Below are 46052 nucleotides of genomic sequence, written 5' to 3' on the forward strand. Positions count from 1 at the left end.
CGTAATAAATAAAGCAGTGATGCCAAACGGTTTTTCAGTGGGCTGCCATGAAGCACCGGTTTGATAATGGCCTCATTTTCTAAAGCGAACAGTAAAAATGTACATAGGTCATCGGTGTACCACCAGCCATCACGATAAGCTTCAGCAAGGCCGGTATCGCCTTTTGATACAAATGCAGTGACTGTTCGCCAGTCATGTATTGTTGCTCTGGCGAATTGACCCTCGTGATTACCACCAAATGTGCGCTCGCTGCCATCCGGCAGTGTCAGGATGAGTTGTCCATATTTAGTGAGGTTGAGAACAGCAAACAGTTTGTCAGCAATAGCGCGATAAAACATATATGTATCCTGATATGTTTTCCTAAGGTTATTGTCGAGCAGTCTACTGCACCGCCGGTTAAACCGGACTTACCAGAACATGACAAATTTGTCAGGAATCGATAGTTTTTCGGTGCTGGCCTGTACTGGATGATAGTTTTTCCGGAAGTTGGTCCGGATGGGAAAAGAAACCGACTTTTTTCAGCGCCAGTTTGATGGCTTGCCAGTGAATCAGAGTAATCGCTTTGGCGGTGATCAACGGGTAACGCCAGAACATGCGACGCAGATTGCCCGGATTCATTGGCATCAGGTTGCCGGCCAGCGATGTTAATAATTGGTTCTGACCGTCACTGTCCCGATAATTAATACGGATGCTCAGTTGATGGTTGGAGATATCGAACTGAAAACAATATTCGCCGGATCGCTGCAGAAATGGCGAAACGTGGAATAGCTTTTCGGCATTGATCCAGTCGCTGCCCTTTATTGGCCGGGTATCACTATGAGCACACAGATATGTATGACTTTCGCCAAAAGTATTGTTGACCTCGTTCAAAACGGCACGAATTTGTCCGTTTGAGTCCTGGCAAATCCAGAAGCTGACGGGGTTGAAGGTATAGCCCATGACTCTGGGCAGAGTGATGAGCGTAATGTTGGTAATGATCCGGTCCAATTCATAAGCCCGCAATATGTTATTGGCCCAACCATTCAGGTTTTCCTTGTCCTGATGTCCGCCATGATCGCGGTGATAAAAGCTCAATGGTGCAAAATGATCGATAGCGAGTCCATTGATATGAGTTTGACCAACCAGTTTTGAGATCGGCAGAACAAGGTAGTAAATTCGGTATTCAAACTGATTTTCAGTTGGAAACAATCGTCTATGACCGACGGTTGCTTCCAATAGCTGTGGTGTCATCATATCCATCTTGGTTTGATCCCCATCTTGCCTGCCACGTTGACCGCACTCCAGAGTCCATCTTCATGAAAGCCATATCGTTGCCAGGCTCCGCAATACCAGATTCTGTCCTTACCCTGTATTTCATCCAAACGCGCCTGAGCGGCAACTGCCTGACTGTTAAAAACCGGGTGTTCAAAAGTATGCCGATCAAGCACTTTTTCCGGCGCTGGAGAATTGGCCGGATTCAGAGTGACGATCAGCGGCGTTTGGGTCTGTAATGGTTGCAGATTATTCATCCAATAACTCAGTGATATCTGGTCACTGTGATCTCCCCGTTTCAATGACTGATATACCCAACTTGACCACGCCTGTTGGCGGGCTGGCATAAAACGGGTGTCAGTGTGTAAGAACATTTCATTAGTTTGATATTGAATGGCTCCAATGATGTCCTGTTCCGTTGATGTCGGATTTTTAAGCAGTCTTAGAGCTTGGTCGCTGTGACATGCGAACACGACTTCATCGTAATGCTCGCAGTGTCCGGATTGGTCTGTAACCGTGACAAAATTTTCCCGCCGTTCGACTGATTGTACCGCACAGTTGAGTTTTATCTGCTGCTTAAAAGGCTCGGTAATTCGGTGGACATATTCGCGGCTGCCGCCAATAACGGTGTACCACTGCGGGTGATCGGCAACTGTCAGCAGGCCGTGATTATCAAAAAAGCGCAGGAAAGTCAGTGCTGGAAAATCGAGCATTTTCTGACTTGGCGTACTCCAAATGGCGGCGCCCATTGCCAGGAGATAATAGTCCCGAAACCATTTACCCAGTTTCATTTCGGTCAGCAGTTCGCCCAGAGTCAAGTCAGTCTCTTGTTCGATATAGCGATAAGCGTTGCGATTAAAGCGGATGATGTCCGCGAGCATTTTGAGGTAGGCAGGGCGAAACAGGTTACGTTTCTGAGCAAATAATCCTCGCAGTTTGTAATAGGTACCGTATTGCAACCATCCGTTGTCAATGTCTGCTCCAAATGACATATTGGTTTTGGCAATGGGAACGCCTAATTGTTTAAAAAGAGCGGTCAACAGTGGATAGTTGCGCTTGTTAAAGACGATGAAGCCAGTGTCCACCGCTGTCTTTCCACCATCGGTATCGACGACCACGGTACGGCTGTGCCCCCCTGGAGTATCACTTTTTTCGTAGATGGTCAGGTCGTGGTAGTGGTGCAACAGATGGGCAATGCCGGTGCCCGCAATGCCGGTGCCGATAATTGCGATTTTCATTAGGTCCAGTCCATCAGGATGTTGGGCTCAGTGTATCGCTGCCTTCCATACCAGCGACTTACTTTATTATTACAAAAATTTAATGTTTGAATATGACCCGGACCCGTAAGCCAGGATCATTGTTTTCCAGCAGGATAGTCGCTTGATGCAGGTCGAGTATAGCCTTTACCAGGCTGAGTCCGAGCCCGCTGCCGGGTTGAGACCGGCTTTGATCGGCGCGAAAAAAACGTTCGAATACCCGAGGAGTATCCTGTGCGGAAATACCACACCCGGTATCCACCAGCTTCATTTCCAGATGTTGCTGGTGGTATTGCAGTGAGATTGTGATGCTCTTGCCGTGGGGGGAGAATTTAATGGCATTGTCGAGCAGATTGGCAAACGCCTGAAACAACAGATCACGATCACCAAAAATATGTACATCCGGCAAAATAGATACCAGTAGCTGAAGTTCCTTTGCCTCGGCTAGAGGATCGTACAGATCAATGACATCGTGGAGGATTTTGCTCAGGTCTAGTCGCTCAAATTTTTGATGGCGGGTAGATTTTTCAATGTTAGCGATTCGTAATAGGGAGTTGAATGTGGTCAGGATCTGATCGGCTTCCTGAATAAGATGATCAGCATTGTGCTGTTGCGGGTGGTGTTTAAAGTCTTCAAGATCATTTCGCAGTCGGGTCAGCGGAGTTCGAAGGTCATGGGCAATATTGTCGCTGACATCGCGTATACCATGCATGAGGTTTTCAATGCGTGCCAACAGCTCGTTCAGTATCTGGGCAAGATTGCTCAGGTCATCCCAACGGCTTTTAATGGAAATTCTCTGAGAGAGGTCGCCGGTTTCCATAATGGTTTGCGCGGTTTTGGCGATAATATTGATGCGACTGACCACGAACGTACTGATAAAAAAACTACCGAGTATTACCATTAGCATGAACAGCATGATGAACGCACTGAACAGTTTGAGTCGTTCATACCCGGCATTGATTTCATCGATGTCGCGTCCGACTAATAGCTGAGAACCATCTTCAAAGGTATAAATTTTGGCGGCATAGAGAATGGACTGATGGTCGCGTTGCAGTTGAAAACTGACAATACCTTCCTTAATACGCTTGACCTGTTCTGGCATGGTGAGCAGTTTTCCTGCTAACCGCTTTCCCTGATAGTCCTGGTAGTAGTAAACCGGGTTGGTTTTCTGACGGGTACGTTGGTCGATGTATTGGGCGATGTGCTCCGGCGAGTAATCTTCATTCAAGACAATCAGAATGTGCTCGATTTCACTGTCGAGGGCCGCTTCTGTTTCGCGCAGGAAATTACGCTGACCAAAATCATATAGAAAGTAGCCCAGTAACAATGCAGATAAGCCAAGCAGGATTGTAAATATCACTGCCATTTTAAAACTGGAGCTGCGGGTATAGGCTCTAAAGACTGTCTTCGATGATATAGCCGGCACCTCGTACGGTTTTAATGATGTTACCTTCCTGGTCGTGAATTTTTTTACGTAATCGACTGATATGGACATCAATCAGATTAGTCTGAGAGTCAAAATGATAATCCCACACCGCTTCCAACAGCATAGTACGGGTAACAACCTGGCCTTTGTATTTGAGCAGATATTCGAGCAGATTGAATTCCCGGGTCTGTAGTTCAATGGATTGACCGTTACGATGCACCTTACGAGTGAGTAGATCGAGTTCCAGGTCTACGGCGATCAGACGGGTTTCAGTATGCTGGCTGGTCAGTACTGTTGAACGGCGCCCGAGTATTTCAATCCGGGCCAGTAGTTCGGCAAATGCAAACGGCTTGACCAGATAATCATCGCCGCCTGAGCGCAATCCCTTTACCCGATCATCTACGTCCCCCATGGCGCTCAGGATCAATACCGGAACCGGGTTACCTGCACCTCGCAGGGTTTTGATGATGGTCAGGCCATCAAGCTCCGGCAGCATGCGGTCAACAATGATGGCATCATATTTTTCGGTGCTGGCGAGAAATAAACCATCCTTACCATTGTCTGCAGTGTCACTGACATGGCCCGCTTCTTTCATACCTTTGGCCACATAACTGGCAACGTTGTGATCGTCTTCGATGATCAGAATTTTCATGACAGCGTTTGCATTAAGAGTGATACCCGTTGATTTTGTTAAACTGGTTATTTCAGGTAGTTTGACGGTGAGCCGGCGTTATCTGTGCTATCCGTTGTTGTATTCCTCATGCTTCTTTCTGTTACCAGCTTTTTCCATATTGAATCAGTTGATCCAGTGCCGTATTTCAGTCTTGATAAAATGCCATTGCAGTTGGCTCACCGTTGTTCTCACATTTTTTGTTGCTGTGTAATCCAGCCACCCGCTACTTCCAGTGTTGTCGGAGTCAGTTCGTAAATACGGATTCTGCCTTGTTTCTTCGAACTGACCAGCCCGCTTTTTTCCAGTACGCCCATGTGCTGGATAAAGGAAGGCAGGGCCATGTCAAATGGCATTGCCAGTTCACTAACTGCAGCCGGCCCCAGTTTCAGGCGAGCCACTACTGCTCGTCTGGTAGGGTCAGACAGGGCGTGAAAGACATGATTGAGTTTGCTTTGTTGAGCTGGCATGAGCGCAGTATTGACTGACTTATTACTTAGGTCAATACCTAAGTAATAAGTGAAAGCCCTGTTGGAGATAACGATGGGTTACAGGTTTTACAGAGAGCGTCTGTGGTTTCGAAAAAACATGTCAGCCCCATGAAATGGTGGTTGCAGCGGATTTTTGGTTTCTCCCTGGAGTTCTGATTGTGCATCAGTCAGTTGATGGAATGAGTGTTTGGATGGTTGTTGACAAGGTAGTGTTACCTATTCTTTTCTGGTCGGCGTTTGCCTTCCTGTAATAGAAATGCAAGTGATAACAGGATCAGTCTGATTTTGACACCGACAGGTCAACAACCTGCATTCATCCTGAGCCGGTTAGAAACATTCATTCAATCACAACATGGGCAAATAATATGAAGATGAGTGTCATTCCAAATTTAAAATCCCTGGCATGTTGCATGGCGTTCGCTGTTGCTGGCCAGGCCTATGCAGATCTACCACCACTAACCGTTAGCGGTAACAGAGTGCTCAGTGGCGGTGAAGCCAAAAGCTTTGCGGGTAATTCTTTTTTCTGGAGCAATACCGGCTGGGAACAGGAAAAGATGTATAACGCAGAAGTGGTGAAATGGCTGAAAGATGATTGGAAAAGTACCATTGTCAGAGCTGCGTTAGGTGCGGATGAAGATGGCTCATATATGGAAGATCCACAAGGCAATGTGGCACGTATTGAAACCGTTGTCGAAGCTGCCATTGCCAATGACATCTATGTGATCATTGATTTCCACTCTCACCATGCTGAAGATAAAAAATCCGAAGCGATTGCGTTTTTTGAACGAATGGCGAGTCAGTACGGTCACCATAATAATGTGATTTATGAAGTGTACAATGAACCACTATCAATCAGCTGGAGCAATGTTATCAAGCCCTATGCAGAAGACGTGATTTCTGCAATCCGGGCAATTGATCCGGATAACCTGATCATCGTGGGTACCCCAACCTGGTCTCAGGATGTTGATGTGGCATCACGTGATCCTATTATGGGGACCAACATTGCTTATACGCTGCACTTTTATGCCGGGACTCATGGACAATACCTGCGTGATAAGGCGCAGACTGCGTTAAATAATGGTGTTGCTCTGATGGTCACTGAATGGGGGGCAGTCAATGCTGATGGTGATGGGGCGGTCGCCGAAGCAAATACCAATGCATGGTTAGCTTTTTTGAAGCAAAACAAGATCTCGCATTTGAATTGGGCCGTCAGTGATAAGGAAGAGGGGTCATCCATCATCAAGAATGGTGTTAACCCCAGAGGGCAATGGAGTGCTTCTGATCTCACTGCATCAGGTCAGTTTGTCAAGAATATTATCTCCAATTGGGGAACGACAATCGGCGATGATGATGGCGATGACGGAACTCCGGATGATGGTGCTGTACTGTGTGAGCATATTGTGACGAGTTCATGGTCGGGCGGTTTTCAGGGCGTTATTCGAATTACCAATAATGGCACTTCCACTATAAATGGTTGGCATGTTAATTGGTCTTATTCGGATGGAACGCAGATCCTCACAAGCTGGAATGCCAATCTCAGTGGCAGTGGGAATTACAGTGCTTCAAACCTTAGTTGGAATGGGGTTATTACTCCCTCACAAAGTGTTGAATTTGGCCTTGTTGGTCAGGGTGGCGGACAAGCATCTGCAGTGACTGGCGACGTGTGTGACCAATAGTTGATATTCGCAAATGGCATAGCAGGGGGTGAATCTGTTATGCCACCGTCAGAGTGCTGGTTACATTCTAAACGAATATAACCCGGGGTTAATATGCAGTTACTCATTATCACATATATGCGCGTGCTTATTATCGCCTAATGTTTTTTTGATTTTCTTGTCATACTTTATAATGAACTTTCTGCTAACAATGACTCTGGGAAACGTTGTCATATCGTTTTGTCAGGTTCTTTCCCATCATCGACTGATCCTGATTCCAGTAGTTATCGAGTTGAGTCAGGTGTTTATCCTTGCATTCGGCAGGCAGTCACTGGTCTATGATCATTTCTTTTTTTTGCACAGCAAAGCGATTTGTGCAGATATCCTGATAAAGTTGTCTACACTTTAAGAAGTTAGTTATCGTCAGATATTTCTTATGTTCGATAAACTGGTTTTGTCATTTCATCAGTACTGCTAAATCATGAAAAATGCTTGCACTTTTGTATAAACGGAATAATCGTTGACCGGATTTCCGTTGTAGGCAGTGGTTACAAAAACATGATGAAGGTGAGCAATCTTTAGATGTTGAGAATCTCCGAAAAATCAGATCATTCTCCAGATAAGATGCACCTGAATATGACAGTTCGTTATAGGCTATAACGGTATTTTGATTTAAATGATGGTTTCAGAAATTGAACATGGGAAACTGTTGATTTTAGAGCCCGGTCTATTGCAAAAAGGAATAGTTAATGCCTTCGGATAGTTTAATGACATCTTTGCGCGTTCTGGTTGTGGATGATGATCCGCTATTGTTGGAGATGATGATTGATATCCTGAATGACTTAGAAGTTAACAAGGTAATAACCTGCGAAAATGGGGCAGCGGCATTGACCAGAATAGACTCTGGTGAAAGCTACGATGTCCTGATGTTGGATTTGAATATGCCTGGTATGGATGGCATTGAAGTATTGAGGAATCTTTCCCAGCGTCGATACGGCGGTGCGCTGGTACTGTTGAGTGGAGAGGACTCTCGCATCCTGAATACCGCCCAACGCCTCGCACATGCCCAGAATCTGAGGGTATTGGGATCTCTTGCCAAACCGGTGACTGCAGAGCAATTACATCGCAAACTGTTAACACTGCAACCTGCCAGTGGCGGACCTTCTGAACGACCGATAGAACAGGTTTCTCTCCATGAGTTGCTGACGTTGGGCATTGGTGCGCGGCAAATCACACCGTACTATCAGCCTCAGGTGCGCATCACTGATGGTCGCGTTTCTGCGGTGGAGGTATTGGCTCGGTGGCATCATCCAAAAAAAGGGTGGTTGATGCCGGCCAGTTTTATCGGACTGGCGGAAGAACAGGGGCTGATCGATGAGTTATCGTGGGTCGTGTTTGATAAGGCGATCCATCAGTTGGGAAAATGGCTGCGGGACGGGTATAACATTGATATGGGGTTAAACCTCTCGAGTGAAAGTCTGTCGGTTGTCAATTTGCCGGAACGTATTGATGATCTCGTGCGTAAGAACAATGTGCCACCTAATCGCATTACTTTGGAAATCACAGAAACACGACTGATGCAGAATCTTACATATTCTCTGGATGTTCTGACCCGGCTACGGTTGAAAGGGTTTGGTCTCAGTATTGATGATTTTGGTACCGGCTATTCCACGATGGTGCAACTGCACAAAATTCCTTTTACCGAACTGAAAATTGATCGGGCATTTGTCCACAGTGCCTCAGATGATTCCACTGCCAGCGCGATTCTGGAATCCAGCGCGGAACTGGGCCGGAAACTGAACATGACGATAGTGGCTGAAGGCGTCGAGGATCAGAGTGATTGGAATAAAGTGGCCAATGCCGGGTGCGATCTGGTCCAGGGATATTTTATTGCCAGGCCTATGTCTGCGGATCAGTTTGATATATGGGTGCAACAACGGCAGGTAGCTGACGGTCGCTAGTAGAAAATCACAAACCTGCCGGTGCTGGAGTTTACTGCGCCGAGAAGAGTGGAAAAAATAATAAAAAGATAGCGGGCCAATTAATTCGGTGTATCCGGATGAAGACTCCAATGTCAATGATAACAGGAGGCAGGTTCGTATGCGGCAGTTCCAAAAAGACAGTAAGTGTTCCAGTCCTGCCTGGGGGACAGATGGGCGGGAGCGCGACGATGACAGACCTTTACGCGATAAAAAAGTGTTGTTGGTAGAAGATGATGATTTAACCCAGGATATTGTGCTGGAAATACTTGAACAACTCGGAGCCCAGGTGACAGGTTGTTGGAACGGTGCTGAAGCATTGACGTTATTGCAGCAGGCATCATTCGACTGTGTCTTGATGGATTGCAACATGCCGGTTATGGACGGTTATGAAGCGACTCAAAAATTGCGCCAAATAGCCGGTCTGGAAACTTTGCCGGTGATTGCCTTAACCGCAGGCGACAGCCAGCACGAACGACAACAGGCATTGGGTGCCGGTATGGATGAATTTCTTACCAAACCATTCAAACCGCCGGAGTTGGAGATATTGCTGTGTCGTATATTGATGTAACACATATGCTATTGAGGCTCATCTGGCAAGCTTGGCAGGTTGACTTATAGAGGTTGAAAACACCGGCTACAGGAACTTGGTCGGGACTGAAATCATGCATCTTATCCGGTGGTGATACCACCATGAGGGAGCGGATATGTTCGTATATTTAAGGACTTGTGTCCTGTCAACGCTTTTTGTTCGATACTGGATGGTAGTGATAGCCGTGGTGTCATTATTGCTTTCATGTGATGACCGGAATTCGGCTGGGGATACGGGGGGTTATACCACTGTTCAGCTTTACAGTGCGCTACCTGAGCAACAGATTCAGGCAATTGTGGCGCATTTTGAAAAACTCCATCCAAACATCAAAATTCATCTGCATCAATCCGGTACAGAAGGGATTCTGCAACGGATCAAGCAGGATAAGGAAAGTGGTAGTTCCGAAGCGGATGTCTTATGGCTGGCAGATTTCAGCAGTGCCGAGGACCTCAAAGCAGAACAATTGCTGCAACCTTACAAATCCCAATCTCTCGATCATATTTATCCGTTGTTTGTTGAGCCTGAATATTATTATACCGGTGGTCAGGTGCTCAATATGGTGGTGGTCTACAACAAAGAAAAAGTACGTATTAAGCCTATCAACTATCTGTCACTGACAGATCCAGAACTTTATGGCTGTGTGGCGATTGTTAACCCGGCAGTATCAGGAGCAGCAAAATACACGCTCACCAGTCTTATGAATGACCCTGGTTATGGGGTTAATTATTTTGATGAATTGACAGCTAATGGACTAGTGATAGTACAAAGTAACAGTCAGTTGTCTAATATGATTGCCAATGGCGATATCGCTGCCGGTATTTCTATCGACACTACTGTGCGTAGTTTGCTGGAAGACTCGGATGGATTACCGATCGATTATGTTTATCCAATAGATGGGACCATTATTATTGCTGCACCTCTTGCTTTACTGAAAAGCTGTCATGAATGCAAAGCGGCACAGATTCTTATTGATTGGCTATTGTCCCACACCGGCCAGGCTTTTATGAGTCGAGAGCTTGGCACTATGTCCGTGCGAGACGATGTCCCATTACCTGGAGGAGTGCCGACACTGGATCGATTGCATTTTTTTCCATCAGACCCCCGACAGGTGCTTGAGAATTCCTCTATTCTGGTGGAAAACATCGCCAAACGTGAATTACCTGAACTTGCGCCGGGTGAGAAATGTAATTAACGGTGAGAATGGCTGCCTATGGATGATTTTTCAATAATTCAGTTGCGCTGGCTACGGTATTTGTCAGGTATTTTTCTAATTCTGATGAGTAGTATCCTTTATGCCGAAGAGGCAGGTGCAGATGAGGTACTCATCCTTCAGGCCATTAATGAGTTTCAACAGGGTCTGACTGACGCCGAGCGCTATTGGTTGAATGAACATCAGAATATCCGGGTTGCAATTAATCCGGATTATCCACCGTTCTCAAGCCGTTTACCGGATAGTAAATATGTTGGTCTTGGTCCGGATTATCTGCATGTATTTGGGCGTATGCTGGGTGTTAAGTGGATAAACGTACCGGTAACGGACTGGACGGACATTGCAGAGATTGGCATGAAGCAGGATGTTGATGTCATCGTAACCGCCTCTGGCTCTCAGGAATATGGCTCGCTTTTCCGTTTGACGGAAACCTTTTTGCCGGTGACGGTTGTCATTGTGACACGCCAGGATAATGTTTCCCTTCAGACTCCCAGAGATTTGCGTGACAGGGTTGTGGCATTGATACCGAACTATGCGGCCAGTGCTGCACTGGTGCGAGATTACCCCGATATTAAAGGTATATTCGTGCGTTCGCCGTTGGAGTGTTTGCAGGCGGTTGAATCCGGTGATGTGGAAGCCTGTGTGGAATCGATTGAAGTTAGCAGCCATCTGATGCGGAAACATCAGTTGGACAGTCTGAAGTTCGCGGCGGTGTTGTCGGGTGATTTTGCTTCTCAGGGATTTGCCATACGCAATGACTGGCCGCAGTTAGTTGCACTGATTAACAAAGCCCTACAGACATTGCCTGAGGCATTGAAAAATCGTTGGTACGAACAACAGGTACAGGTCGACTACAAACCGCAGATGGGTCGATCTGCAGCTATTGAGTTTCGTCTGACCGCGGAAGAACGATCCTGGTTGAATCGGCACAGTGAATTTCGAGTGGCGTTCCGACCGGCGAATTACCCGGTTGAGTTCACGGATGATCGTGGTCGTTATACTGGTATTTCGGCAGATTACATGAAGCGTGTAGAGGAACTGCTGGGAGTGCGTCTGACGGCTGTTCCACTGACTATGCCGCAATCGGTAAGTACGCAGTTGAGTCGTGGCCGGTTTGATATGACCACGGCCATTGATCCAAAATCATGGGATGGACAGGGATTGTTATATACCAAGCCCTATCTCATGCTGCCGATGGTGATTGTTACCCGGGAAAATAGCTCTTATGTCAGTAATATGACGCTGTTGAATAATCTTCCGGTCAGCACCGTCGCTGATGACATTGCCACTCAATTGATTCGCGAAAATCATCCCGGTTATATCCTGCGTCCGACCAAAAATGTGCAATCCGGGTTGAATATGGTCCTCAATGGCAGTGCCGAGGCCTTTATCGGTAATCTGACGGCGATCAGTTACATCATGAGTCGTGAAGGGCTGACAGGTCTCAAGATAGCCGGGGGGACACCTTATAATTATGAACTGGCCGTAGGCGTGGTTGGAAAGCAGCCCTTGCTGGTCAGCATTCTCGATAAGACCCTGGATTTAATCAGCGAGAATGAACGCAACGAAATCTATCGCAAATGGTTCTCCGTCACGCTTGAAAAAAAGATTAATTACGCGCCGTGGATCCGGTCAATCGTGATTGCCGGGTTGGCCATTTTGTTATTCTTTTTCTGGAGTCTGAGTTTACGCCGGCAGGTCAGCCGGCGTACTCATGAACTGGAAGTCAGTCAGGGTAAACTGAACCGGGCGCAAGAGTTGGCCCATATCGGCAGTTGGAGTATCAAAGATGTTACCACTGGTCAGCTGCAATGGTCTGCTGAGACCTATCGGATCTTTGGTGTTGCTATCGACACGCCTATGACCTATGCCAATTTCATGGAATTTATCCATCCCGCAGACAGAGAGATGATGAACCTTGCCTGGGAACGGGCGCTCAGAGGAGAGAACTACGATATCGAACATCGTATCGTGGTGAATAAACAGGTTAAGTGGGTCGAGGAAAAAGCCGAACTGGAGTTAGCGGAGGACGGCAGTCTGAAGCAGTGTATCGGTACAGTTCAAGACATCACCGAACGAAAATTATCCAACCAGGAGTTGATAAGAACCACCCGGACGTTACGGGTGATTTCGTCTGTCAACGAAGTTATGGTACGGGCGGTTGATGAACACCAGCTGCTGCAGGATGCCTGTTATCTGGTTGTTCATTTCGGCGGTTACGTGCGGGCATGGATCGGATTTGCCGAATATGATGAGCAGTATTCGATCAAACCTGTCAGTTACGCTGGTTGTGATAGCAACAGTTTGAGTGGATTCCACTGGCACTGGTCTGAGAGTATGCAGAACCGGGGGTTGGCTGGAGACGCCATTGTCGGTCACCAGTTTCAAATCATACAGAATGTGTACACTGATGATCGTTATGAATATTGGCGCGATGATGCCCGTGAACATGGATACCGTTCGGTGGCCGCACTCCCCATTGATGTTGGTGAGGCGTTACCGGCAGTACTGGTGATATATGCAGCAGCCGTTAACATATTTGATGATGATGAGCTTGCCATGTTGCGGGATCTGGTGGCAGATATTGGCTATGGCATTCAAGCGATACGGGCGCAACAGGAGCGCAAGCGGGTAGCTGCAGAGCTCATGAAATCCCGCGATATGCTCGAAATCCGGGTCGAGGAAAGAACCCGGGAACTGGAAGAGGCGAGGATTCAGGCGGTTGAAGCCAACCACGCTAAATCTGAATTCCTGGCTATGATGAGTCATGAAATCCGGACCCCAATCAACGGCATTATGGGAATGGCTGAACTGGCACTCAACACCGAACTGAATTCAGATTCCCGGGGGTATATTGAGAAAGCGTTTACGTCGGCTTATTCGCTACTCGCCATCATCAATGATGTACTGGATTTTTCCAAAATCGAGGCAGGACATCTTGAGCTTGAACTGATGGATTTTGACCTCAACGAAGTACTGGAGCGTATTATCAATGTGGTGGGATTGAGGGCTCAGGATAAGGGGCTGGAGTTTGTATTTGATATCGGTTCCGATGTTCCCATGGGATTGGTGGGAGATCCTACCCGACTGGGGCAGGTATTGATCAACCTCGGTGGCAATGCTGTTAAATTTACTGATAGCGGCGAGATTATCGTTCGGATTCAACAGCTGGAGCGTAGTGAAGACCAGGTTACATTGCGTTTTGATGTTAAGGATACAGGTATCGGAATTGCTGAAGATAAGCAGCGTAACCTGTTTAATATGTTTACCCAGGCGGATAATTCGGTGAATCGTCAGTACGGTGGTACGGGGCTGGGGTTGTCTATTTCCAAGCGCCTGGTGGAAGCCATGGGAGGGGAGCTCAAAGTCAACAGCCGACTGGGGCATGGTAGTACATTCTACTTCTCGATACAGCTGGGATATGGTCAGGACTCCTTTATGTCTGGTCGGACCATGGCGAGTGCCGAGCGTGAAAAGCATCGGATATTGATCGTCGACGATAACGTGTTATCAGTGGATGTTCTGTCTGAAATGGTCGCCGGACTTGGATTCCGTGTCACTGGTTGTACTGCTGCCAATGAAGTGATCAGTGAACTGGAGCAGGCTGAGCAGGAAGCTGATCCCTACAGCCTGGTGTTGCTCGATTGGATTATGCCGGACGAGGATGGAATTTCATTGGCACAGGAGATTAGTAAGCATCAGCAATTGCAGGATCCGCCAGTGGTCGTCATGGTGACTGCCTATGACCTGAGCGAACTATCACGACAGGCCCAAGAACGGGACGTTGAGTTGCACAGTATGTTGGTCAAGCCGGTCACACCCTCTGCGCTACTCGATACTCTGGTTGCGGCGCTGGGTGATGGTGTCGCGCTAACGGTACCGGCAAATACCTTGATACCTACCAGTGATGAGGCGCTGAAAGCGGTACTGGCCGGACATCGGGCGCTGCTTGTAGAAGACAATGAAATAAACCAGGATATGGCTATGGATGCTCTGCGGCAAGCTGGAATGTCAGTTGCTCTGGCAGAAAATGGCCAGCAGGCCATTGAGCGACTGGAAGAAGAAGACTTCGATATCGTGTTGATGGATGTGCACATGCCGGTGATGGACGGTATGACCGCCACAAAAATTCTGCGTACCAATCCCAAGTACAGCGATTTACCGATCATCGCCCTGACAGCCAATGCTCTGGCGGGTGATCGCGAGCGCTTCATGAATGTCGGTATGAATGATTACCTGAGTAAACCGGTCCGTATACAAGAATTATTACGTACGGTTGCTAAGTGGCTGGGACAGTTAAAACCGGCTGACCAGAAACGGTTAGAAGCCGAAAATACTGCCATGCAAATCGATTATGCTGCGGACACGTTTGCCAATTATGAAGGGTTGAACGTTGCTGAGGGGCTCGAATACTGTAATCACAACATGGGTTTATATCGTCGTTCTCTACAAAAGTATTTGAAGTACATCGATTTCGTTGAACAGGTCAATCGTTTGATCACTGACAAGGAGATGGATGTGGCCGGGCGTCAGGCTCATACTCTTAAAGGCAGTTCCGGGGCGATAGGGGCTCAGCGGATTCAACAACTCAGCAAGGAGTTGCAGCTGGCCTGCGAGTCTTCAGATATCCAGCGGATAGACGGGATTCTTCCAGAACTGGCGGATGCCCTGAATACCACCTGCAGATCAATAGAGCAATTTCTGGAAGGAGAGTAGCAATGACGGCATCATCAGTCGTGAATCTGCATTCAGCCATACAATATTTGGGTGGTGACATAACTCGGATAAAACGTTATCTGGATAAATTTATCGCCCGGGCGGAAGGTACCTGTCAGGACATCTGCACTGCCGTTGAAGATGGTCGTTGGGAGCAGGTAGTGGTGATCAGTCATCAGCTCAAGGCGACTGCCAGGATGGTAGGGGCTGAACAATTGTCGACGCTGTACTTTGAGCTTGAGCAGGCAGCCAGGCTACAACAGCTCCAGCAACTGAAAACCCTAAGTGCACAGTTGTCCGGTGCGCTTGCTCAGGTCAAGGATTTTTCTGTGCAAATGGATGGATAGTCGTCGGTTTCAGGCAGTGACGGACAATTCAGAGACGGCTTGTCTGTTGTTGCAAGGCCAAATTAATCGATATCGCCATAACTTCCAGCGAAATAGTCGCTATCGCTTGCTCTGAAACAGCTTGATAGCTGTGTCTGCTCAGGTGTTTTTCCATGTGTATAGTTCCGTGTCTGCAGAGTAGACCTTGTCAGGCTGTATTGTGGTCGGGGATTGTGTTGATTTTATGGTCGCTGGGTATAAGCTTGAATGACCTATACCGGATACGTTCTGGCTGGATAACCGCACGTTATTTATTGACTTGGTAATTATTTACCTTGTTTGAGAGTCACCTGAGAAATATAGCAACCGATCGCAGACCCATTGCTCGAAAGCCGGGGGATGCGAATTGACAAGATTTTCAAGGCAAAGGGCACATAGGGTTACAATAGTCTGACCGGTCGAGGGTCAACAGGAACATCAATGAGAAAAGGAGATACCCCAATGATTGAATATACTCTCTATTATGCCACCAATCGCGGTCATGTTGGTAAGGATCGCTGGCGACCAGAAGGTTATGGTTCTGGTTTCAGCCATGATGGCCACGACAATTTACGATTCGGTAAAGTTATCGTGTCCGTTGATGAACAGGAACTACAGCGGCATTTGTACAAGAAAATAGCGGCCAACCCCACCCGTATTGGCGATGGTGAGAACTTGAACCGCTATCTAAGCAAACAGGCTGAATCCGCGAAAGTATATGCTATCGAAGACCTGACGACTATCTCTGATAAAAATATTCCCGAGCATAAAAATGCATCGGTAGAAATGTTTCGTGAAATAAAACAGGTCATGGAGCAATCACACGATGTGCTGGTCTTTATTCATGGATTCAATGTTAGTTGGGCATCTGCCGTGGGAACGGCGTTGGCGATGGAAATGATGCTGAATCGGGTGCCGGCAAAAACGGCACACCCAATACTTATGCCGCAACAGAAGGTCAGAGTGGTTCTGTTCAGCTGGCCATCAGATGGAAAAATCATCCCATGGCGCTCATACGGCAATGATCGTCAGGAGGCGCAATTGTCCGGAGAGGCTGTGGGTCGGGCTATGCTGAAATTACGTGACTTCCTGGTCCGGCTGCGACTGGATGCCAGAAAGAAAGAAGAACGACTTTGCTACCAGTCTTTGCATTTGTTGTGTCATTCCATGGGGAATTATGTGTTGCAGAATACATTGGCGAAAATGACTGGGTATATCACTAAAGGCAATTTACCACGTATTTTTGAGAATGTGTTTATGTGTGCGCCGGATGTGGACGAGGATGTGCTGGAATCAGGTAAACCATTGTTCCGATTACCGGAAATCTGCCAGAAGGTGTTTATCTATTGCAACCGGCGTGACAAGGCGCTGACCATTTCTGATATCACCAAAGCCAATCCGGACCGTCTTGGTCATAATGGTCCAGCGCATCCACAGAACCTGCACCACAAAATCAATGTGGTTGATTGTTCTGATGCGGTTGGCAGATTCAAGAAACGAGATTTTGTTGAGCACAATTACTTTCTGTGGGCAACGGCCAGCGAGGATATTGCGCAGACCTTACATGATGTGGCAGATGATGCGGATATCAGGCAGAGAAAGCGAAAAGCCGACAGTCTGAATATCTGGCAGCTGGTGTAATTTACCGGATGAGGGCGAACCGGAATTGTTCCGGTTCAAAAACGGTTGCCTGATTGGTTACGTACAACCGCTTGATAGAATAAAAAAAGCCCCCTGTAGAAAGGGGGCATAGACGCTCAATAGCTTACTGCTTTTTTAACTCTTCATTACCCTTGGCAACATCGGATGCCATACGGGCAAATGTTTCATCCAGTGTCATCTCACCAACGATCAGCTGACTCATGCGCTGGACGATGGTGTCATAAACGACGTTGGCCCCTCTCGCTTTATAGAATGCGCGGATTTCGGGTGTCACATTTGCGGCATTATTGGCGAATACGGTCATCGCTTTCTTGGCGTTTTCATCATCCAGCTGATAGTTGATGTTTTTAATGTTGGCACCAGGAATGATGATATATTTTTCAGCAATTTCGCGCTGTACTGGTTCTGATCCCAGGAACTCAATCAGTTTGGCCACTGCCTGAGGATGTTTGGTACGGCTGAAGCCAGCGATATAGGTGGTTCCAGGCATTGGAATACAACCGCCAGGGCCGCACGGTGCATCCAGAACCGACCAGTTGAAGGCATCTTGAATTTTGTTCTGGAACGGATTCACCATCCAGTTTCCTGCAAAGTACGTCACGACATTGGCGTTAATGAATTCATCGCCCATGTTTTTGTAGCGGTTACCACCGGCAGCTCCCCACATTTCTTTTGGAAATGCACCTGTTTGAGTCCAATGATAGAGATCTGTGATATAGGCTTTGGCGGCTTCGTCAGGGAACACAAATGAACCATCGGGTGCCAGATAACGGGCGCCGTAAGAATACGCCGGACCAGAGAAGCGGTGACCGGAGCGGTCCATCGTGAATGGAATATCAACGCCGGTGGCTTCGGCTACTTTCACTGAAGCATCTACGATTTCCGCCAGGGTGGAACCTTGCTTTGGAATCGGCACGCCGGCCTGTTCGAATAGTGTGACGTTTACAAAAGGCAGGTTGAGGGTCTGTGATGCCACGTAACCGCCAATCATGTTGGGATGGTCATCATCACGCAGAAATTCAAGAGAACCGCCATGCAGTGTTGCATAGCCATCAGGGTCTTTCATATAAGGACGAAGGTCCAGAACATATTTGACCAGTGAACTGTCAGCAAATTTTGCCAGATCAGGCCCTTCTCCAACCGATAACTGCAGAGCCAGCTGCTCTCTGGACTGAGTGTAGCTGGTGGTGACGAACTCAACTGTAATATCCGGGTTTTTCTTTTCAAACTCGTCAACCAGTTCACTGATCCGTTTAATGTAATTCGGATCGTCGTCTGTGAACCAGAAGGTAATGTTCTCCTGAGCTAAAACAGCGGAGCTGGCAAACACAGTTGAAGCCAGTGCAATAGAGCTGAAGATTGAGCTAAAACGCATCATTTTTTTACTCCGTATTTTTTTTCTTTTAGAAAGAGTGATGAAAATTTTTTCGTTTTTTCACTATGAGCTTTTTTCTTGATAGTGCCTTAATTATATGGCTATACTTCCGAAAAATGTCAAATAAAAAATAAAAATTTTATGGCACTTTATTATACATTCCACAAGATAATGAAAAATTTTTCATTTGCTAGTACAGGTATGAATCCGCTATGACAAACCGTAGAACCTATTGGTCCATTGATAAGGGTGAATCGTTAAATCGCTGGGGGCTGGCTGCCGCAAAGGAACAGTATTTCCCTGGGACAGCAAGACCCATGCCGGATGCTGTCGATTATCGTTTTATCAATGGTTGGGTCGATACCGGAGACCTGCCTTGTCGCGAGGCACTGCGTGAACTGCTTGCCCGTCGGGACATTGTGGTTCCGGATGGTTTGGTATTCCCGGAAGTATACCTGGGTGGAGATGACCCCAGAGTGGATTTTTCCACCTTTAGATTTCGTCCGACGCTGGTCACCCGTTGGCTGCGTTGCAGTCTGTTCAGTGCTCAGGCCCAGACGACCACATTTACGGTGGAAACCTGCGGCGGGGTGCACATTTGGTTGAATGGCAGCAAGGTTGTGCAGTTGGATCATTATCAGCGCAATGAACCTACGGTTCAGCAGGTCAGCTTTGATGTCAGTGCTGGTGATAACGATATTCTGGTATTCCTGGAAGACTTGCATGAACGTGACACCAGCTGTTATTTCCTGATGACACTGGTGAAAGGTTCTGACCTGAAAGCCGGTATTGAGCTGGACCTCGACGAACAATACGCCAAGGAAATCGAGCGTACTCTGGATGGCCTGAGAACCGACAAGGTTTTCTATCATGAAGAAATGGTACGCATTGTTGCCGATTATTTGCCGCAGGTACCGGTCAGGGTCCGTTTGGATACCGGTAGCCATCCATCTGAAACCGTGACCATGAATGTCTTATTAGATGGCATGAAAATGGATCGTGATATTGCATTCACGGTTGACCAGCAGTTTTCCGTTGCCGATTTGTTTGACAGTACCGGGTTGAAGGCTGGTTGTGTGTCACTGAGGTTTATCGTTGAAGTTGACAAAACCTGTTTCAGTCGGACGCTCGGGACCACATTGCTGTCACCACCACAATCCATGCACATGCCGGAGCTGGCTCAGCGTAAGCAGGCAGCATTGCAGCATATGCTGGTGACCGGCAAAGATGAGCCCGCACGGGCATTGGCGGCACTGGCGCAGAATCAGAATCTGGAGCTGGCGGAGCGCATTATTAAGCAAGCACTGAAGCCGATTCATGAGCGTCACGATTGTGCCGATTTCTGGATTCTACCGTTGATATGGATGTATCGGAGTTATGCCGGCACGCTACTGGCGGATGAAGTCTGGGAACAAATTCGCGAAGCCATATTAGGGTTTCGTTACTGGCTGGATGAACCCGGTGACGACGTGATGTGGTTCTGGAGTGAAAACCATGTGTTGTGTTTTCACGTAGCGCAATATCTGGCCGGCAGTCTGTTCCCTGATGAAAAATTTTCAAACAGTGGAAAAACCGGTCAGGAACATAAACAACAAGCTTTTTTGAGACTTCAGCGTTGGTTTGACTCGGTTGATTCTCATGGTCTTGCAGAATGGAATTCAGCAGCCTACTACCCGATTGATTTTCTTGGACTGTTCACACTGATGGTAAACGCTGATGACGCAGAAATGTCACAGCGTGCACGTGGTTTGATCGACCAGATTTTTATCATGGTTGCTTTACATACTATTAATGGTGTGTGTGCCGGTTCCCAGGGACGAGTCTATGAAAAAGAATTGTTGGCTGGTCCGGTAACGGAGCTGGGGTCCATTGCCGCAGTGGCATTCGGTGGTGACTGGTATCCAGGTTATGACCGGGTCAGCGCACTGCTGGCGCTGAGCGATTACGAGCCTCCAAAGGCTGCGCGCGAATTGTTGCAGGTACGGCCGGGGCAGCATATTTATGCCAAGTACACCCAGGGGCTCGATCACAATGCCAAGGTGACATTGTGGAAGTCACCTTCTGTACAGCTGTCTACGGTATCGGATTATAAAACCGGTATTAAAGGACACCAGCAGCACTTTCTTGATGTACAAACCAATGCCCATGCCATGGCCCGTTTCTGGATCAATCATCCCGGTGACATGAAAGTCTGGGGAGGCAGTCGTCCATCTTATTGGGCGGGTAATGCGGTTCATCCGAGAGTGGCGCAATACAAAAATATGGGTTTCATGATTTTTGATCATCGGGCCTTTCCAGAGGTCATTAACTTTACGCATATCTTTGCACCAAAACTGGTATGTGATGAGTTTGTGGTAGACCACAACTGGTTGTTCGCCCGTACCGGATCAGCGCTGATCGGCGTTTTCGCATCGGCCGAACTACAGGCTCTGGAGCATGGTTTATACGCCGGATATGAATGGCGTGTTCACGGGCCGCAGTCAGCCTGGGTCGTGATGGTTGCGGAGATCGGCGAATATGAGTCATTGGTGGATTTCCAGCAGGCCTGTCGTAATCGCGGTGCCACCTTTGATGCGCAGTCCAATACCGTATCGATTCAACATGACGACGGTGCCATACAACTGAATTATCAGCAGGGATTGACGCTGAACGGTGAGCAGCAGGCATTTGCGCCACTTACGGTAGTGCCTAATGTGGCGTTGAATGATGGGGAGTTGCAACCCTGGACACAAATGAACTAAGGAACTTAAGGGTTCCCGGACAGCCATCTGAGTCTCAATCAAGACGGCTGCACAAGCATCATCATGCTCCTGTCTAAGGCAGGGCGATATGGAAATTTGTTAATTGGAGTAAGTAATGAATCATGATCAGCTAAGCGATGCACTGTCTTTGTTGTCTACGGGGTTTCGTTCCTTGAAGGGCATTGGCGATGTCGAAGCATCCAGTTCCGAGGAAATTTTGTTTGATGAATGGGATTGGGAAGTCGGTGTTGGATTGTATGGTGACTTTCGTGATGCCGAACGACGCAATGATCGTGCTGCATTGGAACGAATTGCCCGCTGGTATGACCGTCAGATTGAGCGTGGGCTGCCGCGTCGACAGGTAAATTCCACCGCACCGATGCTGGCATTGACGCTGTTATCCGAGCACTTTGACCGCCCTGACTGGAACACCATCATTCAGGACTGGGCAGACTGGATTTACCGGGAAATGCCCAAAACGGAAGAGGGAGGTTATCAGCACCTGGTTAAGGAACGGAATAATGACGGCGAATTGTGGGATGACACGCTGTTCATGGCGGCATTGTTCATAGCCGCGGCCGGCCGGGTGTTTAATAAGCCGGAGTGGCAGCAGGATGCTCAGTATCAGTACCTGTGTCATATCCGTTTCCTCGGAGATGTTACTTCCGGACTGTTCTATCACGGCTGGACGTTTTTGGGACGTCACAATTTTGCTGATGCCGTATGGGGGCGTGGAAATTGTTGGCTGACAATTTCGATACCTGAACTATATCGTATTCTGAAACCTGAAGACGTGACCGCACGCTATTTGAAAAATGTTTTTCAGACGCAGGTGCGTGCGTTGAAGCAGGTGCAACGAGAGGATGGTATGTTCCATACGTTGCTGCTTGATGAAACCTCACCTATTGAGGCATCTGCAACTGCAGGTATTGGTTATGGCCTGTTGGCAGGGTGTCGGGAGGGCTTGATCGAAATGGATGAATACCGGCCAATGATCGATCGTTGTTTGTCCGCCATCATCTCCCGTATTAATGAAAATGGTATTCTCGAAGAAGTGTCAGATGGCACCGCCATGGGACACAGCTTAGAGTTCTATAAAAAAATAGGTAATGTTCCGACTCCATATGGTCAGGCACTGGCATCACTGTTTTTGTCTGAGTATCGGGCGATGAGTTTGTAAAAGCGGGGGCGTTTCCCAGCCGAATAAGTATAAGAATAGGAGTGTTTTCAGAGTGGCAGCTATAACTTTAAAAAACGTATATAAGCAGTATGGCAGTACTGAAGTTATGCATGATGTCAATATTGATATTTTAGATGGCGAATTTGTTGCGCTGGTCGGTCCGTCCGGGTGCGGTAAATCCACTTTATTGAGACTGATATCCGGTTTGGAAGATGTCAGCTCAGGAGAGGTGGTTTTCGATGACAAAGTCGTCAACACACTGTCTCCGGCAGAGCGGGAAATCGCCATGGTGTTCCAGTCATATGCACTTTACCCTCATATGACAGTATTGAAAAATCTGTCATTCGGGCTGGAAAACCTACGTATGGATAAAGAGGAAATCAAAAAGCGGATAGATATTGCTGCCAAAATGCTGGACCTCGAACCTTATCTTGATCGCAAACCAAAGGCTCTTTCCGGTGGTCAACGGCAACGTGTTGCAATTGGTCGCGCAATTGTCCGTAATCCAAAAGTGTTTTTGTTTGACGAGCCGTTGTCGAACCTTGATGCCAAGTTGCGTGTGCAGACTCGTTCAGAGATTACAAAACTCCATAAGAAACTTGAGACAACCATGGTTTATGTGACCCATGATCAGGTTGAAGCTATGACCATGGCCGAGAAAATTGTGGTTGTAAATGCAGGTCGGGTAGAACAGGTCGGCCGACCGCTGGACTTGTTTGAGCGTCCGCAGAACCGGTTTGTGGCAGAATTTATCGGCTCTCCAAAAATGAATATGTTTTCGGCCAGTGTTAAAGCCATTGGCAATGATTGTCTTGAGCTGACTTCAGTGGCGGTGGGTGATTTTACCGTCTCGGTTCAGGCAGGTGATGTGGTGGTTGGTGATACAGTGACGGTGGGTATCCGGCCGTCTCATATCGAACTGGCAGAGCAGGGAGTGGCGCTGAAAATTTCCCAGCTCGAATGCATGGGACACGAAACATTCATATACGGTGAGGTTGCAGGCGCGGCTGAAGAAACTGTCGTACATATTCCACATCATTTTGAAGCCGAAGCGGATTCAACTGTGTATCTCCATATGCCCGAACCGTTTTTGCACGTGTTTTCCGATAAGACTGATCAGGCACTGAAACGGGTGACGCTATGAATGCATTGACTCATAAAGTAGCGGAGGGCCTTGATCGCCTCATGCGTATGATTGAGGCACCCACCCTGGTATTACAGAAAAAAATTGGTATTCAACGTATGGGATACCTCTTTCTGGCGCCTAATATGGTGCTGTTCAGTTTGTTTGTATTTTTACCGGTAGGGCTGGCAATTGCTTATGCGTTTACTGGTGGTACCAATATGCTGATCTGGGACCGTCCTTATGTCGGGCTGGAAAACTTCAGCCGGTTGCTGAACTGTCAAAATTATATGGAGCCGGCGACCTGTGAATTCGATCTGTTTTGGACGGCCATTCACAATACATGGTGGTATACGTTGCTGAATTCCACCGGTACGCTGTTGATGGCGCTGATTACGGCGCTGGTATTAAACCGGCTTGTGCGCGGTAAGGCATTTTTCCGGGCGGTCTTTTTCTATCCGGTATTGTTGTCACCGGTTGTTGTTGGTCTGATCTGGAAATGGTTCCTGGCTCGTAATGGGTTGTTGAATGGGTTCATTGAGGACCTCGGTGGCGAACGCATCATTTTTCTATTGGAAGTCTTCTGGTCTCGTTTCTGGGTGGTATATATCTCCATCTGGTTTCATATGGGCTTTTTCACGTTAATCATTCTCGCAGGCCTACAGGCCATTCCGAGCGATATCTATGAAGCTGCACAGGTTGATGGCACCAGTCGCTGGCGTCAGTTCTGGCGGCTCACCCTGCCATTGTTGATGCCGAATCTGCTGGTTGTGGCGGTACTCTTGCTGATCCGTTCGGTTCAGGTTTTCGATGAAGCCTGGGTATTGACCGATGGCGGTGGACCGGGCACAGCCAATAGCTTTATTGTCCAGTTTATTTATCAGACGGCATTTAATTCCGAGGTACGTCTCTATGGTCTGGCGTCAGCGGCTTCTGTGCTCATGGGGTTGGTTTTGTTGGTGCTGACGTTGGCGCAGGTATGGCTGGCGAAGAAGTCGGAGTATTAGTAATGACAGTAACTGATAAAAGCTTTAAGAGTGTGCCGGAGGTGTTTTATGTTTAAATTTTTGTTCAGAACAAAACATCCCGGAAAAATTGATATTGCTGATATTCTTTCCTGGGCCTGGTTGTTTTTTGGGACGACCATGGTGGCCATTCCAATTGCCTGGGCAATCTTGTCTTCATTTAAAACCGAAGCGGAAGTTAACAGTTTTCCTCCGAGTCTGGTGCCGAAAGCGGCAGAGACTATTGAGCTGGACGGTCAGTCCAAACCGTTGTCAGTATGGGAATGGCATAAAGAGGGTGAAAGCGCCAAACGGGTAGCGCTGATACGTCGTATCGGCATAAAGGCAACTGTAGTGGATATACAGAATCCGGAACAGACCTATCAGGTTCCCATTTCTGAAATCACTCAGGTTAAAGGCGTACATTTTGAATGGAATAACTATACCGATCCATTGAAACAGTTTGATTTTGTCACCTACATCAAAAACACGGTGTTTGTGACATTTGTGGCCACCATTTTGACGCTGGTGCTGAATTCCATGGCGGCGTTTGCGCTGTCAAAGTATCGGTTCCGCGGCAAAAATGCCATTTTCATGTTGATCCTGTCGACCTTGATGTTACCGTTGTCGGTCATTATGGTTCCGGCGTTTATTGTCGTGGTCGGCCTGAATCTGGCGGATAATCTTTGGGGTGTTATTTTTGCAACAGTTGCCACGCCAACAGGTGTCTTCATGTTGCGACAGTATATGTTGACGATCCCGGATGATTTAATCGAAGCAGCCCGAGTGGATGCTGCATCGGAGTTTCGTATTTACTGGCGGGTAGTGTTACCACTGTGTGCTCCGGCAATTGCCGTGCTGGCTATTTTTTCGGTGATCTGGCGTTGGAATGATTTCCTCTGGCCCTTGATTGTGTTATCCAGTCCTGAAAACTATACCTTGCAGATTGGCTTGAATACTTTCCAAGGTCAGTTCTCTGTGCAGTGGCACTATATTCTTGCCATGACGGTGATCGCACTATTGCCAGTGACCGTGGTATTTCTGCTTCTGCAAAAATATATTACACAAGGCGTTGCCAGCAGTGGGGTTAAATAAGTCGTGAGCCTGAAAAAAATAGCTGAAAAAAGTGGTGTGGCCATCAGTACTGTCAGTCATGTATTGAATGGAACCGCCAAAATTTCCGAAGAAGTTCGTAACCGTGTGTTAACCGTTGCCAAGGAAACCGGCTATCTTAGCAGTCGGTTACGTCGGGCCATGCCACCGACATTGAAAAAAATTGCCCTGGTGGTTGGCTCAGAACGTTTGCGCCATACCGGCGTCAACTATGTGTCCTGGACGATCCTGGAAAGCCTGAGAAAAGAATGTACCAGTCGGAATATCGAAATTGAACCTATTCTGATCGATGATTTCGCGGGCAATTATCAGCAGATTGCTGAGCGGGTGCTGGGGTCGAAGTGTGACGGTATTCTGGTGTATTTTGATGAAGACCGGAGACTGCTTGATGAGGTATTTAAGACCGGGCTGTCCTGTATTCTGCTCGCCGGTCAGGATCCGACCATGCATGTCGGTTCTGTCGGGATCGGTGATCGTAATGGCGCGCGACTTGGTATTGAATATCTCAAAGGCCTTGGGCATAAACGCATTGGTATTATTACCTGGCCGGGGCGTTATACCATCCGTCAGCGTCAGGATGGTTTTGATGAAGCCATTCGCGAAAATGCCGCTATAGGAATGTCCGGTGTCACCATCATGCTGGAAAGTTTTCGGCCTGAGTCAGCAGAGCAGGGCATGTTTGAATGGATCGAGCAGAATCCTGATCTGCAAGGCATTACAGCGTTCTTTTGTATGGCAGATAACGTTGCCCTGGGCGCGCTGAAAGCTTTTCAGCAGAAAGGCATCAGGGTGCCTGAGGATGTCTCGATTCTTGGGTTTGATGACATTCTGGCAGGACAGATGACTCAACCGCCATTGTCGACCATTCATACGCCTTTACACCATATCGCCAAATCCGCGCTGGACGAGTTGGAATTACTGACACGAACCTCAGAGGAAGATGCTCCCGCCAAAAGAGTGGAGCTGGGATGCAGGATTATCCCCAGGCAATCCTGCCAGGCAATTGTTGAATAACGGCAGCCAGGTTATCTGACTCATTGAGCCGCTGCAGAAGCACCCCGGGGTTTTCCTGGCGGAGCATCTGAGCGGTTCATCGCAGTAGTCGAAAAATGTGCCTGATCTTGTCCCTCCATACTTTCCGTAGTTACAGATATTCCCCAACCGTCTTTATATTATGGTCGATTTCATTGAGTCGGCTTGACGGATTGATCCCATAGTCATTGCTTACCCAAATTTCAAACAGATTATCATGGCCTGTTTGCATGTCATTCCTGAAAAATATGCAGAGTTATCTGAAGCTTCTTATGGTTGTGGAGTGTCCCGTGGAGGAGCATCCAGAAGGACGATTACAGGCCACACATAATTACCTGGATAATAATATGATCAGGCGACTTTTTTATAAGTAAGTGATTACTATGTTAAATTTAAAGATAATTTCCGCCTTTTATAACCAAAAAAATTTAGAAACTGTCCTAATTAGGACATATGAGACTCTTATGTTGAAAATTGTAAAAATACTTCAAAAGTAGGAGGAGTTGTCTCTGTCATATGGTTTCAGAAACGCCGAGTATAGTGGTTGCTGTGGTTGTCAAATTTGCCATTGTGCGAATCAGATCAGACGGAAAAGTCCATAATCTGTTGGCGGTGAAGGTGTTTCGATGGGGCTGGTAGTACTTGTTCATATCCATGTCGCATTAGGAATTCTCCGGCAAAGCCATCCTGTTCGCTTTGTTGTTGGTTGTAACAAGGAAATCAGCATGTGTATAACCCACCCATTTACAAGGAATAACCCATGAATTTATTTCGCTCAGGTATGTTTGGTATGACCGCACTGCTCTTGGCAGCGTTGGCCCAGGCATCCTCTGTCAGTAACATTTTTTTTGCCGATACAGAAATAGAAGATCCTGCACAGGGCATTACCGTTGAGTACCAGATTTTTGGTAGCTCGCCACTGGCACAGCAGGAATTAAGTTTTTATTTGTCTAGTGATGAAGATGCCTATACTGGTATCAAGTTAACGTCCTTCCGGGTCAACTTTTCCTGTAGTGGATTGCCGGTGCCAAACTGTTACCCGCCTGCCGGTACGCAAACCAAGTTTATTGCTTACTCCAGTATGACTCAAGACGCGCGTGATTATCTGAATAGCGTGAAAAACCAGTGTGCGCCGGTGACCTTGTATCTGGTCGGTGGGTTGGCAGCCTTCGAGCGTACCCTGAGTCTGAATACCGCTTCTGTGGGCACGGTGAAACTACCTGATTTCCTGTTTGAGTCCGGTACTCTGGAGCCTACGGTGGCGAGTTATGATGAAACTCTGACCATTAAATATGGTCTGCGTAGTGTATGCCCTTCTTCAACACTGCCCAGTGTTGGGGTGTTCCTGACAGATACCTCCCTTCAGCCATTGGTCTACTACGGAGCAGTACAGGCCCTTGGGCCTTATGGCAGTTCACATACCTTGTCGTTAAACATCGGGGCTCCGATTGTTGGTGATTATGGGATTGCACTGGTGGCAGATATATTTGAAACCGTCGCAGAAAGTAATGAAGACAATAATATCGGTGTATTCAGTCTGACGCTGACACCACCGAGCAGCAGTGCGACAGTCAGTCATATCAACAGTCTGTTGAATGGTGGGGCGAATATTGACTTTATCGACACCACTCCAGAGTTTCACGTGATTCCAAACTTCAACAATACCTATATGCCAGTGAATAAAGGTATGACGGATTTGAATACCAAGGACTAGCTATACTGGATCGTCGTCAATGAACCCCTTATACCGGGGGGGTTCATTCTCATGACCGTTTTTTGGTGGGCTGACTCAAACAGGTGCTGTTTTAATCATGGTTGTTTTTTCAGTTGTTATAAAAACCATCTGTACTAAAATATCAGTTTTGCCGCTCTGTTGATGCTTCGTAAAAGTAGAACACAAGTTTATTCATTCGTTCTGAGAAAATTAAAAATAAAAACCGTGGAAAGCATCATACTTTTCGAAAGTAAGTCAGAAAATGCTTATTGTTGTCGTCTTTTTGTCATATCGGAAACTATTAATAGATTCTTAAAGGGGGGTATAGTGCATGTCCTGTCAACGTCGTCGGAGTAGTTGGTAACTTTTGTTGTGTAATGTTGCCAGGGGTTTTTGAAAGATAGGAGTCGTTTTTCTGCTAGCAAATGCCGCCCGGAAAGCCGTCGTTTACTGGAGTAAATGAGGACTGAGCTGACAAAGCCCGAGCGAAAGTGAATCATTTTTCAGAGACTCCGTATGTGTTGGCTTGTGTTTAATATAATAACAAAACAGGTAGCTATTATGCTTAATCAACGTAAATTCAGTCGCAGTATTGTTCGAAAAAAACATCGTGAGCCTAGTAATGCGATTGGCAGATTTTCACGAATTCTTATCACACTTTTTGCCATTCTGTTTGTGAGCAGTCAGTACCCTGCTTATGCTTTGGATAATGGCGTCAGCCGTACCCCGCCGATGGGTTGGAATACCTGGAACACCTTTGGCTGTAATATCAGTGAATCTCTGATCAGACAGATGGCCGATTCTATCGTGAGTAGCGGGATGGCGGCCGCCGGTTATAAATATGTTGTTGTAGATGACTGCTGGTTCAATCCAAACCGCGATGCTGCTGGAAACCTTCAGAGTGACCCGAATCGTTTTCCAAGTGGTATGAAAGCGCTGGGTGACTATTTGCACAGCAAGGGACTTAAGTTTGGTATTTATCAGGTTCCGGTGGATAAAACCTGTGCCCAGTATTTCAATTCATACCCAGGGGCCACCGGGAGTCGGGGGCATGAATATCAGGATGCGCGGCAATTTGCAGCCTGGGGGGTCGATTATCTGAAGTATGATTGGTGTTCTCCCAGTGGCAGTATCGATGAGCAGGTGACTACATTTGCGAAGATGCGCGATGCTCTGGCATCAACTGGCCGACCAATCGTGTACAGCATTAACCCCAACAGTATTCATGAAAAAACCGGACCGATGCGTAACTGGGGAGATGTTGCCAACATTTGGAGGACCACTGAAGACATCACCAGTCGTTGGGATACCGGACAAACAAATGGTTATCCAATGGGGGTCAAAAACATTGTCGATGTCACTGCGAAGCTGGCCGCATATGCGGCACCCGGCAGTTTTAATGATCCGGATATGATGGAAGTCGGTATTGGCAGTATGTCTGATACAGAGATGCGTAGCCATTTTGCCTTGTGGGCCATTATGGCCTCGCCGCTGATTGCTGGTAATGACATTCGCAATATGTCCTGGGCGACCAGAACCATCCTGACCAATTCAAACCTGATTGCCATTAACCAGGATTCCCTTGGGTTGCAAGGTGTTGAAATTCAGAATGATGGTACCCGCCGGGTTATGGTTAAAAAACTGGCCAATGGTGATGTTGCCGTTGCGTTGTTTAATCAGGGCAATAGTGCCACAACGATCACCACCACTGCCGCTGCCATTGGCAAATCCGGTTCTAACTTCACACTTCTGGATGCCTGGAGTGGTAATACTTCCAGTACCAATGGGGTGATTTCTGCCAATGTGCCGGCTCATGGAACGGTAGTGTATCGTGTCAGTGGCGGATCAGCTCTGGCAGGTACCTCTCTGGTGAGTGCCTCTGCCAGCCGCTGTCTGGATGATCCGAACAGCGCGACTGCCAACGGTACCAACCCGATCATCTGGAGTTGTTCCGGTGCGCCCAATCAACGTTGGGAGATCAGTGGCAAAACCGTTCAGGTATTGGGCAAATGTCTTGATGCACCGCTGAATGCCGCTGCCGGTTCAAATGTGCAGCTTTGGGATTGTAACGGTGGTAGTACTCAGAACTGGATCTTCAATGCAGATGGTACAGTGAAAAATGAATCTAACGGCCTGTGCCTTGATGTGTATAACAATGAAACAGCCAATGGAACAGAAGTGATTCTTTGGTACTGTGGTAATGTTCCCAACAGACGTTGGGTAAGGATGTAAATCGATTAACCCGGAAAGCATTTATGCCGGGTTAATAGCGGGCAGCGGTCATTAGCCGCTGCCCTTTCAGAAATGCCTGATGCGCCCCGCCAACCAATTCAGCTGTTCAACCGTGATGGCATAGCCGGGGGCATGGCGCGAATCCACATACGCCTGACGCAACAACTCAAAGCAGGAACATTCAAACGGCGAACTCTCCGGAAACGCCGATAAAAACTCAGGCTCAATACTGCCCGTTAAAGTACGTAGTTTTTCAAGATCATGGACTTTGAATTTGTAGCGGGTAAACACCAACAGGATCATGGAGTGCAGCTGCTCGGCCACTTGATGCAGTGAAGAGGCCGCTTCATTGGTCAGCCCTTCATTTGATACCAGTTCGTAAACCTTAAATTTTTCTTTAATCAAAGTTTCTGAATACGATCTGCCGCCTGGCAGGCTGTGCTTATTTATCGAACCATGGTGGGATATTGTTGGCGCATGGCGATATCGAGGTGAACGCGGATAAAGTCTTCTTTATGTTGTGTGTACTTTTCGGCGTCTTCTGAGTAAAGAGCTGCACCCGTTTTTTTGATGGCTCCATATTCATCCCTGATAGTCGGAAACATGCGCAGGTAGTCGCGAAAGGCAAGGTGTCGATAAACCTGGGGACTGCCGGTGATAAAGGCATGTACATGATGGGTGCGGTGAATTTCTCCCTTCAAAAAGAAACGGCGACCTGCGATACCGTTTTCGCCTTTGATCAGATATCCAAGAGACTGCATGCCCGCTGATTCGCTGTCTAATTGTGACAGGCTGTGAATTTCCAGCATGATATCGATGACAGGTTTGGCACTCAGTCCTTCGACGGCAGTACTGCCAATGTGATGGATTGCGGCAATATTGTTCGTGTTTAGCGTGGACAGGATATTGGTTTTCTCCTGCTCAAATGCATCTGACCAGTCTGCCTGATGAGGTACGACTTCAATGATACGCTTGGACATATATGACACTCTGAGTATGGCTTCGTTGGTAGCGATCATATCATCAGCTGTGTATAACCTATATTTTTTTTGGCGCTCAGTGATCTGTGGTTTCCGGGTCATGGTCATCACAGTTTGTCCATTCGCTGGCGTGCAACAAAATCACATCAGGATGTTCAATTCGGCTGACATAGTCTTGTATCAAGGAGGTGATCTCCATGATTTTTGGATCTGACAGTCGATCTGATAACGCGTAAATCCCCACACAAAATGGACCAATGGTTTCTATGGTATCCAATTTCTCCAGGCCATTTTCCTGAAAAAATTCATATGTACAGGCCGGATAATTCAGTATTGCATCGGTTTCCAAAACGATATCGATCGCCGTCGTCATCGAGTTGGATGAATATATCTGCCGGTTGGGTGCGTGATACAGTTGTTTCGGTGCGACATCTTTCAGTTCCGGGGTTTCGATTATCCATTCGGTCAGGCGGTTTTCGTCGGGTGTGACGGCCATAAAAGGATATTGGAACTGTTCTTCCAGATAACAGGGACGGCCGAGCAGGGGATGACCGGTGCGGACAAAACTGCCGTCGTATGCATCCAGCAATGGCAGAAATGCCACGCCGGTCTGGCGACTTAAACCCAGAATCTTGTGGCCGATGAACAGGTCAATGTCGCCACACAGTAGTTGATCCATCGAACGTAAATGGTTAGATACGTCAATATTGGCGGGTACGGTCGGATAACGTTGTCGATAGTCATAAAACAAGGTGCGAAAGAACAGTTTCCACCAGGTAAATCCGACACCGATACTCAGACCGTGTTGATGTTGCAGGCGCATGCTCTGGATTTTGTTCAGAGTATTGTCGTGTACCCGCTGCATGATTTTGGCCTGTTCCAACAGCACTTCACCGTAATGGGTCAACGCCATGCCTTTCGGGGAGCGGATGAACAGTTCTACCTGTAACGACTCTTCCAGTTTCTTGATGTTGTGGGTCAAGGTTGGCTGACTGATAAAGAGTTTTCTGGCGGCCATGCTGAGGCTTTTTTGTTCGGCGACGACCAGAAACTGTTTCAGTGATTTATCCATGTCAGAGTCTCCCAAAAATCGATGCAGTCATATTATCAGGGTATAGATTTTATCTATAGAGATGGTGAAATTATGCATTGGATTTTTGTATATATCCAAACTATTCTGCCGCCTGACCGGTCTCGACCGGTGTTGACAGTGATTGCCGGTCACAATGTTCACAGCGAGGCGCGGCTCGCAGGCAATGGTCGTTCCCTTGTCAAGAGCTGGAACGAAACTGTGGGCGTCTTGGGCTTCTCGAAGAGTGGGATCCCGGTTGCTGAGCTTAACGTAGATTTGCGAAGTGAATTCGGTGGCTCATTTAAATATGCGTTTTATTTGAGGCCCTAGCAGCATGAAAGGTTATGAGCGGGTTTGGCTGTCAATCAGGTCGCCGTTGGAAGGCAATCTCTTCAGGCATTTATTCAGGTGATATATATGAAACAATCATGGTGGCACGATGCAGTGGTGTATCAAATTTATCCACGCAGTTTTATGGACAGCAATAATGATGGCATAGGTGATATTCCCGGCATTATCAGCAGGCTCGATTATCTCAAGGAACTGGGAGTGGATGTACTGTGGTTATCACCGGTATTTAAGTCGCCCATGGATGACAATGGTTATGATATTTCTGATTATGATGATATCGCACCGGAGTTCGGTACCTTGGCGGATATGGATCGTCTGATCGAGCAGGCCGGGCAGCGTGGTATTCGTATTCTGCTGGATCTGGTGGTCAATCACAGTTCCGATGAACACCCTTGGTTTCAGCAGGCACGTCAATCTAAAGATAATCCTTATCGGGACTTTTATATCTGGCGGCAGCCGCGCGCCGATGGTTCACCTCCTAATCAATTACGGGCGGCATTTGCCGGGTCCGCCTGGGAGTTGGATGAAGCAACTGGAGAGTATTACCTGCATTTGTTCAGTAAAAAACAGCCTGATCTGAACTGGCAGAATCCCAATGTTCGCACCGAAGTCTATGCCATGATGAACCGTTGGCTGGATCGTGGTATTGCCGGTTTTCGTATGGATGTGATTGAAATGCTCGGTAAAGTGCCGGATCAGGAGGTCATCGTTAACGGTCCGGATCTGCATGACATTTTGCAGGAAATGCATCAGCAAACCCTGGCGGGCAGGGACACCTTGACCGTAGGTGAAACCTGGGCGGCGACTACGGATATTGCCAAACTATACTCCAATCCTGAACGCAAAGAATTGTCCATGGTGTTCGGTTTTGATCATATTCGGCTGTCTTACCATCCTCAGGCCGGCAAATGGCGTCCGAAGCCATTTGATCTGGTTGAACTGAAGCAAGTATTTGCTCACTGGCAGACAGAGCTGGCAGGTGAGGGCTGGAACTCACTGTTCTGGAATAATCATGACCTGGCGCGTTCGGTGTCGATTTATGGTGATGAAGGAGAGTATCGGCTGAAATCCGCCAAAATGCTGGCCACGGTGATCCATGGTATGCAGGGAACACCCTATATTTACCAGGGTGAGGAGATCGGCATGACGAATGTTCGCTTCGATCATCTTGAAGATTATCAGGATATCGAAACGCGTAATCACTATGCCGAAAAACTGGTAGAAGGCTACAACCATGATGAATTGATGGCGGCAATTCATACGCACAGTCGTGATAATGCCCGCACGCCGATGCAGTGGGATGACAGCGAATACGCCGGCTTCAGTCAGGTGACTCCCTGGATCAAGGTCAACCCGAATTATCGGGACATTAATGTTCAGCAGGATCGACATCGTCAGGATTCGCTGTTCAGACACTATCAGCAGTTGATTCGCCTGCGGAAATCTCACGAGATTCTGGTTTATGGGTCTTTCGAGCTGCTTCTGCCTGAGCATCCAACCGTGTTTGCGTATCTCCGGCACTATCAGAACAAAACCCTGCTGGTCGTAAACAGTTTTGCCCGCGAAACCGTGACGGTGGAACTGCCGGCCACATGGCAGAACTGCTCCTGTGAAACTCTGATTACGAATGATGTGGTACGGACACAACTTCCGGAAACACTGCAGCTGAGTCCTTATGAGTCGTTTATGGTGATTCTGAACCACCAGTGATTGTGAAAATTGAAATCTGTTCCGGGCCGCGCGCCCGGAAGCATGGTTAGTACTTCAATTACCGGTCGCCTTTGGTAATCCGTCTGCCTGTTGTATTTGCGCTCTCTGCACGTGTTTAACCACCCGGAATCTGCTTTTAGCTTCACTACCATTTATTTAAAAACCTCATGGTTATGTCTGTCGGCGTAAATGACGAAAACAGGCGCTTTCCTTTTTTTTCATAAAATCAATGGCTTACGGTTTCGACGGGTCTGTTACTAGCTGACGACAGTCTACTGCTTGTGAGCCAATAATCCCCAGAAAAAAGGCTTTTTATATGCGCTAAAAACGGACCGGTGAGGAACATTCGAGCAGTTTTCTGAGGTGTTTTTCTGTACTGCATCTATTTTTCTTTGATTTTCGTTTATTTTCTTTTATTTTCGTTTTTGGTTGTTTATCATTTGTGCATGATTCAATCACGGTCTTGCAGAGGTGGGTTATGAGTGAACAGATTTATGATCTGGTGGTGGTCGGGGGTGGCATAAATGGCGTTGGGGTTGCACTGGATGCCCAGGGCCGGGGACTGAAAACCGCGTTACTGGAAATGAATGATCTTGCGTCGGCCACATCCTCTGCCAGCAGCAAACTGATCCATGGTGGTCTGCGTTACCTGGAGCACTACGAGTTCCGGCTGGTACGGGAGGCGCTCAGTGAACGCGAAGTCGTGTATCGAAAAGCTCCTCATATTGTCAAACCCATGCGCTTTATTCTGCCTCATCGTCCTCATTTGCGTCCGGCCTGGATGATTCGAATCGGTATGTTTTTGTACGACACCCTGGCCAAACGTAACGTTCTGCCAGGCAGTCGGTTCCTGCGTTTTGATCCTGACCAGTCACCACTCAAGGCGGATATCAGCAAGGGTTTTGAGTATTCCGACTGCTGGGTGGATGACGCCCGTCTGGTGGTTCTGAATGCCATGCAGTTACGCGATAAAGGCGGAGACGTGTTTACCCGTCATACGTTCACCGGAGCCAGTCAGCAGAACGGCGTTTGGCATATTAATACCCGGGATGAAACCACTGGGCAGATGCGGCAGATTCAGGCCAAGGCATTGGTGAATGCGGCCGGACCATGGGTTAAAACGTTACTGACCCAACAAATGCAGCGTACCAGTCCGCGTGGTATTCGACTCATTAAGGGTAGTCATATCGTCGTGCGCAAATTCCATAATCAACCGCAGTCTTACATTCTGCAAAACGAAGATGGACGGATTGTGTTTGTAATTCCGTACCTGGAAGAATTTGCGATCATCGGTACTACGGATGTCGAACATAAAGGGAGTGCCGAAACCGCCCGTATTTCGGCCGAAGAAGTCGATTATCTCCTTAACGTAGTCAATACCCACTTTACCCAACAATTGTCCACTCAGGATGTGGTTTGGTCCTATTCCGGGGTCAGACCGTTGTGTGATGATGAGTCTGATTCTCCTCAGGCAGTGACCCGAGACTACACTATAGAACTGGAGAGTGAAGACCAGGCGCCATTGTTGTCTGTGTTTGGTGGCAAGCTCACGACTTACCGTAAGTTAAGTGAAGCGGTCATGAAAAAACTGGCACCATTCTTCCCGGCCATGGGGCCATCATGGACCGCTGACAGTGTTTTGCCAGGAGGCGAGACCGGTCTGGATCTCAATGCCTACATTCGCGGGTTAAAACAGAAATATCCGTTTTTGACACCCACAAACATTCAGCGGTTGGTGACTACATACGGTTCACAAGTGGAAGTCTGGTTAAATGATGTTAAATCGGCAGCAGATCTGGGTGACGACTTTGGCCATGGTTTCTATCAAAAAGAAGTGGATTATCTGTTACAGTACGAATTTGCAATGACGGCTGAAGATGTACTCTGGCGACGTACTAAAATGGGGTTGTTTTTAACCGCTGAACAGCAGCAGGCAGTGACGGAATATGTACAGGCGAATTGCCGTTCTGAAGTGGAATTGGATGTTAAGGCACGCACTGCCTGAAAAAATCGGTAACCATCGATGTAGCGAGTAGACCCTGCTTGGAGGATAAGCGGGGTTTACGTATCAGCGGGACAGAATAAAACTTATTTAAGTTCGCCCGATAATAATAAGAGAGTGAATTATGAGCGAATATATCCTGGCGATTGATCAGGGTACTACGAGTACCCGGGCAATATTATTTACCCATGCCGGCCAGCCGGCATTTATATCCCAGCAGGAATTTCCACAGCATTTTCCGCATGATGGCTGGGTTGAACATAATCCGGATGATCTTTGGCAGACCACGGTTTCCGTGTGCCATGATGTCATTGCGCAAGCCGGTATTTCCGCGGAAAAAATTACCGCTATCGGTATTACCAATCAGCGTGAAACCACTCTGGTTTGGGATAAAAACACTGGCAAACCCGTGTACAACGCAATTGTCTGGCAGGATCGCAGAACGGCTGACCTCTGTGTGCGATTACGGGCAGAAGGTTTGACGGATAAAGTACGGCAAAAAACCGGTTTGTTGGTTGATCCCTATTTTTCCGGCACCAAAGTACACTGGATTCTCAATGAAGTGGACGGTGTCCGGCAGCGTGCTGATAACGGCGAATTACTATTTGGCACCGTAGACAGTTATCTGATTTGGAAATTGACCGATGGCAAAGTGCATGCGACCGATGCCACGAATGCCGCGCGAACCATGTTGTTTAATATTCATACTCAGCAGTGGGACGAAGAGCTGCTGAATATTTTGGGCATTCCGGTTGCCATGTTACCTGACGTTAAAGACAGTGCCGCTGATTACGGTCAGGCGTCTGCAGAATTTTTGGGTTCGCCCTTGCCGATCGCGGGGGTGGCCGGTGATCAGCAGGCGGCGCTGTTTGGTCAGGCCTGTTTTCAGCCAGGAATGTGCAAAAGTACCTATGGCACTGGTTGCTTCATGATTATGAACAGTGGCGACAAGCCATTGTTATCTCATAATCAATTACTGACCACCGTTGGCTACCGCCTGGGTGGAAAAGTGACTTACGCACTGGAAGGCAGTATTTTTATGGCGGGTGCGACCATGCAATGGCTGCGTGACGGGATAAAAATGATCGAACATGCCGCCGACAGTGAACGGCTGGCGGCTCACTGTCACGTTGATCAATCGGTGTATCTGGTTCCTGCGTTTACCGGCCTGGGTGCACCACACTGGGATCCCAAAGCCAGAGGGGCTATCGTTGGTATGACCCGGGACACCGGTATTGCTGATATTGTGGCTGCGGGTCTGCAATCTGTTGGTTATCAGACACGGGATTTACTCGAGGCCATGAAATCTGACGGCGTACAAACACTTACTGCGTTACGTGTGGATGGCGGCATGGTCGTCAATGATTGGGCCATGCAGTTTCTGGCAGACATTCTGCAACTTCCGGTAGAGCGACCTCAGGTGACGGAAACCACGGCGCTGGGAGCGGCTATGTTGGCAGCCCTGCATCTGGGTCTTTATGATTCCCTCGAACAGTTGCAACAGCATTGGCAATGTGAAAAGACGTTTAACGCGACATTGGATGATCAAACCGTTGATCGTCTTTACAGTGGCTGGCAAAAGGCTCTGTCAGGGATCAAGCAAATTTCCTGATATCTCCATCACTGACCAAAGGCCACACAGGGTGGTCTTTGGGGTTTCCCCTTTCAATCGTTTTTCTGTTTGTGAATCATTCCAAAATAGTTAACAGGCTTTATTGTTTTAGCTGATGCATGTTTTTAATGATGCTCCTAACGATTCTCGCTCTTAAAAATATAACACCAGTGGAATAGGGGCTGTTATTAACCCAATGAGCGCCTGTATTCGGTTACAAATACAATCAGCAATGGTTTCCCAGCCTTTCATCATGCATCGTCAGTAGCTGTCGAAGTGCGTATTACCCACCCACTCAGATCAATTAAATAACTCAAATATCAACGCTTGCTGACAAATTTTGTTGACTCCTATGATGTGAAATGCATACTACGCAAACGATTGCGCAATCGTTTGCTATTTGGAATCCTTAACAATAAGAAGAGATCCGATGAAGAAATCGAGATTACTGAATTCTGAACTGTCTGCTGTCATTGCCCGTATGGGGCATATGGATGAAATCACGGTCTGCGATGCGGGGTTGCCTGTTCCGACTGCGGTTTCCCGTATTGATCTGGCGGTTGAGCATGGCCTGCCATCTATGCTGCAGGTGCTCGATACGGTGCTCAGTGAGCTTAAGGTTGAATCCGTCATCCTTGCCAGTGAATGTCAAAGTGTCAGTCCTGAATTTCATCAGCAGCTTATCGATATCCTCGCTGCTCAGAACTATCCCATTGAAATCAACTACATTAGTCATGAGGCCTTCAAACAACAAACCCATGAGAGTAAGGCCATTGTGCGCACCGGTGAGTTTACTCCGTACGCCAATATCATTCTTAAATCCGGTGTGGTTTTCTGAGGTGGCGATATGACACAGCCGATTTTAATGCTGCAGAATATTGAGAAATCTTTTCCCAGCGTCAAAGCACTGGACCAGGCCAGTCTGAATGTTTATCCCGGTAAAGTGATGGCGCTGGTTGGCGAAAACGGTGCTGGTAAGTCAACTCTGATGAAGGTGTTAACCGGTATCTATCAACGCGATTCAGGTGTGATCGAGTATCAGGGGCAACCCTGTCAGTTTAAAGGTCCCAAAGATTCTCAGGATCAGGGCATCGGTATTATTCATCAGGAACTGAACCTGATTCCGGAATTAAGCATCGCGGAAAATATCTTTTTGGGCCGGGAGCCCACGCGGTACGGAAAAATTCAGTGGCAACAATTGTATGCTGATGTCACCAAATTGCTCGACCGACTCAAAATAAAACACCACCCACGTACCCGGCTGGGAAACCTCAGCATTGGTGAGCAACAGATGGTGGAAATTGCCAAGGCGCTGTCGTTTGAATCCAAGGTCATCATTATGGATGAACCAACGGATGCTCTGACTGATACTGAAACGGACAACCTGTTTGAGGTCATCAAGGAGTTGCGCGACCAAGGCCATGGTATTGTTTATATCTCTCATCGGTTGAAAGAAATTTTCCATATTTGTGATGATGTTACTGTCCTGCGTGATGGAAAATTTATTGCTGAAAGTCCAGTTCAGGCACTAACCGAAGATCGCATTATCGAACTCATGGTGGGGCGTTCTCTGGAAGATCAGTTCCCCAGCGTGGATGTTTCACTGGGTGATGAATGCCTCACGGTCAATGGCCTATGTGGACCGGGTGTCGATAATGTCAGTTTTAGTTTGAAGAGCGGTGAAATTCTCGGTTTTTCCGGGTTGATGGGCGCCGGGCGGACGGAGCTGATGCGGTTGTTGTACGGCGCTGCAAAAAAATCCAGTGGCAGTATTTCACTCAATGGTGAGGTGTTGCAGATTGGTTCGCCGAACGACGCACTTGCTTCTGGCATCGCCTACGTTTCGGAAGATCGAAAGAAAGATGGTCTGGTTTTGGAACTGTCGGTGAAAGAAAACATGACTCTAAGCAGCCTGGCCGAGTTTTGTAACAACAGTGGCCGTATTCACCATCACCAGGAACAGCAGGCCGTGCAGAATTACATTGATGTCTTCCACATCAAAACACCCGGCCAGAAACAGATCATCAAGAATTTATCCGGTGGTAATCAGCAGAAAGTCGCGATTGCCAAAGGCGTGATGAAACAACCAAAAGTGTTGATTCTCGACGAACCCACCCGCGGTGTGGATGTGGGTGCGCGACAGGAAATATATCAGTTGATCAATCAATTCCGTCAGCAAGGCATGGCAATCATTTTGGTGTCTTCTGATATGCCGGAAATTCTTGGTATGAGCGATCGCATTCTGGTGATGTGTCAGGGCAAATTAACCGGCGAATTTTTACGAGAACACGCCAGTCAGGAAACATTGATGGCCGCCGCAGTAGGCAACGAATCCGAGGTAACCGCATGACAACCAAAACAGTGACCCGAACACACGAGGGCAACCCGCAGATTTTCAGTAAAGCCTGGTTTTTTGAACAAAAATCCCTGATTGCTTTAATGCTGTTAATTATTGTGGTGTCGTTGATCAGCCCTAATTTTTTCAGTATCGACAATATGCTGAATACGTTGAGACAAACGTCAGTTAACAGCATTATTGCAGTCGGTATGACGCTGGTTATTATCACAGCCGGTATTGATCTTAGTGTCGGTGCCGTCCTGGCCCTGACTGGTGCGTTTGCCGCAAGTCTGATTGCGAAAGAAATGAGTGTTTTCCTGGCGGTACCGATCACCCTGATTGCAGGTCTGTTATTAGGTGGTTTGAGCGGTGTGATCGTTGCTAAAGGCAAGGTTCAGCCCTTTATTGCCACGCTGGTCAGTATGACGGCTTTACGGGGTATTACCATGGTCTTCACCGATGGTCGACCGATCTCAACCGGTTATACCGACAACGCCGATATGTTCAGCTGGCTGGGTACCGGATATCTGTTTGGTGTGCCGGTACCGATCTGGATTATGGTCATAACATTTGCTGCCGGCTGGTACCTGTTGAACCACACCAAAATCGGTCGTTATATCTACGCGCTCGGTGGTAACGAAGAAGCGACCCGTTTGTCGGGTATCAATGTCGACCGGGTAAAAATTATTGTGTATGCACTTTGCGGTCTAACAGCAGCGATCGCCAGTATCATCATTACCGCACGTCTTTCTTCAGCGCAGCCCACTGCCGGGCTGGGCTATGAATTGGATGCCATTGCCGCCGTTGTACTGGGTGGCACCAGCCTGATGGGGGGCAAGGGCCGAATTATGGGCACGCTTATTGGCGCGTTAATTATCGGCTTTTTGAATAATGCGCTGAACCTGCTGGATGTGTCGTCCTATTACCAAATGCTTGCCAAGGCATCGGTCATTTTGTTGGCCGTCATCGTTGACAATAGAAACAAATAAATACAAAAAAATGAGGAATACTCTATGAAAAAAATGACCCGTCTGATTTCTGCAGTGGCGGCGATTGCCACATTGGCGTTTTCTTTTGGTGCGCACGCAGCAGAGCAAAAGAAACTGGCACTGGTGGTTTCAACGTTAAACAATCCGTTCTTTGTGTCCATGAAAGAAGGGGCAGAACAAAAAGCGGCAGAACTCGGGTACGAACTGGTGGTGCTCAGCTCAAATAATGACCCTGCCAAAGAAATGGCTAACGTCGAAGACTTAATTACCAAAAGAGTTGCTGCCATCCTGATCAATCCGGCAGATTCTGACGCAGTCGGTAATGCCATTAAAATGGCCAACCGAAGCAAGATTCCGGTCTTTACTCTGGATCGTGGCGCCACTCGTGGAAAAGTGGTTTCTCACATTGCCTCCGATAACGTTTCTGGCGGCAAAATGGCTGGCGACTATATCGCTGAAAAACTGGGTAAGGGGGCTAAATTAATCCAGCTGGAAGGTATTGCTGGAACCTCAGCTGCAAAAGATCGTGGCAAGGGTTTTATGCAGGCTGTTCAGGCCAATGGTTTTAAATTGTTGGCTACTCAGCCAGCGGATTTTGACCGTGCCAAAGGTCTGGACGTGATGGAAAACCTGCTAACGGCGCATCCGGATGTTCAAGCCGTTTTTGCACAGAATGATGAAATGGCCTTAGGTGCGTTGCGTGCTGTCAAAGCTGCGGGCAAGCATGTGCTGATCGTTGGTTTCGATGGTACAGATGAAGGTATTGCTGCGGTAAAAGCAGGCGATATGGGGGCCACTGTTGGTCAACAACCGGCATTGATTGGTGCGCTGGGTGTCGAAACTGCCGTGAAAGTATTGACGGGTGAAAAGGTCGATGCATACATTCCGGTACCGTTGCAGGTTATTAACTAAACCGGTTGGTTATGGTTCTTTATGGTGGCTCGTTGACGATGTCTTCGGGCCATTTCTTAAAATTTCCCAATGGAAGATCGCATGAAAAAACTCACTGTCCTTGGTAGCGTAAACGTCGATCATGTTTTGCAACTCAACCATTTGCCCAAACCGGGCGAAACGGTATCGAGCGAAAGTTATCAGGTATTGGGTGGTGGTAAGGGTGCTAATCAGGCAATGGCAGCTGCCCGAATGGGGGCTGACATTACTTTTATCGCTTGTGTGGGCTCCGATGCTATCGGTCATCAACTGGTCGATAGTTTTGCATCCGCCGGTATCAATACCGCCGGAATAGAACAGATTGCCGGTAGTAATACCGGTACGGCAATGATCTTTGTGGATGCCAATGGGGAAAACTGCATTGGCATTTCTGCGCAGGCCAACGCACATTTAACATCAGACTGTATTCAGACCAAAAGGACGTTTATAGAAACTGCCGATGCGTTGTTATTGCAATTGGAAACTCCGGTCGAGGGAGTCATATTTGCAGCACAGGTGGCAAAGGATTCTGGCACCAAAGTTATCTTGAACCCGGCACCGGCCAGCGAATTACCGGATCATTTATTGGCCATGGTTGACTTGATTACCCCCAATGAGACGGAAGCTGAACGATTAACCGGTATTCGTGTAACTGACGAAGCCACAGCAGCCCAGGCTTGTGATGTTTTGCATGGCAAGGGTATTGCCGAGGTGTTAATTACGTTGGGTGCGCGAGGTGTCTGGTACAGTAATGCTGGAGTCGGCGAACGTTATACCGGTTTTTCAGTAAAAGCAGTGGATACCACTGCGGCCGGTGATTGTTTTAATGGTGCGTTAGTGGCCGCGTTATTAAAAGACAATGCCATGTCGGATGCGGTAACATTCGCTCAGGCGGCTGCGGCGCTGTCGGTTACCCGAAGTGGTGCTCAGGATTCCATTCCGGAACTTTCCGAGGTGGTCGCTTTTATCGAACAGCATTGATCCGGTCATAGGGAGAAAAGTTATTGTCGGTTACCATTAAGGACGTCGCGAAGCTGGCCAAGGTTTCCACGACGACCGTCTCGCACGTATTGAATGAAACCCGATTCGTCTCTGAAGAATCAAAAGCAGCGGTGCTCTCTGCGGTAAAAGCGCTGAATTATGCACCGAGTGCCGTTGCGCGCAGCCTGAAGGTTAAAAACACCAAAACTCTGGGCATGCTGGTAACCACCACGTTAAATCCATTTTACGCCGAAGTGATCAAAGCCGTTGAAAAAAACTGCTATCGTGAAGGCTACAATCTGGTGCTTTGCAACACCGATGGTGACCCGGAAAAAACCGACTCTTATCTGAAGATGCTGCTGCAAAAGCGAACTGATGGCATTCTGGTGATGTGTACCGAATACGATAACGGCCTGTTCAAAGCCATAACTGCCCAAAGGGATCTGCCCATGGTGGTAATGGACTGGGGACCGACCGATGAATATCTGGATCGCATTCAGGATAACTCTTCACTCGGTGGTCTGATCGCCACACAACACCTGATTGAAAACGGCCACACTGACATTGGTTTTATTGGTGGCCCAAGTAACAAAATTCCTGCGCTGGGGCGTTATGATGGCTTTAAGCAAGCCATGGCCAACGCCGGACTGACAATCAACCCGGACTGGGTCATTGAGTCTGACTTCGAATGCGAAGGGGGTAAACTGGCAATGCGCCAATTACTGGCACAGGATCAAAAACCGAGTGCGGTGTTTATCGCCAATGACACGATGGCTCTGGGAGCGTTGAGCGAAGCGCAACTGTCGGGCATTCGGGTGCCGGAAGATCTGTCAGTAATCGGCTACGACAACATCTCCTTCTCAGCACATTTCTATCCACCGTTGACCACAATTAACCAGCCTAAAAACCGGTTGGCGAAAATGGCGGTACATACCCTGATCGAACGTCTGGAACACCCTCGCAAGCAAGGGCGAACGTTATTGATTGAACCTGATCTAGTCGTGCGCTCATCCGTTGCTAAAGTGGCTCAGAAGAATAAGTTGCCTCAAAAAAAATAGGAATGGTTTTCCAGCAGGCTGGAGGGCGACGTTTGACAAGAGATTCTCAACCAGTATCACAAAAAATACTGCTCAACAGCCAGTTCCGGTTTTTCGTGGCTTTATTCAAAAAAAGGACTTTCACGGGTCTGAGTGGTGATCCGTAGGGACAAACGGTTCCAACTGAACGGCTGTAAAAAAGATTCTTGAAAAATATCTGCGCCACGCATCGGATCGAAAACTTCAGGGAATTATTAGTTTTCTATAGTATCTGGCCCTGTATTCTTGGGCGACAAAATCAATAGCTTGTTGGTCGTTTTGATGCTGACGATATTGCTCCTGAGAATGGTTGTTCTAGAGTTGGTGAAGGAGTAGTAATCAGATATCTCCAGCACGGTGGCAATAAACAGATGTGTGCTGCAAAGGTATGGCTGTTTATGTATCGTGTATGGTTCTGACAGGCGGTGGTGACGATTTTGGAAGCTAGGAGAAAATGGTGAATATCATTAAAAAATTGTTCTTTAAAATAGATAGTATAGTGGTTGGGGCAATACATGCGTCGATTTTAAAGGGGGACTTTGAGGAAGCTTGGGAGCTCAGTTATTCGCTAGCACAGCGCTCTCATAGAAAGGGCAATTGTATTAACTTTGCGGAGGCTATTCATCAATGTGTCGAAGTGCTCGGACATGACTACTCCCAGAAACAATTGATTGGAGTAGTGGAGTTGTTTTTAAGTTCAAACTGTAGAAGCCCAACCTTAAAGGATGAAGGGATGAAGTTATTGAGTTTTTTGAAGAAAGAGAACCTAACAGACCTGAATAACAAAATGCAGAAAGAGTTACAAAACAAGTTTCCTGATTAAGATAGCGATTTTCCTGTCAATTCACACCAACCGCCCCCACTGGATCTGTTCCGTGTAACGGGCCAACCTGCTACCTCCAAACCCGAACCGCTTCCACCTACCAATACAACGGCTTTGGCGACCTGACCTACCTGCCATTCGGCCCTGTCACCGGATTTACCTACGGCAACGGTATCCAGCAACGTTACACCTACGACCTCGACTACCGGCTCACCGACCTGAGCAGCCGCGTGCAGGACTGGGCCTATCACTACGACCTTAACAGCAACATCGAACAGATCCAGAACCTCACCGACAGCACCCTGGATCAGACCTTCAGTTACGATGAACTCAACCGTCTGACCGAAGCCGATGGCAGTTACGGCCTGTACCAATACCGCTATGACAGCGTAGGCAACCGG

36 protein-coding genes (1 of these 36 cut by a window edge) are annotated in these 46052 nt (G+C 47.7%); 25 read left to right on the forward strand and 11 right to left on the reverse strand.

Annotated elements, in window-relative coordinates; translation table 11 throughout:
- The 6 genes from ACQY6I_RS22805 to ACQY6I_RS22830 all read right to left on the reverse strand — a co-directional run.
- A protein-coding gene (locus tag ACQY6I_RS22805; RefSeq protein ID WP_428243900.1) for a class I SAM-dependent methyltransferase crosses the window boundary here: on the reverse strand, positions 1 to 338 show its 5' portion. The gene continues 829 nt to the left of window position 1, outside the view; only the first 338 of its 1167 coding nucleotides appear in the window; its start codon is at positions 336 to 338; its stop codon lies beyond the left edge, outside the window.
- A 91-nt stretch (positions 339 to 429) separates the two neighbouring features.
- A complete protein-coding gene (locus tag ACQY6I_RS22810) occupies positions 430 to 1239 on the reverse strand; it encodes a DUF1365 domain-containing protein (protein ID WP_428243901.1) in 810 nt (269 codons plus the stop codon).
- Positions 1230 to 2489 carry an NAD(P)/FAD-dependent oxidoreductase gene (locus ACQY6I_RS22815; RefSeq protein WP_428243902.1) on the reverse strand — a complete coding sequence of 420 codons (1260 nt, stop codon included), beginning with the start codon at positions 2487 to 2489 and terminating at the stop codon, positions 1230 to 1232. The genes ACQY6I_RS22810 and ACQY6I_RS22815 overlap by 10 nt, the downstream gene beginning before the upstream one ends.
- A 79-nt stretch (positions 2490 to 2568) precedes the next feature.
- Complete coding sequence (locus ACQY6I_RS22820; protein WP_428243903.1) at positions 2569 to 3873, reverse strand: sensor histidine kinase; 1305 nt, start codon at positions 3871 to 3873, stop codon at positions 2569 to 2571.
- A 28-nt stretch (positions 3874 to 3901) separates the two neighbouring features.
- Positions 3902 to 4585 (reverse strand): winged helix-turn-helix domain-containing protein, encoded by a 684-nt coding sequence (locus ACQY6I_RS22825; protein WP_428243904.1) that lies wholly within the window; start codon positions 4583 to 4585, stop codon positions 3902 to 3904.
- A gap of 209 nt (positions 4586 to 4794) precedes the next feature.
- Complete coding sequence (locus ACQY6I_RS22830; protein ID WP_428243905.1) at positions 4795 to 5073, reverse strand: ArsR/SmtB family transcription factor; 279 nt, start codon at positions 5071 to 5073, stop codon at positions 4795 to 4797.
- A gap of 431 nt (positions 5074 to 5504) precedes the next feature.
- Between ACQY6I_RS22830 and ACQY6I_RS22835 the strand changes: the two genes are divergently transcribed.
- The 7 genes from ACQY6I_RS22835 (at position 5505) to ACQY6I_RS22865 (ending at position 17252) form a co-directional block, all read left to right on the forward strand.
- The gene (locus tag ACQY6I_RS22835; RefSeq protein WP_428243906.1) at positions 5505 to 6770 is read left to right on the forward strand and encodes a cellulase family glycosylhydrolase; all 1266 of its coding nucleotides are present in this window, start codon (positions 5505 to 5507) and stop codon (positions 6768 to 6770) included.
- A 728-nt stretch (positions 6771 to 7498) separates the two neighbouring features.
- Positions 7499 to 8710, forward strand: coding sequence for an EAL domain-containing response regulator (locus ACQY6I_RS22840; RefSeq protein WP_428243907.1), 1212 nt, complete (start codon positions 7499 to 7501; stop codon positions 8708 to 8710).
- Positions 8711 to 8849: 139 nt separating this feature from the next.
- Positions 8850 to 9299, forward strand: coding sequence for a response regulator (locus ACQY6I_RS22845; RefSeq protein WP_428243909.1), 450 nt, complete (start codon positions 8850 to 8852; stop codon positions 9297 to 9299).
- 136 nt (positions 9300 to 9435) lie between these two features.
- Positions 9436 to 10512: an extracellular solute-binding protein gene (locus tag ACQY6I_RS22850; protein WP_428243910.1), complete on the forward strand. Its 1077-nt coding sequence runs from the start codon at positions 9436 to 9438 to the stop codon at positions 10510 to 10512.
- Between the two features lie 84 nt (positions 10513 to 10596).
- Entirely contained in the window at positions 10597 to 15246 is a 4650-nt protein-coding gene (locus ACQY6I_RS22855) for a response regulator (protein WP_428243911.1), read from the forward strand.
- A gap of 2 nt (positions 15247 to 15248) precedes the next feature.
- Positions 15249 to 15593 (forward strand): Hpt domain-containing protein, encoded by a 345-nt coding sequence (locus tag ACQY6I_RS22860; protein ID WP_428243912.1) that lies wholly within the window; start codon positions 15249 to 15251, stop codon positions 15591 to 15593.
- Between the two features lie 480 nt (positions 15594 to 16073).
- Positions 16074 to 17252: an alpha/beta hydrolase gene (locus ACQY6I_RS22865; RefSeq protein WP_428243913.1), complete on the forward strand. Its 1179-nt coding sequence runs from the start codon at positions 16074 to 16076 to the stop codon at positions 17250 to 17252.
- A 124-nt stretch (positions 17253 to 17376) separates the two neighbouring features.
- Here the strand turns inward: ACQY6I_RS22865 and ACQY6I_RS22870 are convergent, their stop codons facing one another.
- A complete protein-coding gene (locus ACQY6I_RS22870) occupies positions 17377 to 18651 on the reverse strand; it encodes an ABC transporter substrate-binding protein (RefSeq protein WP_428243914.1) in 1275 nt (424 codons plus the stop codon).
- A 209-nt stretch (positions 18652 to 18860) separates the two neighbouring features.
- On the opposite strand from ACQY6I_RS22870, the gene ACQY6I_RS22875 reads away from it, so the two are divergent.
- The 8 genes from ACQY6I_RS22875 to ACQY6I_RS22910 all read left to right on the forward strand — a co-directional run bounded on the left by ACQY6I_RS22875 (position 18861) and on the right by ACQY6I_RS22910 (position 30787).
- Positions 18861 to 21389, forward strand: a complete 2529-nt coding sequence (locus tag ACQY6I_RS22875; RefSeq protein WP_428243915.1) for a hypothetical protein — start codon at positions 18861 to 18863, stop codon at positions 21387 to 21389.
- A 115-nt stretch (positions 21390 to 21504) separates the two neighbouring features.
- Complete coding sequence (locus ACQY6I_RS22880) at positions 21505 to 22569, forward strand: glycoside hydrolase family 88/105 protein (protein WP_428243916.1); 1065 nt, start codon at positions 21505 to 21507, stop codon at positions 22567 to 22569.
- Positions 22570 to 22621: 52 nt separating this feature from the next.
- On the forward strand, positions 22622 to 23713 hold the full coding sequence (locus tag ACQY6I_RS22885; RefSeq protein WP_428243917.1) for an ABC transporter ATP-binding protein: 1092 nt from the start codon (positions 22622 to 22624) through the stop codon (positions 23711 to 23713).
- Positions 23710 to 24699 (forward strand): carbohydrate ABC transporter permease, encoded by a 990-nt coding sequence (locus ACQY6I_RS22890; RefSeq protein WP_428243919.1) that lies wholly within the window; start codon positions 23710 to 23712, stop codon positions 24697 to 24699. Before ACQY6I_RS22885 ends, ACQY6I_RS22890 begins: the two co-directional genes overlap by 4 nt.
- Before the next feature lie 48 nt (positions 24700 to 24747).
- Positions 24748 to 25791, forward strand: coding sequence for a carbohydrate ABC transporter permease (locus ACQY6I_RS22895; protein WP_428243920.1), 1044 nt, complete (start codon positions 24748 to 24750; stop codon positions 25789 to 25791).
- Positions 25792 to 25794: 3 nt separating this feature from the next.
- Positions 25795 to 26823, forward strand: coding sequence for a LacI family DNA-binding transcriptional regulator (locus ACQY6I_RS22900; RefSeq protein ID WP_428243921.1), 1029 nt, complete (start codon positions 25795 to 25797; stop codon positions 26821 to 26823).
- 778 nt (positions 26824 to 27601) lie between these two features.
- Positions 27602 to 28555, forward strand: coding sequence for a hypothetical protein (locus tag ACQY6I_RS22905; protein WP_428243922.1), 954 nt, complete (start codon positions 27602 to 27604; stop codon positions 28553 to 28555).
- Positions 28556 to 29116: 561 nt separating this feature from the next.
- A complete protein-coding gene (locus tag ACQY6I_RS22910) occupies positions 29117 to 30787 on the forward strand; it encodes a glycoside hydrolase family 27 protein (protein ID WP_428243923.1) in 1671 nt (556 codons plus the stop codon).
- A 66-nt stretch (positions 30788 to 30853) separates the two neighbouring features.
- On the opposite strand, the gene ACQY6I_RS22915 is transcribed toward ACQY6I_RS22910, so the two are convergent.
- Genes ACQY6I_RS22915 through ACQY6I_RS22925 form a run of 3 tightly spaced genes read right to left on the reverse strand, consistent with a single transcriptional unit; the run spans position 30854 to position 32839 of the window.
- The gene (locus ACQY6I_RS22915; protein ID WP_428243924.1) at positions 30854 to 31192 is read right to left on the reverse strand and encodes a hypothetical protein; all 339 of its coding nucleotides are present in this window, start codon (positions 31190 to 31192) and stop codon (positions 30854 to 30856) included.
- Between the two features lie 41 nt (positions 31193 to 31233).
- On the reverse strand, positions 31234 to 31806 hold the full coding sequence (locus tag ACQY6I_RS22920; RefSeq protein ID WP_428243925.1) for a GrpB family protein: 573 nt from the start codon (positions 31804 to 31806) through the stop codon (positions 31234 to 31236).
- A gap of 37 nt (positions 31807 to 31843) precedes the next feature.
- Positions 31844 to 32839 (reverse strand): LysR family transcriptional regulator, encoded by a 996-nt coding sequence (locus ACQY6I_RS22925; RefSeq protein WP_428243926.1) that lies wholly within the window; start codon positions 32837 to 32839, stop codon positions 31844 to 31846.
- Positions 32840 to 33256: 417 nt separating this feature from the next.
- Between ACQY6I_RS22925 and ACQY6I_RS22930 the strand changes: the two genes are divergently transcribed.
- The 10 genes from ACQY6I_RS22930 (at position 33257) to ACQY6I_RS22975 (ending at position 45651) form a co-directional block, all read left to right on the forward strand.
- Positions 33257 to 34900 (forward strand): glycoside hydrolase family 13 protein, encoded by a 1644-nt coding sequence (locus ACQY6I_RS22930; protein ID WP_428243928.1) that lies wholly within the window; start codon positions 33257 to 33259, stop codon positions 34898 to 34900.
- A 478-nt stretch (positions 34901 to 35378) separates the two neighbouring features.
- The gene (glpD, locus tag ACQY6I_RS22935) at positions 35379 to 36905 is read left to right on the forward strand and encodes a glycerol-3-phosphate dehydrogenase (RefSeq protein ID WP_428243929.1); all 1527 of its coding nucleotides are present in this window, start codon (positions 35379 to 35381) and stop codon (positions 36903 to 36905) included.
- A 121-nt stretch (positions 36906 to 37026) separates the two neighbouring features.
- A complete protein-coding gene (gene glpK / locus ACQY6I_RS22940; protein WP_428243930.1) occupies positions 37027 to 38514 on the forward strand; it encodes a glycerol kinase GlpK in 1488 nt (495 codons plus the stop codon).
- Positions 38515 to 38944: 430 nt separating this feature from the next.
- The gene (gene rbsD, locus ACQY6I_RS22945; protein WP_428243931.1) at positions 38945 to 39352 is read left to right on the forward strand and encodes a D-ribose pyranase; all 408 of its coding nucleotides are present in this window, start codon (positions 38945 to 38947) and stop codon (positions 39350 to 39352) included.
- A gap of 9 nt (positions 39353 to 39361) precedes the next feature.
- Positions 39362 to 40864 carry a ribose ABC transporter ATP-binding protein RbsA gene (gene rbsA / locus ACQY6I_RS22950; RefSeq protein WP_428243932.1) on the forward strand — a complete coding sequence of 501 codons (1503 nt, stop codon included), beginning with the start codon at positions 39362 to 39364 and terminating at the stop codon, positions 40862 to 40864.
- On the forward strand, positions 40861 to 41841 hold the full coding sequence (gene rbsC, locus ACQY6I_RS22955; protein ID WP_428243933.1) for a ribose ABC transporter permease: 981 nt from the start codon (positions 40861 to 40863) through the stop codon (positions 41839 to 41841). Before rbsA ends, rbsC begins: the two co-directional genes overlap by 4 nt.
- A gap of 24 nt (positions 41842 to 41865) precedes the next feature.
- A complete protein-coding gene (gene rbsB, locus ACQY6I_RS22960) occupies positions 41866 to 42753 on the forward strand; it encodes a ribose ABC transporter substrate-binding protein RbsB (RefSeq protein ID WP_428243934.1) in 888 nt (295 codons plus the stop codon).
- A gap of 81 nt (positions 42754 to 42834) precedes the next feature.
- The gene (rbsK, locus tag ACQY6I_RS22965) at positions 42835 to 43752 is read left to right on the forward strand and encodes a ribokinase (protein ID WP_428243935.1); all 918 of its coding nucleotides are present in this window, start codon (positions 42835 to 42837) and stop codon (positions 43750 to 43752) included.
- Positions 43753 to 43775: 23 nt separating this feature from the next.
- The gene (locus tag ACQY6I_RS22970) at positions 43776 to 44810 is read left to right on the forward strand and encodes a substrate-binding domain-containing protein (protein WP_428243936.1); all 1035 of its coding nucleotides are present in this window, start codon (positions 43776 to 43778) and stop codon (positions 44808 to 44810) included.
- A gap of 475 nt (positions 44811 to 45285) precedes the next feature.
- The gene (locus tag ACQY6I_RS22975; RefSeq protein ID WP_428243937.1) at positions 45286 to 45651 is read left to right on the forward strand and encodes a hypothetical protein; all 366 of its coding nucleotides are present in this window, start codon (positions 45286 to 45288) and stop codon (positions 45649 to 45651) included.
- Here the strand turns inward: ACQY6I_RS22975 and ACQY6I_RS22980 are convergent.
- A partial coding sequence (locus ACQY6I_RS22980) for a hypothetical protein (protein ID WP_428243938.1) occupies positions 45648 to 46052 on the reverse strand: 405 nt, incomplete at its 5' end. The genes ACQY6I_RS22975 and ACQY6I_RS22980 overlap by 4 nt on opposite strands.

This window comes from Gynuella sp. (assembly GCF_050297175.1).
Classification (GTDB): Bacteria; Pseudomonadota; Gammaproteobacteria; order Pseudomonadales; family Natronospirillaceae; genus Gynuella.

Coding starts and splice junctions, on each gene's coding strand:
- ACQY6I_RS22920 (WP_428243925.1), bottom strand. CDS start 31,806: ATGATCGCTACCAACGAAGCCATACTCAGAGTGTCATATATGTCCAAG.
- rbsA (WP_428243932.1), top strand. CDS start 39,362: ATGACACAGCCGATTTTAATGCTGCAGAATATTGAGAAATCTTTTCCC.
- ACQY6I_RS22825 (WP_428243904.1), bottom strand. CDS start 4,585: ATGAAAATTCTGATCATCGAAGACGATCACAACGTTGCCAGTTATGTG.
- rbsB (WP_428243934.1), top strand. CDS start 41,866: ATGAAAAAAATGACCCGTCTGATTTCTGCAGTGGCGGCGATTGCCACA.
- ACQY6I_RS22850 (WP_428243910.1), top strand. CDS start 9,436: ATGTTCGTATATTTAAGGACTTGTGTCCTGTCAACGCTTTTTGTTCGA.
- ACQY6I_RS22905 (WP_428243922.1), top strand. CDS start 27,602: ATGAATTTATTTCGCTCAGGTATGTTTGGTATGACCGCACTGCTCTTG.
- rbsD (WP_428243931.1), top strand. CDS start 38,945: ATGAAGAAATCGAGATTACTGAATTCTGAACTGTCTGCTGTCATTGCC.
- ACQY6I_RS22875 (WP_428243915.1), top strand. CDS start 18,861: ATGACAAACCGTAGAACCTATTGGTCCATTGATAAGGGTGAATCGTTA.
- ACQY6I_RS22925 (WP_428243926.1), bottom strand. CDS start 32,839: ATGGATAAATCACTGAAACAGTTTCTGGTCGTCGCCGAACAAAAAAGC.
- ACQY6I_RS22930 (WP_428243928.1), top strand. CDS start 33,257: ATGAAACAATCATGGTGGCACGATGCAGTGGTGTATCAAATTTATCCA.
- ACQY6I_RS22845 (WP_428243909.1), top strand. CDS start 8,850: ATGCGGCAGTTCCAAAAAGACAGTAAGTGTTCCAGTCCTGCCTGGGGG.
- ACQY6I_RS22820 (WP_428243903.1), bottom strand. CDS start 3,873: ATGGCAGTGATATTTACAATCCTGCTTGGCTTATCTGCATTGTTACTG.
- ACQY6I_RS22840 (WP_428243907.1), top strand. CDS start 7,499: ATGCCTTCGGATAGTTTAATGACATCTTTGCGCGTTCTGGTTGTGGAT.
- ACQY6I_RS22855 (WP_428243911.1), top strand. CDS start 10,597: ATGAGTAGTATCCTTTATGCCGAAGAGGCAGGTGCAGATGAGGTACTC.
- ACQY6I_RS22910 (WP_428243923.1), top strand. CDS start 29,117: ATGCTTAATCAACGTAAATTCAGTCGCAGTATTGTTCGAAAAAAACAT.
- ACQY6I_RS22865 (WP_428243913.1), top strand. CDS start 16,074: ATGATTGAATATACTCTCTATTATGCCACCAATCGCGGTCATGTTGGT.
- glpD (WP_428243929.1), top strand. CDS start 35,379: ATGAGTGAACAGATTTATGATCTGGTGGTGGTCGGGGGTGGCATAAAT.
- ACQY6I_RS22890 (WP_428243919.1), top strand. CDS start 23,710: ATGAATGCATTGACTCATAAAGTAGCGGAGGGCCTTGATCGCCTCATG.
- ACQY6I_RS22880 (WP_428243916.1), top strand. CDS start 21,505: ATGAATCATGATCAGCTAAGCGATGCACTGTCTTTGTTGTCTACGGGG.
- ACQY6I_RS22810 (WP_428243901.1), bottom strand. CDS start 1,239: ATGGATATGATGACACCACAGCTATTGGAAGCAACCGTCGGTCATAGA.
- rbsC (WP_428243933.1), top strand. CDS start 40,861: ATGACAACCAAAACAGTGACCCGAACACACGAGGGCAACCCGCAGATT.
- ACQY6I_RS22860 (WP_428243912.1), top strand. CDS start 15,249: ATGACGGCATCATCAGTCGTGAATCTGCATTCAGCCATACAATATTTG.
- glpK (WP_428243930.1), top strand. CDS start 37,027: ATGAGCGAATATATCCTGGCGATTGATCAGGGTACTACGAGTACCCGG.
- rbsK (WP_428243935.1), top strand. CDS start 42,835: ATGAAAAAACTCACTGTCCTTGGTAGCGTAAACGTCGATCATGTTTTG.
- ACQY6I_RS22870 (WP_428243914.1), bottom strand. CDS start 18,651: ATGATGCGTTTTAGCTCAATCTTCAGCTCTATTGCACTGGCTTCAACT.
- ACQY6I_RS22895 (WP_428243920.1), top strand. CDS start 24,748: ATGTTTAAATTTTTGTTCAGAACAAAACATCCCGGAAAAATTGATATT.
- ACQY6I_RS22830 (WP_428243905.1), bottom strand. CDS start 5,073: ATGCCAGCTCAACAAAGCAAACTCAATCATGTCTTTCACGCCCTGTCT.
- ACQY6I_RS22835 (WP_428243906.1), top strand. CDS start 5,505: ATGGCGTTCGCTGTTGCTGGCCAGGCCTATGCAGATCTACCACCACTA.
- ACQY6I_RS22815 (WP_428243902.1), bottom strand. CDS start 2,489: ATGAAAATCGCAATTATCGGCACCGGCATTGCGGGCACCGGCATTGCC.